The following is a 57,157-nucleotide window of genomic DNA, read 5'->3' on the forward strand; positions in this document are numbered from 1 at the left end:
CCGCGACGATTCACGACACCTCGAATCATGGCCGCATGACTGTGGCGGAGGCGATCCAGAAGTCGAGCAACATCGCGCTCGCCAAGCTCGCGCTGAACCTTCCCGCGCAAACGATCTGGGACAAGTATCAGGAGTACGGGCTCGGGCAGCGGCCCGGCGTCACGTTCCCGGGCGCGGCGCCGGGCCGCGTGCGGCCGTGGGCGCGCTGGCGCCCCATCGAGCAGGCGACGATGGCATATGGCTACGGCCTGTCTACATCGCTATTGCAGATGGCGCAGATCTACACGGCCTACGCCGGCGACGGCACGCTGCATCCGGCCGCCCTCCTGCGCGAAGCGCCGGCCGGCGCGGGCGGTGCCTCCGCGTCGGCGGCGCGCGCGGTCACGACGCCGGCCACGGCCGCCGCCATGCGCAAGATGCTGGAGATGGCGACGAGCGACGGCGGCACGGGGCGCGCCGCGAATGTGGAAGGCTATCGGGTGGGCGGCAAGACCGGCACAGCGCGCAAGCAGATCGGCGCGGGCTATGCGAAGAACCGCTATCGGGCGCTGTTCGTCGGCATGGCGCCGATGAGCGCGCCGCGCGTGATCGTCGCGGTCATGATCGACGATCCGGCGGGCAAGGCATTTTATGGCGGCACGGTTGCGGGGCCGGTATTTTCGGGTGTGACGGCCGGCACACTCCAGTTGCTCGGCGTGCCGCCCGATGTCGCGGCCGGCCCCGAGAGCGCCAAGGGTGCCAGCGGCACCCGGGCCGGCTCAGGGCGCGGTTAGCGCCGCAATCAATGGTGGCGATACGCGGGCGGCGGCTCGCTGCCCGACACGGCGGGCGCCCCCGCTTCTGCATTGGGTGCGGGCGGCGCGCCGTAACCCGATTGCGCGACCTGCTCCTGCGCCAGACGCGCTTCGTTGGCGCGCTTTTCGGCGAGCCGGCGCATGGCGCTCTGCACATCTTCCGGATACGTGGCATCGTTCGCCGAAGCCGGGTTGTAGCCCACCGACTCCAGATCGACCAATTCCTGCAGCACCTGGGCCCGCGTCACCGGACCGTTGTGCGTGCCGGTGGATTGACCGAACGAGACCGCCGGAACGATCGCCATCATCGACACCAGCGCCGCGCGCAGCATTGCGTTTTTCACCATGCTCTCCGTATGAATTCGATGAGCAAAGTCTACGCAGCGCGGCCACGCACAAAAACCGGCTAGCGAGGGAGAGAGTCTTCCATTCCTCGCAAGATTGATAAGGAGTTCTGCGGTCCTCAGATCTGGTCGCGGCCAAATGCGCGCAGCCCGTCGAGATCGAGCACGTCCACACGGTTATACGAGAGCGCGACGAGCCCCTGGCGCTCGAGCGTCTGCAGGGCCTGATTGATCCGTTGACGCGACGCGCCCGCCAGCATGCCGATCTCCTCCTGCGAGATGTCGAGCGCCCGCCCCGTCTCGGGATAAAGATCGGGATTGAACATCTGCGCGAGCGACTGCGCGACGCGCGCATCGACGTCGAGCAAGCGGCTGTTCTGGATCAACGCGATGAACTCGCCCATGCGGTTGTTGAGCTGATGGATCACGAAGCGGTTGAACGGCAGGCTGCAATCCATGAGCCGGTGGAACGTCTCAGTGGCGACGGCCATGACGAGCGACGGCTGCAGCGCGATCACGTCGTACTTGCGCGGCTCGCGCTTGATCACGCTGCCCTCGCCGAACCAGCCGCCGTGCGGCACGCCCGAAAACGTGCAGCCGCGCCCCGATGCATTGAAGATCGCCAGCTTCACGAGGCCGGAACTCACGCCGAGCCACCAGTCGGAGGGCGCTTCACGCGCGGCGACGATCGCGCCCGCGGCATAGCCCTGCGCATGCGACGACGCCAGCACCCACTCGCGATGCTCGGGCGCGAGCCCGCGGAACCACGCGCAGCGCTCGAACAGCGAGGCAAGACGCGCGGCGTTGGCGGCGTCGATGCGCTCGCCTTCGCGCCATGAATCGCGGGCGGCCGGTGTTCCGTCCGGGGGCATAATGGATTGCGACATCGCGCTTTCCTGGGTTAGGTCAATCTTTGGGTCGATCTTGTCAGGCGGACCGTGCGTCGCGGCCCGCTCTGTCGCGCCGGTGACAGACTGGCGTGCGCGGCCCTGCTACGGTAGCGCGAATCCTATCGACACACCAATAACCGTTCGGAGACACCGCCATGTTGCACCCCTACGAAGAAGGGCTCGCGCAACGCGAAGCCAATTATGTGCCGCTCACGCCGGTCGATTTCATCGCCCGCGCCGCTGAGGTCTATGGCGAGCGCCTGGCTGTGGTCCACGGCGACGTCCGCCGCAACTGGCGCGAAACCTATGCGCGCACGCGGCGGCTCGCAAGCGCGCTCGGGCAGGTGGGCATCGGCCGCGGCGACACCGTGGCGGTGCTGCTGCCCAACATCCCCGCGATGGTCGAGGCGCACTTCGGCGTGCCCATGCTCGGCGCGGTGCTCAACACGCTCAACACGCGACTCGATGTCGCAACCATGCTGTTCATGCTGCGCCATGGCGAAGCGAAGGCGTTGATCGTCGATACCGAATTCGCGGCGCTCGCGCAGCGCGCGGCGCTCGAATTCCCCAACCTCAGGATCATCAGCGTGGCCGACATCGCGCCCGCGGACCCCGAGTACTTCCCGCGCGCCACCGACTACGAGGCGTTCCTCGAGCAAGGCGATCCCGAGTTCGCCTGGGAGCCGCCGCGCAACGAATGGGACGCCATTGCGCTGAACTACACGTCGGGCACGACGGGCGACCCCAAGGGCGTGGTCTATCACCATCGCGGCGCGTATCTCAACGCGGTGAGCAATATCCTCGAATGGGACATGCCCAAGCACGCCGTGTATCTCTGGACGCTGCCGCTCTTTCATTGCAACGGCTGGTGCTTTGCGTGGACCGTCGCCGCGCGCGCGGGCGTGAACGTGTGCCTGCGCAAGTTCGACGCGAAGCTCGTGTTCGACCTCATTCGCAGCGAGCGCGTCACGCACTATTGCGGCGCGCCCATCGTGCAGGGCGCGCTCGCCGACGCACCCGCAGAGTACCGCGAAGGCATCGCTCACACGGTGTGCACGATGGTGGCGGGCGCGCCGCCCGCGCCGGCCGTGATCGCGAAGATGAAGGCGATCGGCATCGAACTCACGCATGTCTATGGTCTGACCGAGGTGTACGGCCCCGCTGCCGTATGCGCGGTGCAGGCGGGCTGGCAGACGCTGCCCGACGAGGAGCAGGCGCGCCTCGCCGCACGCCAGGGTGTGCGCTATCACCTCCAAAGCGGCGTCAGCGTGCGCAATGCGCAGACGATGGAGCCCGTTCCCGCCGACGGCGAAACGCTCGGCGAGATCATGTTCCGCGGCAACATCTGCATGAAGGGCTACTTAAAAAACGAGCGCGCGACGGAAGAGGCGTTCCGCGGCGGCTGGTTCCATACGGGCGACCTCGGCGTGATGACGCCCGACGGCTACGTGCGCATTACCGACCGCAGCAAGGACATCATCATCTCCGGCGGCGAGAATATTTCGAGCATCGAGGTGGAAGACACGCTGTATCGCCATCCGGCCGTCGCGCTCGCCGCCGTCGTGGCGATGCCCGATCCGAAGTGGGGCGAAGTGCCTTGCGCGTTCGTCGAACTGCGGCCCGGCGCGAGCGCCACGGCCGAGGAAATCATCGCGCACTGCCGGCTCTTTCTCGCGCACTTCAAGGTGCCACGCGCCGTGCGATTCGGCGAACTGCCGCGCACGGCCACGGGCAAGATCCAGAAATATGAGTTGCGCGCGCAACTAGGTTCGCAAAGCGCGATCGACGTGGCTGGTGCAACACCCGCGCCGAAAACACCTCGGTAAGAACGACATCGGGGCCTGCTGGCCGGTAGACGTGACGCATTCAGGCGGCCCGCGCGGCCTGAATGTAACGTCAGTTGACACCCCGACCCCCTGTGGCTCGGTCGCGATTGTCAGGTGCGGCGCTTAATCCTTTCTGCATCAAGGGCGAACTGTCAAAGCAGCCTTTCTCGCATGAAGAATCGTATGAAACGAAAGCTTACAAGTGGTCACGTTTTCCTTCGCTTCGGGCCGATAAGCTTTGAACCGTGGTCGCAACACAAAGGCATCCCGATGCCGCGTGACTGACGACGCAACCAACGAGGAGGTAACTCATGAACACGAAGAGCTGGAAGACCCCCGCCCGCGCCATCGCCGCAGCACTGATCGCCGGCGGCGCATTGATGGGCGCATCGAGCGCCTTCGCTCAATCCGCACCGTATGGGCTGCGTGCCGAATCGGCGCCGCAATACGGTCAACCGCACATGATGCCGGTGGACGCGCACGTCTCGATCGGCTGGCACGAGAACCGTTATTACGACGGCCACCGCTATTGGGAACACGACGAGTGGATGCACCATCACCCGCACGATCCGGGTCCCCCGCGCTACCGCGAGGACGACCATCGTCCGCCGCCCCCGCCGCGTTACTGATGCGCGTGATGCGCGCGTGATCCAGGGGCCGCCTTCGCTGGAGGCCCCTGAAGCGGCACGCCGAGGCCGGTCTTCCCTCAAGGGAGACCGGCCTCGGCGCATTTCGGCGCCTTACTTCAGCACGCGTGTGCGAACGCATGGATATCGTTCGGCATGCGAAACAATGCGAGCACGATGCCCGCCACATGGCGTATCCGGCCTGCCGTCCCGCGCGCCGGCTGCGGCCGGAAAGGCAGATGTCAGTAATTGCAGGTAATGCGGAAGTGTTGCCGGCCGCACGGCGCGCGGGTAACGTTGATGGGCGTTTCGTTCCCCGGAGCGCACGGTGTATTCTCATTGCCCGGCCAGCGATGGCCGGGATTTTTTTGCGCGCGAATGAGAACACTAGCGCCCTTCGGGTGTCACGCGCACCAGGTTTTTTTTCCGATTGCGGCCGCAATTTTGCGGACGTAAGGTGGGATTGCCTCTTGAGAACAGGCGAGCCTTGTGACCCCCGGTCGTGACACAGTCCGACCGGGGATTTTTTTGGCTTCTGTGCTTTGGAGAATCGCGTCTGCCGGAACATGCAGCGGCGCCGCGAGAGAAGGAACGATGACGGATCACCGAATGAGGAGTTCGGCTTCGCTCCAGCCAGAGCTAGATCCGTCATGCCGTGCATTATCCGGGCTGAAGGCCGGGGCGTCACTAGCATCCGGCGCAAAGAACCATTACGCAAACTGGCAAGATATGGGGACGGACGTCGAAAGCCGGCCCATGAGCATCGGTTAACATGGGGGTTTCGCCAGCAGTGCCACCCCGCTTGTGCCAACTTTCACCCTCGCCCATCCCGTCACCGCGGCACTCGATGTCCGCAAGAGCCGCTTCATCGCGCATGCCATTCCCGTTGCCGACCGCGAAGCGGCCATGGCCGAAATCCGCCGTCTGCGCGACGAACACCCCACCGCCACGCACGTTTGCTGGGCGCTGCTCGCGGGCGGCCAGTCCGGCATGTCCGACGATGGCGAACCCTCCGGCACCGCCGGGCGCCCGATCCTCGAAGTGCTGCGCCATCACGACCTGGACGGCGTACTCGCCGCCGTGGTGCGCTATTACGGCGGCGTGAAGCTCGGCGCGGGCGGCCTCGTGCGCGCCTATACCGACGCCATTGCCAGCGCCCTGCAGGGGGCCGAGCGCGTCGAGCGCATTGCGCAGGCGCGCCTCACCGTCGAACTCGGCTATCCCGACGAAACCCGCGTGCGCCACTGGATCGACCAGGAGCAGTTCACGCTCGTGGAAAGCCAGTACACCATGACGGTCCGCCTCACGATCCAGTTGCCCGCGACCGCCGTGGACGCCGCGCGCACCACGCTCACCGATCTCACGCAAGGCCGCTCGGGCTTCCCCGAGCCCGGCTGAGCGGGCGGCTGGCCGCCGCCGCAGTGCCGATCGCGCACTTTTCAAAAACTTTTCATTTCTTTCATAAAGTTTCATGAAAGCTTGCCGTAATGAAAGCATGGCCGCGCATTCGCGCGTTCCGTCGACTCGACGCACCAGAACGAACGGACTTCTTTCATGGCAAGCACGATCACGAACACCACGACCGCCAGCGCGAACAGCGCGCTGAGCGACGCCGCCCAGTCGATCATCAGCGGCGCGACCAACTCCGCACTTGACGTCAACCAGCTCGTCAAGGCGCTCGTCAACGCGAAGATCGCGGGGCCGAGCGCCATCCTCAGTGCGAAGCAGACCGCCAGCAACACGACGCTGTCGGCGCTCGGCGCGCTGAAGTCGGCGCTCGCTTCGCTCCAGACTGCACTCGAGCCGTTCAAGGACGGCGCCGCGCTGCAGCGCTTCACCGTCACGACGAGCGAGAAGGACAAGGGCTTGAGCGCGGTGGCCGGCAAGAACGCCGTGGCGAGCAGCTTCACGGTCGAAGTCGATCGCCTCGCGACAGCGCATAAGCTCGCCTCGGACAGCTTCGACACGGGCGAGACGCTCGGGGAAGGCAGCCTCGACATCGCGATGGGCGGCAAGTCCATGCATCTGACGATCGCTGCGGGCAGCAACAAGCTCACCGACGTCGTCGCGGCGATCAACCGGGCGAAGGACAACCCAGGCGTCACGGCGTCGATCGTCAACGGCGCCGACGGCCAGCACCTCGTGCTGACCGCGAACAAGACCGGCGCGGCCAACGCGATCGACGTGCAGGCGGGCGCGGGCGTCGACACGCGGCTCGCTTCCTCGCAGATGCGCGAAGTCGAGGCAGCCGGCGACGCCGAACTGCGCATCGACGGCACGCGCGTCACGAGCGCGAGCAACACGCTCGAGGGCATGGTGAGCGACATCACGATCAAGCTTGCAAGCGCCTCGGTGGGCACGAAGCAAACGCTCACCGTCGCTCCCGACACCGAAGCGACGGGCACATCGATCCGCGACTTCGTGAAGGCGTACAACAGTTACGTCGATGCCCTGAACGGGCTGACCTCCTATACGGCCGCAACCGGTTCGACGAGCGCGCAGGCAGGCGCGCTGCTCGGCGACTCGATCGCGCGCACCCTCGCGGCGAGTCTGCCGGCGCTCGTTTCGGCGGGCGTGAAGGGCAGCGACGGCGTGACCCATTCGCTGGGCGAGATCGGCATCAAGCTCGACAAGAGCGGGAAGCTCGAGATCGACGACGAGACGTTCAAGAAGGCGCTGCAACCGGGCAACAGTGCGATTGCGGCGCTGTTCGGCAGCGGCGGCCTGACCACGAAGCTCAACAGCGCCATTACGCCTTACGTGCAGTCGAGCGGCATCATCGAGCGGCGCAGCACGGCCATCAACAAGGAACTCGACGACATCAAAAAGCAGTCGTCGATGCTCGATGTGCGCGCAACCCAGCTCACTGCGAAATTCAACCGCCAGTTCACCGCGCTCAATAACCTCATGTCGATCATGAACAACAACCAGCAATATCTGACACAGCTCTTTGGCGGTGCAAACAGCGCGGGCGCCCTCGCGACGAATCACAAATAAGGCTTGAATACGCCGTGATCGACGCTAGCAAACGTCGACGGCAGACGAAAAAAAAGGCCGCCGAGTGAATCGGCGGCCAACAGGGGACGTGAAGAACAACCGCGAATCGAACTATCGAATCGACCCGACCGCTCCATCATGGCGAGCCAAAATTAAGACAAACTTAAACGCGCGCAAAAAACGATCGGGAATTCCGGCGCGTGAGCGCGCAGGCAATGGAAAGAACGCGTAATAATGGGCTGGCTATACTTGATCTGGTCCGCGCCGCGCAGTCATTCGCGCCCGCATGACCGTCTTCTACCCAACCCGGAAGAGCCGCCATGTTTGATCGACTGCATCGGTTTATGGAAGGCGCAGGTCCCGAGCGGCGCCATCGCGTCTGGAGCAAGGTGCGCATTTTCGTGGCCGCAATGGGCACGCTCGGCTCTGCCGCCGGCATCGCCCTCGCGGTGGTCGGGCTCATCAACTTCGACCACCAGAAGGTGATTGCCGGCGTGGCCGTCATCATCGTCTGCACGGCGATCTACGTGTCGATCCTCGTGCGCGACCGCAATCGCGCCGACTAACGCACGCCGCCCGGGCGTCGCTGCCTCACTGCAGGTTCTGGCCGTCGCGCGTGACATGCACGGCGGTCGCGCCCACGTAGTCGGCGCGAATGCTGTCGCCCACCTTGATCGATTCGAGCGGCACGTCCGGCGGCGCCACCACCACGACCGTGCGGTTCGGTCCGCGCAGCGCGACCTTGCGGCTCTTGCGGTCGATCTTCTCCACCGTCGCGATCACCTGCACGCTACGCGCCGTCGCCGTCATGCCACCGGAAGCGGGCGTGGTCGCGACCGTATCGACGCGCGAGCGGATGCCCCTCGTAGCCAGCTTTTCGGCACGCAGCAGCAACGCCTCCTTGTAGAGGATGTTCACATGATCGCCGGGCTTGAGCTTGCTCACATCGCCGACTGCGGGATCGACGGCGACCGTCACCAGGTTGCGGCGCGCGCCACGCAGCGTGACCGAGTTGGTGGCCGCGTCGATGCTCACGACGGTCGCCGTGGTCTGCACCTCGCCGATCTGCAGCGCGGCGTTGGGCGCACTCCCGGGCGCGGCATCGGACGCCGTCTGCGCAAACAGCGGTACATGCGGCGACACGCCGAGGGCAAGCACGAGTATGGCGCCGAGCAGCGGCGCGGACGAATGGTAGCGCGTGGACATGAAGCCTCCTTGTGTGGATCGTGAATGGCAAGAGAGCGGCATGGTGCCGCTCGCACGCATCAAGCGCTGTTCATGCAGGCTTCTTCCGCCGCACAGCGCAGGTAATGGGCATACACACGCTCACGTTCCTCGTTGGCGAGCTGGCGCTTTTCGGCAAGCCGCAGCATGCGGTGCCGGTCCGCGCCGAGCGTTTCGTAATAGCGCTCGGTATGCAAGCGCTTGAAGCGCGTATAGAAGTCCGGGCCGGGCAGGCCCGAATCGGTCGAGAGCAGCGAGGCATAGTCGGCCTCGTGCGGCGCGCACAACGCGGCCGCGGCCGCTTCGAGCTTTTCGTAACGCACCCGCAACGGCACGTCGCCCGCGAACAGGGCATGAAACGCACCGTACGGCACGAGCGAGCGCCGGCTCGCAGCGCGGCGCAACAAACGACCTACCTTTTCGTCGAGTTCTTGATTCATCCGCAGCGGCCAGAAAGCGGGCCGCCGCCCAGGCCGCGCGTCGTTTGACGAAACGCACGGACGCATTTGGCGGCCCGAGGGATTCAGGGACCCGTTTCACCACGCGATACGCTGCGCGGCGAATCCGGCATTCTGCATTCGTTCATTCGAATCCAATCTGCATTGCAATCGATTCGAAATGTTTGCGAAAACCATTCTGCACAAAAAAGCGAAATCACTCCCTGAAATTGCCCCATAGCCGTCATCACCCGCGCTGGACCATGCCATTGTTTGCCGCACACCTCAAAAACGCTAACAAACATCTAAAGGTGCGATCGTCGCTATTAATTCATTTTGGATAAAACCGTTTCAACTCAATATATGCTGAATACCGATTTAGTCATACAAAACAAGAAAAAGTGTTGCTTTCCAATGTTTGAGCAATTAAGTCAGGTTAACTGGCTGCAATGGGAGCAAACTTCGCATTGCGGAGTCCGTGCGAAATGGCGGCACCCATTGTTGACACACGCGAGTCGGTTGTTTTTTCCATTAGTTCAGGATTATCCACAAGTCAAGCAGACTATTTTTCCGCTAGCTATACACATTCCCTACAAAAACAATTATTAATATCCGCTGCGGAACACCGAGGCGTTTCGCAACAAGCGCCCTTCACCGGGCGTCGATTTCGCCGTCCGTCATGACCCCCGCGTCACCGCACCGGCGCCGGGTCCATGGCAAGCGACAAGACCCGCTTGCAGGAAGGGTTACAGGAGCGGCACATCCGCAATGCCGCGTGTCCGGAATCTTTCGTCGACGAGTGAACACATGCTTACCCGAACCGAGAACCTGCCGAGCGTCGCGAGAAGAATGGCCGCCGGCCAGATGTTGATGGAAGGCGCGACCGTGAATAGCGTCGCCGACTCACTCCACCTTTCCGCCCAGACGGTGAGGCGCTACAAGTCCATCGTCGAGGACGGCGGCCTGGCAGCGCTCCAGCAGATGAGCGTGGGCGGCCGGCCTTCAGTGCTCGATCAGGCCGCGCTAGGCTGGATCGCGAGCGCCCTGCACGGCTCCGCGCGAGAGCACGGCTTTGCGAGCGATGCGTGGACCAACAGCCGCGTGCGCGAGCTGATCGGCCGCCAGTTCGGCGTGCACTATTCGCGCGTCTATACCTGGCAGATCGTCTCGAACCTCGGCCTCGGCCACCGGCTGTCGAAGTCCGCGCGCTGAACGGCATGGCGGGCGTCGCGCGTCGCACGAAAGCCGGCGCGCCTCAGCCTCGCGTTGCGGGTGCATCGCGGCCTCGGCTTCCGGCTTCGGAATCCACCAGCGGCTGTGCCCCATCGCCCGTGCATTGCTGCGACCGGACCTGATTGCGGCCCGCTTCCTTGGCCTCGTAGAGCAGGCGGTCGGCGGCGGCCAGCAGCTTCGCGCCGCTGCCGCCCTCCGGCGGATTGCAGCTCGCACACCCCGCGCTCACCGTCACGCACCCATGGTGCGTACCACTCAGCGTGAGATTGTCCGACTCGATGCGTTTGCGGATCTTTTCCGCCATACGCGTCGCGGCGTCGAGCGCCGTGCCCGGCAGCACCACCGCGAACTCTTCGCCGCCAAAGCGTGCGGCGAGATCGGTTGCGCGCCGCGATCCTGCAGCGATGCGCCCGGCCACGAACACCAGCACCTCGTCGCCGGCGGCGTGCCCGTAGGTGTCGTTGAAGAGCTTGAAGTGGTCGATGTCGAAAAACAGCACGGAAAGCGGCGTGCGTTCGCGCACCGCGTGATGCCATTCCTCCGCGAGACGGCTGTCGAGCGCGCGGCGGTTCGCAAGACCCGTGAGCGGGTCGGTCACCGCGAGACGCACGAGCTTGCCCTCGGCCACCACCTTGTCGCGCAGCGCGAAGGCGAGCATCCACGACACCGCGACCCACGCGCCGCCGAACACCGTCGTCATCACGAGGGCGATATAGCTGCGCCGCCGCCAGCCGGCGAGCACGTCCCCCACGGCGGGCGCCACGACGACGATGAACGGCGAGTTGCCCACATGCGCAAAGGTGTAGATGCGCTCGACCCCGTCGATTGCCGAGTGCGACGTGTAGGTGCCGGCGTCGCGACGCGAAAAGAACGCGAAATTCGGCAGGTCCGCGTAGCTCCAGCCGGCGCCGCGCATCGAGGGCGGCTTGCTCGCGAGCAACGTGCCGTCGCGCATCAGAATGAAGAGATGGCCGCCGGGGCCCAGGTCGATGTGCTCGAGCAGTTGCTCGAGATAGTCGAGGCGCACACCGAGCAGCGCGACGCCCGCGAACGAGCCGTCGGGCGCGTTGATGCGGCGCGTGAGGCCGATCGTGAGCGCGCCGCCGCGCAGGCGGGAATGGAACGGCTTCGAAAAGAACAGGCCCGCATGCGGGTCGCGCTGTTGCGCGATGAAGTAATCGCGGTCGGCGAACGAAATGCCGGCGGGTGAAACGTCGAAGGCGTTGCTGTGCGAGGCTATCACATGGCCCTTGGCGTCGATCACATAGGCGCCGCCCAGCCTCGACGCCGCCGTCGCCCGGTCGAACAGCACGCGCTGGCGCAGCGCCTCGGGCATGCTCCAGGTCTGCGGCTGCTGCGCCGCCTGGACCACGGCCTGTAGCGACAGGTCGTAGATCTCGACGTTGCGCGCAATGTCGTTGCTGATGAGCTGCACGAGGTTGCGCGAATTCTCCTGCGCGTGGCGCAACTCCTCGGCACGGCCCTCGTAGAGCGCCGCGTAGGTGAGGATCGCCATCACCGTCGCGACGAGCGTGCCGGAAAGCCCCGCGAAGAAGGGATAGTTGCCGATCAGGCGCGTCGCCGCCTTCGCCCGCCCGTGGGCCCAGCGGTGCACCAGAAGACGCAGCGAAAGAACCCGTTTTGGCATCTGCGCAATCCTCTTGCTGACTGCTGACGGCGCGATTCGAAGGAGCGCCGGTCTGTCGGGCATGCATCGGGCATGGCTGGCACGAATCCGTCATCAAACGGACACCTGGGCAGTTCACGATCGGAGGCGAAACCTTTGCCCACTCCCTCCCCCAGGAGCCCGCCTGCCATGCCAGAATTTTCCCTGTCACCGCAACCGGGCACCGCCCCCGCACGCGGGCGCAACGCCAGCCTGCTCGCCTTCCTCGTCGTCATCGCCGCAGGCACCGTGTACGTGGGGATGCATCTCGCCGACGACCTCTCGCCGGTGCGCGAAAGCTCGGCGATGCCCTGGATCCTGCTCGGCATCGCGCTCCTGATCGCGCTCGGCTTCGAGTTCGTGAACGGCTTCCACGATACCGCGAATGCGGTCGCAACCGTCATCTATACGCACTCGCTTTCGCCCAATATCGCCGTGATGTGGTCGGGCGCGTGGAATTTCCTCGGCGTGCTCACCTCCACCGGCGCGGTGGCCTTCGGCATCCTGCAACTGCTGCCTGTGGAGCTGATCCTGCAGGTGGGCAGCAGCGCGGGCTTCGCCATGGTGTTCGCTCTGCTCATTGCCGCGATCATCTGGAACCTGGGCACGTGGTACTTCGGCCTGCCTTCGTCGAGCTCACATACGCTGATCGGCTCGATCATCGGCGTGGGCCTCATGAACCAGCTCATGCACGGCGCGAATGGCACGAGCGGCGTGGACTGGAGCCAGGCGCTCGGCGTGGGCAAGTCGCTGCTGTTTTCGCCGATCGTCGGCTTTTTGCTGGCCGGCCTGCTGCTGCTCATCCTCAAGGCCGTCGTGCGCGTGCCCGAGCTCTACGCGGAGCCGAAGGGCAAGGAGCCGCCGCCGTTCTGGATCCGCGCGCTGCTGATCCTCACGTGCACGGGCGTGTCGTTCGCGCACGGCTCCAACGACGGCCAGAAGGGCATGGGCCTCATCATGCTGATCCTGATCGGCACGGTGCCCACGGCCTACGCGCTGAACCGCGCCGTCACAGCCGAACAGACGCAGACTTTCATCGCCGTCGCGCACGACGCCACGCGCGCGCTCGAGCGCTATACGAACGGCGTGGCCGCGCCCGCCGATCCGCGCGCCGAAGTGGAACGCTTCATCGGCCGCCGCGCCCTGTCGAGCACGACGGTGCCCGCGCTTGCCGCGCTGTCGAACCAGGTGACCGAACAGGTGCGCGGTTACGGCTCGCTCGCGGCAGTGCCGCAATCGGTCGTCGATAACGTGCGCAACAACATGTACGTGATTTCCGAGGCGATCCGCCTGCTCGACAAACAGAAGGCGGTGCCCTTCTCGGCCGACGACCTGAAGTCCATCAACAACTTCCGCAGCCAGATCGACCACGCGACGAAATTCATCCCGACATGGGTGAAGGTGGCCGTGGCGATCGCGCTGGGGCTCGGCACGATGGTGGGCTGGAAGCGCATCGTGGTGACGGTGGGCGAGCGCATCGGCAAACAGCACCTGACCTACGGCCAGGGCGGCTGCGCGGAGGTCGTGGCGATGGTGACGATCGGCGCGGCGGACGTGTACGGTCTGCCGGTCTCGACCACGCACGTGCTCTCCTCGGGCGTGGCGGGCACGATGGCCGCGAACGGCTCGGGCCTGCAATGGAATACGGTGCGCAGCCTCGTGATGGCATGGGTGCTCACGCTGCCCGCTTCGATCGTGCTGGCTGGCGCGCTCTATTGGGTGTTCAAGCACGTGTTCTGAGTACGAAAGGACCAGAGAAAAGCCGCGCTCCCTGCGAGGGGAGCGCGGCTTTTTGTTGCGTCGTGCGCCTTCGTTCAGACGATCGAGATTTTCAGCGTCTTGCCGCACGCTGTTACTGCGCCAGGGGCATCCCAAAATCGTCGCGCTTGCCCTCGATCAGATCGAAAGCGGCCAACCCCTCAATAAATTTCCGGAATGATCATGTCCTGCGGCACCGGCTGGCGAATGTAATCCGGATGATGCACGCGCGCCGGCAGCGTGACTTGCGGGTGCTCGATCTCGTGATACGGAACCTGGCTCAGCAAGTGGTGAATACAGTTCAGGCGCGCGCGCTTCTTGTCCACGCCCTGCACGACCCACCACGGCGCCTCGGGAATGTGCGAGCGCTGCAGCATCACTTCCTTCACGTGCGTGTAGGCCTCCCAGCGGCGGCGGCTTTCGAGGTCCATCGGCGAGAGCTTCCACTGCTTGAGCGGATCGTCGATGCGGCTCTGGAAGCGCACTTCCTGCTCGTCGTCGGTGATCGAGAACCAGTACTTGACGATCTGGATGCCACTCCTCACGAGCATCTTTTCGAACTCGGGCACGGAGCGAAAGAACTCTTCGTATTCGTCGTCGGTGCAGAAGTTCATCACGCGTTCCACGCCTGCGCGGTTGTACCAGCTGCGATCGAACAGCACCATCTCGCCGCCCGCGGGCAGATGCTGCGCATAGCGCTGGAAATACCATTGCGTGCGCTCGCGGTTGTTCGGCGCAGGCAGCGCCGCCACGCGGCACATGCGCGGGTTCAGCCGCTGCGTGATGCGCTTGATGACACCGCCCTTGCCCGCCGCGTCGCGTCCCTCGAAGATCACGACGAGCCGGTGCCCCGTGCTCACGATCCAGTCCTGCATCTTCACGAGTTCGCCCTGCAGGCGGATCAGCTCGCGGAAATAGACGCGGCGCAGCGCACGCGCCTCGTCGCTGATCTGCAGACCGCTTTCCTGCAGCCGGTCGTCGACCTCCATCTCGAGCTCTTCGTCATAGGCGTCGATGAGCTCTTCATCCAGACGCCGACGACGATGCAGTTCGGCCTCCTGCTCTTGCGCAACCCGTTGTTCGGCATCCATCGTGCGGTCCAGTTCATTCATGGCGACTCTCTCCTTGGTCGATATGCTGTCAACTCGCGCCACTATCGGCGCAGCGAGTGTCACGAATATTTCAAATGCATTGCGGCGGCTCAGGTGAGCGGCCTGGCGAAGCTCAGCTCGTGGCCGTCCGGATCGACGAGATGGAAATAGCGCTCGCCCCATGGCGCGTCGCGCGGTGCGAATTCGGGCTTCGCGCCCGCGGCCAGTGCATGGGCGTAGAACGCGTCCACGTCGGCGACGTGGAGGACCACGCGGCCCCAGCCGTTCACGGCGCCGTGCGGTCCCTCCAGCAGGTTCAGATAGCAGACGCCGGCCGCGCCGCCCAGTTCGAACGACGCGAAGCCCGGCACCGCCGGCCCGGCTCGCTGCTCGAAGCCGAGTGCCTCGTAAAAGGGCGCCGACCGCGCGATGTCGCTGACGGTCAGCGTCACGGCGCTCAACGCTACGATTTGCGCGGCGCGTTCGTTCATCTGCTCCTCCTGCTCATGCGGCCTGGGACTGCCTGCGGCCCGGAATGAGGCCCGTCGGCCCGATCAGCCGACTTTAGCAGCGTTCGCGCGCCCGGCACGGCCCACTGGCGTTTTCTCTCTGCCGCCCGCCACCTTGCGCGCGGCTTTGCGCGCCGGCTTGGCCGCCTGCGCAGCCGCTGGCGCGGCGCGCGGCGCATCGTCACTGGTTGGACCAATTTCCTGCCAGCCGATCTCCTCTCCCACCCGCGTGCGCACGAAGTCGATGTGCGTCTGCATCGCCGTGCGCGCCTCCTCGGGACGCCGCGCAACGATCGCGTCGCACAGCGTGCGGTGATGCAGCAGCAACTGGTCCGGCGCGTCTTCGTTCTGCACGCGCAGCCCCGTGCCGTTGATCGTGATGTGCTCGCGCAGCACGCCCAGCACGCTCGTGTGCAAGTGCAGAAACATCGCGTTGTGCGAGGCCTGCGCGATCACTTCGTGCAGCTTCGCATCGGTATCGGCTTCGGCGGCTTTGTCGTCCACTTCGCGCGTGCGCTCCAGTTCCTGCATGAGCGCGCGAATACGCTCGAGATCCTCGTCGCTCGCGCGCAGCGCCGCAAAATACGCCGTCGCGCCTTCCAGCACGCGGCGAAATTCGAGGATGTCTTCACGCAAGGCCGGATGATCGGCCACGAGCTGCCCCCACGGCGAAGCAAAGCCCGTGCGCAACTGGTCAGTGACGAATACGCCCGCGCCCGGCCGGCTCTGCACGAGGCCGCGCGCGGCCAGGCGCTGGATCGCCTCGCGCACGGTGTTGCGCGCCACGTCGTATTCCATCGCGAGCACGCGCTCGGAAGGCAGCTTCGCTCCCGCGCGCCAGGTGCCGTCGAGCAGCGACGTCTCCATCTGACGCATCACGGTTTCCACGCGCCCGCGCGCGACTGCCCTGTCCCTCATTGTCATACCCGAGTCTCGTTTTAGCTTGTGGCAAGTGGTCCAACCAGTTTGAACCGTTCGCCCGAAGCGGGAATTATGCGCCCAAACCAGCGCTCGTCCTCAACCCGCCCGGCCTCGGGTCCGCGGGAAAGCAGCACGAAAGCGCGCCAAGACACCGAGCGAGACATGAAGCCACGGCAATACCCCACCGAGCGCCCCACCGACGTCTATCTGTTCGCCACCTGCCTCGTCGACCTGTTCGTGCCGCAAGCCGGCCTCGACGCGGTGAAGCTGCTCGAACGCGAGGGCCTGACGGTCCATTTCCCGCGCAGCCAGAGCTGTTGCGGCCAGCCTGCATACAGCAGCGGCAACCCGCGCCAGGCGCGCGAGGTCGCGCTCGCGCAACTCGGACTCTTCGAAAAACCCTGGCCCGTGATCGTCCCTTCGGGTTCGTGCGCGGGCATGATGCGCCACCACTGGCCCGCGCTGTTCGATGGCGACGCGGCCAACGGCGCGCGCGCCGAGGGACTCTCGGAGCGCGTGTACGAACTCACGGAATTCCTCGTGCGCGTGCTGAACGTCGACTTCGACGCGTATGGCGCACAGGGTGCCGTCCGCCAGTCCGACGAGCGCGTCGTACTGCACACCTCGTGCGGCGCGCGGCGCGAGATGGGCACGCGCGTGCACGGCGTCGAAGTCGTCGATGCGCTGCCGGGCGTCACACGCATCGAGCACGAACGCGAATCGGAATGCTGCGGCTTCGGTGGCACGTTCTCGCTCAAGCACCCGGACATTTCCGGCGCGATGGTCGCCGACAAGATCGCCTCAGCCTGCGCCACGGGCTGCGAGCGCCTGGTTTCCGCCGACTGCGGCTGCCTGCTCAACATCGGCCACGCGGCAGCGCACAAGGGCGCGCCGCTCGCCGTGGAGCACCTCGCCTCGTTCCTCTGGCGCCGCACGGGCGGGGAGGCCGCATGAACGTCGATACGATGAGCGCGCGTGCGCGCATGCTGCAACGCCTGCGTGGCCATGCCCCTGCAGCACCCTCCACCACGCTCGAAGCGCTCGACGCGCGCATCGACGCGCATTTCACCGGGCGCCGGGCGCTCGCCCCGCTTGCCTTGAACGAACGCATCGCGCAGTTCCAGCGCATGCTCGAAGCCGCGCACGCAGAAGTGATCTGCGCGAGCGCCGCAACGTGGGCCGCCGATCTCGCCGACCGCCTCGCGGCGGCGGGCGTGCGCAGCCTGCTGCTCGACACCGCCTGCGCCGAAGGCCAGGCGCTCGAGGCGGCACTCCCGCCCGCCGTGCAGGCGCGCAGTTACGCGCAGCCGATCGAGCAGTGGAAGGCCGAACTCTTCGACACCGTCGACGCGGGCTTCACTGTCGCGCGCTCGGGTCTCGCGGCGACGGGCACGCTCGTGGTCGTGCCCGACGCGAACGCGCCGCGCACGGTCTCGCTCGTGCCGCCGCTGCACGTCGCGCTGATCCACGCGAACACGCTGCACGCCGACCTGCACGCCGCCGTGGCCGCGGAGCGCTGGCGTGACGGCATGCCCACCAATCTCGTGATGATCTCGGGTCCTTCGAAGACCTCGGATATCCAGCTGACCACCGCCTACGGCGCGCATGGTCCCCGCGCTCTATGGGTCGTCCTCGTGACCGATGAGGATCGCGCAACGGGCACGCAGCACGGAGCCGCCGAATGAGCACGACCACGCAGAACTCTCAGGAAAACACGCTCCATTTCGTCCCGACTGCGGAATTCCGCCAGCGCGCGCGCACGGCGCTCGACGACCCGCAACTGCGCAAGAGCTTTCGCGGCGCGATGGACTTCCTGCAAGGCAAGCGCGCCGCGCAGTTCCCCGAGGCGGACGAACTCGAAGCCCTGCGCGACCTCGGCGAAGCCGTGCGCCAGCATGCGCTCGCGCGCCTGCCCGAACTCCTCGAGCAACTGGAAACGAAGCTGCGCGCGAACGGCATTCAGGTGCATTGGGCCGAGACCGCCGACGAGGCGAACCGCATCGTCCACGCCATCGCGCAGCGTCACGCGGCCACACGCGTGATCAAGGGCAAGTCGATGGCGAGCGAGGAAATCGAGCTCAACCATTACCTCGCCGAGCACGGCGTCGACTGCATCGAGTCGGACATGGGCGAGTACATCGTGCAGCTCGCGGGCGAGAAACCCTCGCACATCGTGATGCCCGCCATCCACAAGACGAAGGGGGATATCGGGCACTTGTTCGAAGCGCACATTCCCGATACGCCCTTTACGGAAGACGTGGACACGCTCATTCAAACGGGCCGCCGCGCGCTGCGCCGCGCCTTCGTGGATGCGCAGATCGGCCTCTCCGGCGTGAACTTCGCCGCCGCCGACACGGGCACGCTCTGGCTCGTGGAAAACGAAGGCAACGGCCGCCTTTCCACCACGGTGCCCGACGTGCATATCGCGATCATGGGCATGGAAAAGGTGGTGGCAAAGCTCGAGCACATCGTGCCGCTTTCGAGCCTGCTCACGCGCTCGGCCACGGGCCAGCCCATCACGACGTATTTCAACCTGATCAGCAGCCCGCGCCGCGAAGGCGAGAAAGACGGCCCGCGCGAGGTGCATCTCGTCCTGCTCGACAACGGCCGCAGCCAGGCCTACGCCGACGAGCAATTGCGCGCCACGCTGCAATGCATCCGCTGCGGCGCGTGCATGAACCACTGCCCGGTGTACACGCGCATCGGCGGGCATGCGTACGGCACGACCTACCCTGGGCCGATCGGCAAGATCATTTCGCCGCATCTGCTCGGGCTCGACGCGACCGCCGAGCTGCCCACCGCGTCGAGCCTGTGCGGCGCGTGCGGCGAAGTCTGCCCGGTGCGCATTCCGATTCCGCAGCTGCTCGTGCGCCTTCGCACCGAGGCGAACCGCGACCCCGAGGAGAGCGTTGCGCATCCGTTGCGCGGCCAGGGCGCGAATCACAGCAGGAGCGAGCAGTTCATCTGGCGCTTCTGGAGCGGCGCGTTCGCGCATCCGCGCGCCTACCGTGCGCTGCGCTGGGCCGTGACGCGTCTACGCGGCCTCGCGCCCTCGCAGCAAATGGGCTGGACGCAGCATCGCACACCGCTCAAGCCCGCGCCGCGCAGCCTGCACGACCTGCTGCGCGAACGCGATCAGCCGCAATAGCGCTCATGTCGTCAGGTCTACGAAATAACGCTCATAGCAAGCTTGACGAAATCACATAAATTTTCTACCCGCATCATCGGAGGAGACCGTAGTGCAACCCTGGTACCAGATCTACACACCGCTCGGCAGTCTGTGGCTGTCCGCGCTCGTGGCCGCCATTCCCATTCTGTTCTTCTTCGTCGCACTCGCCGGCCTGCGCATGAAGGGCCATGTCGCCGCGGCGATCACCCTGCTGCTCGCGCTCGCCGTGGCGATTTTCGAATACGGCATGCCCGTGCGCCAGGCGCTCATTTCCGCGGGCTTCGGCTTTGCCTACGGCATCTGGCCGATCGCGTGGATCATCGTCACGGCGGTGTTTCTCTACAAGATTGTCGTGAAGACGGGACAGTTCGAGATCATCCGCGCCTCGGTGCTCTCGATCACCGACGACCAGCGCCTGCAGCTGCTGCTGATCGGCTTCTCGTTCGGCGCGTTCCTCGAAGGTGCGGCGGGCTTCGGCGCGCCGGTGGCGATCACCTCGGCGCTGCTCGTCGGCCTCGGCTTCGAGCCGCTCTACGCCGCGGGCCTGTGCCTCATCGCCAATACCGCTCCGGTCGCGTTCGGCGCGATGGGGATTCCCATCATCGTCGCGGGCCAGGTGACGGGCATCGATCCGTTCCTGATCGGCGCGATGGCGGGCCGCCAGTTGCCGCTGCTCTCGCTCTTCGTGCCGTTCTGGCTCGTCTTCATCATGGACGGCAAGCGCGGCGTGAAGGAAACGTGGCCCGCCGCGCTCGTGGCCGGCGGCAGCTTCGCTGTTACGCAGTACTTCACGTCGAACCACATCGGGCCCGAGTTGCCGGACATCACTTCGGCGCTCGTGAGCCTCGTCGCGCTCGCCGCGTTCCTCAACGTGTGGCAACCGCGCCGGGCAACGCAAGGCACGAGCGTGAAGGTGAGCGGCGGCGCCGCTGCGCTGGGCGGTTTCGGCGGCGGCGGTTCGCGTGCGGCGGCTTCGAGCCGCAAGGCGTCGCCGTTCAGCATCGCGCAGACCGTGCGCGCATGGTCGCCGTTCATTCTGCTCACGGCCATCGTGACCGTGTGGAGCGTCAAGCCGTTCAAGGCGCTCTTCGCAGCGAAAGGTCCGCTCGCGGGCACGATTCTGAGCCTGCACGTACCGGGCCTCGATCAGCTCGTGGTGCGCACGGCGCCGATCGTCGCGTCGCCCAAGCCGTACGAAGCCGTGTTCAAGCTCGACTGGCTCTCGGCCGTAGGCACCGCGATCATGATCACCGCGATCCTCTCCGCGATCCTGCTGCGCATGAAGCCGCGCGCCGCCGTGGCCGCGTTCTTCGAGACCCTCGGCGAACTGCGCCGCCCCGTGCTGTCCATCGGTCTCGTGCTCGCCTTCGCATTCGTCGCGAACTACTCGGGCATGTCGTCCACGCTGGCGCTCGCGCTTGCGGGCACGGGCGCAGCCTTCCCGTTCTTCTCGCCGTTCCTTGGCTGGCTCGGCGTGTTCCTCACGGGCTCCGATACGTCGTCGAACGCGCTGTTCTGCTCGCTGCAGCACACCACGGCGCACCAGATCAACGTGTCGGATACCCTGCTCGTCGCGGCCAACACCTCGGGCGGCGTGAGCGGCAAGATGATTTCGCCGCAGTCGATCGCGGTGGCCTGTGCGGCAACCGGCCTCGTCGGCAAGGAGTCGTCGCTGTTCCGCTTCACCGTGCGTCATAGCCTGTTCTTCGCCGCTGTCGTGGGCGTGGTGACGCTGATTCAGGCCTATGTGCTGACCGGCATGATTCCGCAGTGATGGCGGAGTTGCCGGTGCCACGCGCCGTAACAAAGTGATGAGGGCCGTCGCCCGCGCGCGCGGGCGACGAACGTGCCCGTGAAGATCGTCGACGAGCCCCGAGGCCGGAGGACCTGACGCACGGTCATTTCCTGTGGCACCCCGTGGCCGCCTCGATGCCACATGAATGAACTCCGTCCCCGTTTGCGGCTATGATCGTGAACTGCGGCGCGGCGACTCGGCGCCCTGTCGGACCCACGGGGAGTGTCGAATGGCAATGGGGTGGCTCGTCGTATTACCGTTCGTCGCCGCAGCGCTCGTCGCGTTCGCGGGGCCGCTCGCCGGACGCTGGGCGTCCCCCTGCGGCACGTGGATCGCATTCGCGGCCGCGCTCTTCGGCCTGGGACTGCTGGGCAGCGAACGTGTAGGCATGGCCACCCATGGCGTACTGCACTGGCAGGCCGACTGGATCCCGCAGCTCGGCCTCTCGTTCGCTCTGCGTCTGGACGGTCTTTCGTTCATGTTTGCGCTGCTCGTGCTCGCAATCGGCCTGCTCGTTTTTATCTACGCACGCTACTACCTCGCGGGCAGCGAGTCGCTGCCGCGCCTTTACGCGCTGCTGCTGCTCTTCATGGGCGCGATGCTCGGCGTGGTGCTGTCGGACAACCTGCTGCTGCTCGTGATCTTCTGGGAACTCACGAGCATCGTGTCGTTCCTGCTGATCGGCTTCTGGCCGTCGCGCCCCGAAGCGCGGCGCGGCGCGCGCATGGCGCTCACCATCACGGGCGCGGGCGGTCTCGCGCTGCTGGCCGCCGTGCTGCTGCTTGGCCATGTCTGCGGCAGCTACGACCTCGATGTGGTGCTCGCGCATGCGGGTCTCGTACAGCGCAATCCGCTGTATCCCGCAATTCTCCTGCTCGTGCTTTTCGCGGCCTGCACGAAGTCGGCGCAGTTCCCGTTCCACTTCTGGCTGCCGCATGCGATGTCGGCACCCACGCCCGTTTCCGCATACCTGCATTCGGCGACCATGGTCAAGGCGGGCATCTTCCTCATCGCGCGCTTTTACCCCGTGCTCGAAGGCACCGACTGGTTCTTCTACGTGACGAGCCTGATCGGCCTCGTCACGCTCACGGGCGGTGCGGCCATGGCGCTCGTGCAGCGCGATCTCAAGGGACTGCTCGCGTATTCCACCATCAGCCATCTCGGGCTCATCGTGCTGCTGTTCGGCCTCGACACGCAGCTCTCCACCGTCGCCGCGCTCTTTCACACCTTCAATCACGCGGTGTTCAAGGCTTCGCTCTTCATGGCGGCGGGCATCATCGACCATGAGACGGGCACGCGCGACCTGGGCCGCCTGCGTGGCTTGCGCCGCTTCATGCCGCATACCGCCGCGCTAGCCGCCGTGGCATCGCTCGCCATGGCGGGCGTGCCGCTGCTCAACGGCTTCCTCTCGAAGGAGATGTTCTTCGGCGAAACGCTCGCACAAGGACTCCTCGGCGACTTCAACTGGATCATCCCCGCGCTCGCCGTCATCGCGGCGGGGCTCTCGGTCGCGTATTCGCTGCGCTTCGTGTGGGGCGTGTTCTTCGACGGTGAAACCCCGCACGACCTTCCGCACTACCCGCCGCACGAACCGCCGCGTTTCATGAAGCTGCCCGTCGAGATTCTCGTCGTCATCTGTCTGCTCGTGGGCCTCGTGCCGCAGCAGACCATCGGCAGGATGCTCGAGTCCGCGGCATGGTTCGCGCTGGGCGGCAGCGTGCCCACGTACAGCCTGAGCTTGTGGCACGGCATCAATCTGCCGCTCCTGATGAGCTGCGTGTCGTTCGTGGGCGGCGCGCTGCTGTTCTTCTATCGCCGCGACGCGTTCCGCCATCATCGTTCGGTGCTCTCCGAAATGAACGCGAGCGAAGGCTTCGACCGCTTCGTGCAGCAGCTCGAAAAAGGCGCGGGCGTCGTGGTCGATCTCTTCGAAACGCGCTCGCTGCCGGCGTATCTCGCGTGGATGATTGCGGCGATGCTGATCGTGCCGGGCTCGGCGCTCCTCGCGCTTACCTCGCTGGACGGCGCATACCGCTCGGCGCCGCTCGATGCGATGACGCTCGTCGGCCTCGTGCTAATGGCGTTGATGGCGGTAGGCGTCGTGCTCGTGCGCGCCAATACGCTCTATGCGCTCGTGATGCTGAGCACCTGCGGGTTGCTCGTCACACTCGCGTTCGTGCGTTTCTCCGCGCCCGACCTCGCGCTCACGCAAATTTCAGTGGAAGTGGTCACGGTGCTGCTTCTCGTGCTCGCCATCTACTTTTTGCCTGTCGTGCAGCGCGCGCAGGAGCCTCCAGCCGCACGTACCCGCAACGCGGTGCTCGCACTCGCGGGCGGCGCGCTGATCGGCGCCGTGGCATATGCCGTGATGACGCGCGCCCCTATCGGTGGCGTCGGCCAGTTCTTTCTCGCGAACGCGCTGCCGGGCAGCGGCGGCCACAACGTCGTGAACGTGATCCTCGTGGATTTCCGCGGCTTCGACACGATGGTCGAGATCAGCGTGCTGGTGGTGGCGGGGCTCGCCGTCAAGGCGCTGCTGCGCGGCCTGCGCCTGAAATCGCCCGATACGGGCCCGGGCGGCCTGCCGTGGTCTTCGCAGTCGCATCCGCTGCTGCTCGCCATTCTCGCGCGCCTCATGCTGCCGCTCACTCTGCTCGTTGCCGTGTTCATCTTTCTGCGTGGCCACAATCTGCCAGGCGGCGGCTTCATCGCCTCGCTCGTGATCTCCATTGCGCTGCTGCTGCAATACGTGGCGAGCGGCGTGCTGTGGACCGAGTCGCGCATCCGCATCAACTACCGCGGGCTCGCGGGCCTCGGCATTCTCGTCGCGGCCGCGACGGGCGTAGGCGCGATCGTGCTCGGCCACCCGTTCCTCACCAGCGCGTTCGGCCATCTGCACGTGCCGCTGATCGGCGAAATCGAACTAAGTACGGCCATGCTGTTCGACCTCGGCGTGCTCGGCGCCGTGGTCGGCACGACGCTCACGATCGTCTCGCACCTCGGCGTGCGCGACAAGGACATGCAATCCGTGGAGAAAAGCTGATGGAAGCCGCCTTCGCCATTACGCTCGGCGTGCTCTGCGCGAGCGGCCTCTACCTGCTGCTGTGCGCGCGCGTGCTGCCGGTGATCCTCGGCATCACGCTGTTCTCGTATGCGATCAACCTGTTCCTGCTCGCCATGGGCCGGCTCTCCACCGGCAAGCCGCCCGTGATCACGCCGGGGGCACAGTACGCGGACCCGGTGCCGCAGGCACTCGTGCTCACTGCGATCGTGATCGGCTTCGCCATGACGGCCTTCACGGTCGTGCTCGCGCTGCGCGCGCTCGCGATCGACGGCACCGACCACGTGGACGGCGACAACCCGCAGCGCAGCCGCCTGGAGATGCGCAGCGAATGAATCACGCTCTCATCCTCCCCATCCTGATTCCGCTGTTCGCGGCCGGCGCGATCGTTGCGCTGCCGCTGCGCGCGAAGCGCCTGCAGCGTGCGATCAACGTGATTGCCACGCTCGCGCTGCTGCCCATCGCGGCGGCGCTCGCCGAATTCGCGGCGCAAGGACAGATTGCCGGCTATGCACTCGGCGCGTGGCCCGCGCCGTTCGGCATCGTGTTGCAGATCGACCGGCTCGGCGCACTCATGCTCGTGCTGACCGCGCTGCTCGCGTGTTGCTGCCTGCTCGGCACCACGAGCGCCGATGTCCGGCGCGGGCGCTACTATCGCGCGCTCGTGCAGTTCGAGCTGATGGGCCTGAACGGCGCGTTTCTCGCCGGCGATCTCTTCAACCTGTTCGTCTTCTTCGAGCTGCTGCTGATCGCCTCCTACGCGCTGCTGCTGCATGGCGGCGGCCGCCGCCGCGTGCGCAATGGCCTGCACTACATGCTGTTGAACCTCGTGGGCTCGTCGTTCTTCCTGATCGCACTGGGCGTGCTGTACGGCCTCACGGGCACGCTCAACATGGCCGATGCGGGCGAGCGGCTTGCGCATCTGGACCCCGCGTCGCTGCCCCTCGCGCAGTTCGCGGGCGCGACGCTCATGCTCGTATTCGGCCTGAAGGCCGCCGTCTTCCCCATGTCGTTCTGGTTGCCACAGGCGTATCGAAGCGCAATCGGGCCCGTGGCCGCGCTGTTCGCGATCATGACCAAGGTGGGCATCTACGCGATGCTTCGCTGCGACGCGCTCGTGTTCGGCGCGGCGGGCGGCGTACTGGACGCGTTCCTGCATCAATGGGCGTGGTGGCTCGCCATTGCGACGATCGTCTATGGCGCGCTCGGCGCGCTCGCGGTATCGAGCCTCAAGACCACGACCGGTTTTCTCGTGCTGGTCTCGGTCGGCCTGCTGATTGCGGCTGTCACGCTGCAGACCGTGCTCGCCTGGAGCGCGCTGCTGTACTACCTCATCAGCACGACGCTATGCACGGGTGCGCTGTTCATGCTCGCCGATACCCTGGAGTCCGAACCAGGCGATCCGGCGGCCGTGCCCGCTGCAACCGAAACACGCGAGCCCGCCTCGCTAGAATCGCTCGACGACGCCACCGCGCCCGCCATCACACCCGAAGCAGACAGCGAGCCGATCGCAACGGCTCCCAAGGCAACGGCCCCTGAAAAAGCGCCGAAGCCCTGGCCTTCGAACCTCGCCGGTGCGCTCTATCTCGCGGCAGCCGTTGGCGCAGTCGGCCTGCCGCCGCTCTCGGGCTTTCTGGGCAAGGCCATGGTGCTCGCCGCCACGCCGCTTGCGCAGGCCGTCGTGCTCTGGCCCGCCGTGCTGGTCGCGGGGCTGCTGTCGATCGTCGCGCTCAGCCGTACCGGCACACGCCTGTTGTGGGCGATACCCGCTGCACGCGCCTACGACGGCGCACCCGCCACCGCGCCGCGCGGCAGCCGCGCAAAGCTCGCCGCGTGTGCGCTGCTGCTCGCGGGCGTGGTGGCGGCAACGGTGTTTGCCGGCCCGCTCAAGCAGTATCTCGACGCCGCCGCCGCGCAGTTGCTCGACCGCACAGCCTACGTTCACGCGATCCTGCCCGCGCAGGCCGCGCAAACGTCACAGGGCGCAGGAAGCTGACATGCTCAAGAGGCTCTTTCCACACCCCTGGCTCACCGTCGTGCTGCTCGTATGCTGGGTCTTGCTGATGAACGACGTGTCGCCGGGCAACCTGCTCCTTGGCTTCGTGCTCGGGACCGCCATCGCCTACCGCGTGGGCGAAGGGCTATGGCTCGCGCCCGTGCGCTTCGGCAGGCCGTGGCTGCTCGTACGGCTCTTCGGGCATGTGCTCTACGACATCCTCGTGGCGAATCTCGAAGTCGCATTGCTCGTGCTTGGCCCCACGAAGCGCCTGCGCCCCGCCTTCATCGACGTGCCGCTCGACAGCACCCACGAAATCGCGCTCTCGGCGCTCATCAGCATCGTCTCGCTGAGCCCCGGCACGCTGTGCGCCGAGCTTTCCGACGACCGCAGGCGCCTCGTCGTGCACGTGCTCGATCTCGAAGACGAAGCCGCGCTCGTCGCCTTGATCAAGTCCCGTTACGAAGCGCCCCTCATGGAGATCTTCGCATGCTAGCCATCGTCATTCCGGTGTCGTTCGCGATCCTCGGGCTCGCGTTCCTGCTCACGCTCGTGCGCCTCGTGCGCGGGCCTTCGCTGCCCGACCGGCTCGTTGCGCTCGACACGCTCAATATCAACGCGATCGCGCTCATCGTCGTCTACGGCATCATGCTGCGTTCGACGGTCTTCTTCGAAATCGCGCTGCTCATCGCGGTCATGGGGTTCGTGGCAACCGTCGCGTTCACGAAGTACCTGCAGCGCGGCGACATCATCGAACTGAACTAGGGCTTCGCCATGCAAACCGTCATCGAAGCGATTGTCTGCTTGCTGCTCCTGCTCGGCAGCGCATTCACGTTGATCGGCGCGATCGGCCTCGCACGCCTGCCCGACTTCTACATGCGCCTGCACGGGCCGACCAAATCGACCACGCTCGGCGTAGGCGGCGTCGTGCTCGCTTCCGTTGTGTACTTCAGTACGCACAACAATTTCGCGAGCCTGCACGAAGTGCTGATTCCAGCGTTCCTGTTTCTCACCGCGCCCATCAGCGCGCATATGCTCTCCAAGGCCGGGATTCAGCAACGCGTCGCCGTTTCGTCTGTCACACGCGGACAGCCGGATGCCGCCGGCGCAAGTGCAGTCGGCAAGCAAGACGCGAACCCGGACAACAATTCCGCACAGGACGCTTGAATATCGGCGCGGATCTTCGCGCCGCCGGTAAAAGCTGCCATCGAACGTCGCAAAAGTCGGGCGCGCCACGCTTCATCCGCGCGCCGCCCCCCATCGCTCCCCCTCCCCTCATCCCGTTGCGCGCGCATGCATCGCGTCGAATCGCCACGCACGGCACACCAATTGCTGATCGTGATCGCCCCTATGCAGCATCGCGCCGGCGTCCCGGCTCGCGCAGGGGCGCGATAACAACGCGCGGCCGCAATCGAGGCCGTACACCGTGCAGCTCGAACGAAACGAATGAGGTCAACAATGAAGACGATACGCACCCTGCTCGCCTTTGCGAGCGCGGCAGCCCTGCTCACGGCATGCGGCGGCGGCAGCAGCAGCAACGACGTCGGCAAGGAAATCGGCGTGCAGAACCCCGAGATACATTTCGTGCATGCGCTCCCCGGCGGCCCGAATGTCGATTTTCTGGTGAATGGCAGCGCCCTGCAGACGAACATCGCGTACAAGCAGGTCACGAACTTCGCCAACATCAACACCGGCAACACCAACGTCTCGTATGCAAGCACGGGCACGACCACGCCGATTGCAAGCGGCGCCTTCGCCGACGTGGCGAAGGGTCACGAGTACACCGTGCTCGCGTTGCCCGCACTCACGGGCGGCGACATCGGCCTGATCGACGATCCGTTCGACAAGGGCCTGCTTTCCAGCAGCGCACGCCTGCGCGCGTTCAACGCCACCGTCAATGCGCAGAATCTCGACATCTACATCGTTGCGCCCGGCACGGATATCAGCGCCGTGCAGCCGACCTTGCCGGCCGTGGGCTACAAGAACGCCGTGCCCGCAAGCGGACAGGACTCGATCTATATGAACGGCGGCAACTACGTGGCGATCGTCACGGCAGCGGGCAGCAAGACGGCGATCTACGAGTCGTCCTCTTTCAACCTCGCGAACAATGCGGACTGGCTCATTACGACCGTGCCGATCTCGGGTACGCTCTCGCAGCTCCTGCCGGGCCAGATTCACCTGCTCGTCGCGCAAGGCGGCAACACCTCGCAGCCCGCCGTGGAGTACAGCAACACGCTCACAGGCCAGTAGTCGGTTGCGCATGCACCTGGCGCGGCGAGTGGCGGCGTGCTACCTGCGCCGCTCACGCGGCCGCGCCGCGCCCGGTTTTGCGGGCCTCGCCCAGCACGTAATCGATGAAGGTGGCCGCCGCCCGCGTGTGGTGGCGGTTCGGCATATAGAGCATGTACATATGCGTGCCGAATATGCTCAAACGCCACGCGTCGAGCGACGTGACGGCAGCGCCCTGGCGAATGTCGTCGTGCATCACGTAGTCGGGCACGATACCCACGCCGAGTCCCGCGAGAATCGACTGGCGCAGAAATAGAAAGTTTTCCGAAATGATCGAGGGTTCGAGCAGCACTTCGTGCCGGTCCTCGTTTAGATAACCCGCAAGGCGCAATTGCCGCCCCACCACCGTTGCCGTAATGACGGGCGCACGCGCCAGATCCTCGAGCGTTTGCGGCATGCCGTGCTGTTCGGCCCACGCCGTACAGGCACATGCGATGTACTTCACCGGCCCCATGTCGCGCGCCACGAGATTCTGCGGCGGCTCGTGCATCACGCGCACGGCAATATCGACTTCGTCGCGCAGCAGGTCTTCCACGCGGTTTTCGAACATCACGTCGAGCACGATGCCGGGGTACATCCGCTTGAACTGGATGAGCCAGTCCGACATCACGAGCTGCCCGTAGCCGCTCGGCACCGAAAGCCGCACGCGCCCCTGCAGGCTCTGGCCGAGGGTGGAAACCGATTCACGCGCGGCGAGCAGCGCGTTCTGGATCGCGCGGCCGTGCTCGTAGAGCTTCAAGCCGATTTCGGTCGGCTCGACACGGCGCGTGGTGCGACGCACGAGCTGCAGGCCGATCGACTTCTCCAGATGGTTGAGGTGGTAGCTGACGTTCGCGCGGCTCATCTTGAGCCGGCGCGCCGCCTCGCTGAGGTTGCCCGCGTCGAGAATTTCGACGAGCAGGGTTAGCGCATTGACGTCCATGGCACATCCACTGTCAAAAATACCTTGACAGTCTGTCAACGAGCGATGGGATTGTCAATTGCCCCTGTCACGCCGAGAATCGACGCGAACATGAAACATTGCCGTCTGGCCCGCCAGTCCGGCCCTCATTATGGAGACAGCATCGCCATGGCATCCGATCCCGTGAACGCCTCCCCCGTCACTCATGAACTGCGCGGCAAGGTGCTGCTCGTTACCGTCGACAATCCGCCCGTCAACGCGCTGGGCGTGGACGTGCGCCGCGGCCTCGCCGCCGCCATCGAGCATGCCGAGGCGAACGACGCCGTGCAGGCCGTGCTGATCGTCGGCGCGGGGCGCAATTTCATTGCCGGCGCGGACATCCGCGAGTTCGGCAAGCCGCCGCAGCCGCCCGCGCTGCCCGACGTGTGCAACCGCATCGAGGCCTGCCACAAGCCGGTGATCGCCGCCATTCACGGCGCGGCGCTCGGAGGCGGCCTCGAAGTGGCGCTCGCGGCGCACTACCGGCTCGTCGTGGCGGGCGCGAAGCTCGGCCTGCCCGAGGTGCAGCTGGGCCTGCTGCCTGGTGCCGGCGGCACACAACGCACGCCGCGCCTGATCGGCGCCGAAGCGGCGCTCTCGCTGATGCTGAGCGGCCGTCACGCGAACGCGCAGGAAGCGCACAAGCTGGGCCTCGTCGACCGCGTGGGCGCGAGCGACGACATTCTCGCCGAAGGCCTGGCCTACGCGCAGGAACTGCTCGCGGGTCACGCGCCGGTGCGACGCACGCGCGACGCCCAGGCGCTCGTCGATCGCGCCCAGGCGCAAGCCGCGATCGACGCCGCCCGCGCCGAAACCGCGAAGAAGTCGCGTGGCCTGTTCTCGCCGCTGAAGATCGTCGATTGCGTGCAGGCCGCGCTCGATCTGTCGTTCGACGAAGGGCTGCGCTTCGAGCGCAAGCAGTTCCTCGAATGCCTCGAAAGCCCCCAGCGCGCGGGTCTCGTGCACGCATTCTTCGCGGAGCGCGAAGTGCAGAAGGCCCCAGAAACGAAGAGCGCGAAGCCGCGCGCGATCGACACCGTCGGCGTGATCGGCGGCGGCACGATGGGCGCGGGCATTGCCGTGGCCGTGCTCGACGCGGGCCTGCCCGTGACGATGATCGAGCGCGACGACGCCTCGCTCGAGCGCGGCCGCGCCCATGTGGAAAAGGTCTACGACGGCCTCATCGCCAAGGGCCGCATGAAGCCCGAAGCGAAAGCGCAGATCCTCGCGCGCTTTAGCGGCAGCACCTCGTACGACGCGCTCGGGAACACCGATCTCGTCATCGAAGCCGTGTTCGAGAACATGGCCGTGAAGCAGGCCGTGTTCGCCGAACTCGACCGCGTGTGCAAGCCCGGCGCCGTGCTCGCGACCAACACCTCGTATCTCGACATCGACGCCATTGCGGCCAGCATCGAACGCACACAAGACGTGGTGGGCCTGCACTTCTTCTCGCCCGCCAACATCATGAAGCTGCTGGAAATCGTGGTGCCGAAGCAGGTGAGCGCCGATGTCGTGGCCACCGCGTTCGAGCTGGCGAAGAAGCTGCGCAAGGTGCCGGTGCGCGCCGGCGTGTGCGACGGCTTCATCGGCAACCGCATTCTCGCGGTGTTCCGCACGGCTGCGGATCATCTGATGGAAGACGGCGCTTCGCCCTATCAGATCGACAAGGCAGTGCGCGACTTCGGTTTTCCGATGGGCCCGTACCAGGTGGTCGATCTCGCAGGCGGCGACATCGGCTGGGCCACGCGCAAGCGCCGCGCCGCCACGCGCGACCCGAAGGCGCGCTACGTGCAGATCGCCGACCACATCTGCGAGCGCGGCTGGTTCGGCCAGAAGACGGGCCGCGGCTTCTATCTCTACCCGGACGGCGCACGCACGGGCACGCCCGATCCCGAAGTCGAGTCCATCATCCGCGCCGAGCGCGAACGCGCCGGCATCGAGCCGCGCAGCTTCAGCGACGAAGCCATCATGCGCCGCTACATGGCTGCAATGATCAACGAAGGCGCGAACGTCGTGCATGAAAAGATCGCCCTGCGCCCGCTCGATGTCGATGTCACGCTGCTTTACGGCTACGGCTTCCCGCGCTATCGCGGCGGCCCGATGAAGTACGCCGATACCGTGGGCCTCGCCAACGTGCTCGCCGATATCCGCGAGTATGCGAAGGCAGATCCGCTGTTCTGGCGTCCTTCGCCGCTGCTCGTCGAACTGGTCGAGCGCGGCGAGAATTTCGCGAGCCTCAATCAATCGGCCTGAATGTGCCCTGAAGGAGCTTTTCACACATGGACCTGAAATTCACCGCCGAAGAAGAGGCGTTTCGCAGCGAAGTGCTCGCGTTCCTGAACGAGCGCCTGCCACAGCGCCTCGCCAGCAAGGTTAGCAATGGGCGGCACCTCACGCGCGACGACATGGCGCAATGGCACGCCATCCTGAACGAAAAAGGCTGGCTCGCGAATCACTGGCCGCAGGAATACGGCGGCCCCGGCTGGAGCGCCGTACAGAAGTTCATCTTCGAGAACGAATGCGCGATTGCGGGCGCGCCGCGCATCGTGCCGTTCGGCGTGAACATGCTCGGGCCTGTGCTCATCAAGTACGGCAGCGAGGCGCAAAAGCGCTACTGGCTGCCGCGCATTCTCGACGGCTCGGACTGGTGGTGCCAGGGCTATTCCGAACCGGGCGCGGGCTCGGACCTCGCCTCGCTGCGCACGACCGCCGTTCGCGACGGCGACCACTATGTGGTGAACGGCCAGAAGACGTGGACCACGCTCGGCCACTACGCGAACATGATTTTCTGCCTCGTGCGCACCGCCGCCGACGTGCGCAAGCAGGAAGGCATCAGCTTCGTGCTGATCGACATGAACACGCCGGGCATCGAGGTTCGCCCCATCGTCACGCTCGACGGAGAACATGAGGTCAACGAAGTGTTCTTCACCGACGTGCGCGTGCCGGTGGCGAACCTCGTTGGAGAAGAAAACCGCGGCTGGACTTACGCGAAATATCTGCTCACTTACGAGCGCACGAATATCGCCGGCGTGGGCTTTTCGGTGGCGGCGCTCGCTCGCCTGAAGCGCGCCGCGCAGAAGATCACGCGCAACGGCAAGCCGCTTGCAGAAGATCCGCAGTTTGCGGCGCGCATCGCAAAGGTCGAGATCGATCTGGAGAACATGAAGACGACCAACCTGCGCGTGATCGCTGCCGTGGCGGGCGGCGGCGTGCCCGGTGCGGAAAGCTCGATGCTCAAGATTCGCGGCACCGAGATCCGCCAGGAGATTTCCTCGCTGCTGCGCCGTGCGATGGGGCCGTATGCCGCGCCGTTCGTCGAAGAAGCGCTCGAAGAAGGGTATGCGGGCGAGGCAATCGGGCCCATTGAGGCCGCCTGCGCCGCCGCGCAGTACTTCAACAACCGCAAGCTGTCGATCTTTGGCGGCTCCAACGAAATTCAGAAGAACATCATCTCCAAGATGATTCTCGGTCTTTGAGATCTTTGAGAGGCACGCCATGGACTTCCAGCACACAGAAGACCGCCGCATGCTCGCGGATACGCTCAATCGTTTCATCACGGAGCAATACGATTTCAATACCCGCGATACAATCGCGCGCTCCGAAGAAGGCTTTAGCGCAGACATGTGGCAGCGCTTCGCCGAACTCGGCGTGATCGGCGCGCTGTTCGACGAGGCCGATGGCGGCTTTGGCGGCGCGGGCTTCGATGTCGCGGTGGTGTTCGAGGCGCTCGGGCGCGGACTCGTGGTCGAGCCGTTCCTCGACACGCTGATCGTCGGCCGCGCGCTCGCCCACGCGGGCAGCGAGGCGCAGCGCGCGCGCATCGCATCGTTCATCGACGGCTCGCAAATCGCCGCGCTCGCGCACGACGAGCCGGGTTCGCATTACGAGGACGCACGCGTGGCGACGCGCGCGGAGAAAAACGGCGATGGCTGGGTGCTGCAGGGCGCGAAGGGCGTCGTGCAGGTCGCCGAACATGCCGACGTGCTGCTCGTTTCGGCGCGTACTTCCGGCGATGCATTCGCCGAAGCAGGCATCTCCCTCTTCCTCGTGCCGCGCGACGCAGCGGGCGTGAGCCTGCGTGGCTACCGCAAGATCGACGGCGGCCGCGCAGCGGAAGTGACGCTCGACAACGTGAAGGTGCATGCCGATGCGCTCGTCGGCGCGCAAGGCAGCGGCTTCGCGACGCTCGAACATGCACGCGGATACGGCATCGTCGCGCTCGCATCGGAGGCCGTGGGCGCGATGGAGATCGCGCGCGACTTCACGCTCGACTACCTGCGCACGCGCAAGCAGTTCGGTTTGCCCATCGGCAGCTTCCAGGCGCTGCAGCACCGCATGGCGGACGTGCTGCTCGATATCGAGCAGGCGCGCTCGGCGGTCATCAACGCAGTGGCGGCGCTCGACGCGCCGCGCGCGCAGCGCGAACGTGCGCTTTCGGCCGCCAAGTACACGATCGGGCGTATTGGCGCGCGCGTGGCCGAAGAGGCGATCCAGCTGCACGGCGGCATCGGCATGACGTGGGAATTGCCGCTCGCGCACTATGCAAAGCGGCTCGTGATGATCGATCATCAGCTTGGCGACGAGGATCATCATCTCGCGCGCTACATCGCATTGGGGCGTGAGGCGGCGTGAGCCATGAGGGGGCGACTGCATACAGTCGCCCCGACAACGAACCAGGAGTACCTGTTGATGCAGACGGACAAAAGCAGCTTGCCCCTGGCGGGCGTGCGCGTGCTCGATCTTTCGCGCGTGCTGGCCGGGCCGTGGAGCGCAATGGTGCTCGGCGACCTCGGCGCGGAAGTCGTCAAGATCGAGCATCCCGACCGCGGCGACGACACGCGCGACTGGGGCGTGCGCGTCGGCAAGACGGAGACTGCGTACTTCAACAGCGTGAATCGCAACAAGCGTTCGATCACCCTCGATCTGCAAACGCCCGAAGGCCAGCAGATCGTGCGCGAGCTGGCGAAAACCAGCGACATCGTCGTGCAGAACTTCAAGTTCGGCGGCGCGGAAAAGCTCGGGCTCGGCTATGAGCAGTTGAGCGCCGAGAATCCGCGTCTCATCTATTGCTCGATTTCCGGCTACGATCGCACGGGACCCGAAGCGACACGCCCCGGCTACGACCTCGTCGTGCAGGGCGAAACGGGCCTCATGGCGATGAACGGCGAAGCCCACCAGCCGCCGCTCAAATTCGGTGTAGCGGCCGTGGATCTTTTCACGGGCATGTATTCCGCACAGGCGATGCTCGCCGCGCTCTACGAGCGCGAGCGCACGGGTCGCGGGCGCCACATCGAGATGGCGCTGTTCGACTGCGGCCTCATGATTACCGCTTACTACGGCCTCGAAGCGCTGCTGATCGGCGAGGACCCGCCGCGTTACGGCAATGCGCACCCGTCGATCGTGCCGTATGGCGTGTTCGATGCAGCCGATGGTCCGCTCGTCATCACCGTGGGCAACAACGCGCAGTTCGAGCGCTTTTGCCGCGAGGTGATCGAGCGCGCCGACCTCGCCGACGACGCCCGCTACAAGACCAACATTCTGCGCGGGCAGAACCGCGAAACGCTCGCGCCCGAACTCACGCGCGAACTGGGCAGCCGCCCGCGCAAACTGCTGCTCGAACGGCTCGCGCGCGCGGGCATTCCGTGCGGCGAAGTGGCGGGCTTGCGCGAGGCGCTGCTTTCGCCGCGCGCAACGCGTGGCGGGCTCGTCACGCAGCAGCCGCATCCGCATACCGAAAGCGGCACGACGCCGGTGCTCGCGCCGCCGTGGCGCTTCGACGGCGAACGCCTGCCCGTGCGGCACGCGCCTCCGCAACTGGGCGAAGGCACGCAGGAGGTCCTGCAATCGATGCTCGGTTATTCGGCGGAACAACTGGCCGGGTTGAAGGAGAAGGGCGTTATCTGAACCTCGTCACGGCCGTACCCGGACTCGCTGGCGCACCCTGCTATACGCCGCGCCCCCTTCCGCGTCGCCGCCGCGCGACGCGGCCGCCGCCTTCGCCCCCTCGCTTCGCCCCGCCCGGCCTCGTGTCGCACGTAGTTGCGCGCGCCCGGTTATATTGCGCCTGATGGTTCCGCACGCCGCTTGCGGCTAGTTGCGCAAGGCCGGTGCGGACCGCCACCCGCCCGATCTCGCGCCCGTCCCGCGAGCCCCAGCAAACGAACCCGCCCCGCTCATGGAGCACGCCTACGATCATCTGCTGCACCTGCTCGCCGCGCACGCGACGTGGACGCTCGCCTTTGTCGTGGTCGCCGCTTTCCTCGAATCGCTCGCGTTCATCGGCACGTTCATTCCCGGCAGCACGGCGATGTTCATTGCCGGCGCGTTCGCCGCCACCGGCACGATCAACCTCGGCTGGCTCTTCGTCTGCGCGATTGCGGGCGCCGTGGCCGGCGACGGCGTCAGCTTCTGGATCGGCCATCGCTACCGCGGCTCGCTGGCCCAGATGTGGCCGTTCAGCCGCCACCCCGCCATTCTCGAGCGCGCACACGCCTACTTCGTGAGCCACGGCACGCGCAGCGTGATCCTCGCGCGCTTCATCGCGCCGCTGCGCGCCGTGGTGCCAATCGTCGCGGGCATGGCCGGCATGAAGCCCATGCGCTTCTTCATGATGAATGTGATTTCCGCGCTCGTCTGGGCGCCCGCGCATATCGTGCCGGGCGTCGTGTTCGGCGCCTCGCTCCAGCTCGCGGGCGCGGTGTCGTTCCGGCTGGTGGTCGTCATCGGCATCGTCGCGCTCGCGGTCTGGCTCATCTGGCGTTTCGTGCGCATGCTGCTACTGCACATCGACAACTGGGCCGGCGCGTCGCGCCGCAGCGCGGCGCAGTGGGCAGCGCAGCATCCCGGGCGCGCCTCGAAGCGCATCGCCCGCCTGCTCGACCCCGCGCAGCCCGCGCTCGGCCCCGTCATCGTGATCACGGGCCTCGTGCCGGTGTGCGCGGCCGTGTTTTCCTATGTGCTCGGCAACTTGCTGCGCGGCGCGCCGCTCGTGCAGATCGATCAGTCCGTGCGCCAGTTCCTGCAGTCGATCCGCACCACGTGGGCCGACGCGGCCCTCGCGCGCGTCGAAACGCTCGGCAGCACCTGGACGCTCGCGGCGCTCATCGCGACGGTGGGCATCTGGATGGTGCTGGAGCGACGTTGGCGCACCATCGCTTACTGGATGATTGCCGCGGCCGTTTCGCAGTTGCTCATCCTCATCCTGCGCTTCGTGATCCACCATACGTCGCCGGGCGGCGGCCAGGCCGTCGAGGCCTATGTGTTCCCGAGCGACCGCGTGTCGTCGATGGTGATCGTCTACGGCTTCGTGATGTTCCTGCTCGTGCGCCGCGCGAGCATGCTGGAGGCCGCGCTCGTCGCCGCGCTCGGCAACGGGATCATCGTGGCGGTGGCGTTCGCGGGGCTCTATTTCGACCGCTTCCTGTTCTCGGATGCCATCGGCGGCGCGGCCTTCGCCGCCATCTGGGTGGCGATCGTGGTGCTCACCTCGCTCTGGCGCTACCCCAAGCGGCCGCCGCAGCGCACCTATGTGCCGCCCATCGTGCTGCTCGTGCTGGTCGGCGCCGTTCTGCTGCAGACGGTGCCGGCCAGGCGCACGCCCGCGCCGCCCACGACCGCTGCGGCGCCGCCTGTCGTCCTCTCGCAAATGCAGTGGAGCGATTCGCTGTGGAGGACGTTTGCGTGCTATCGCTTCGACATGAAAGGCGCGCGCCGCGAGCCGATGACGATCCAGTGGGCAGCGAGCGCCGACGATCTGCGCACGGCGCTGCGTGACGCCGGCTGGGCCGAAGGTCCGCAGATCTCGGTGAGGAGCGTGCTATCGCTCGTCGCACCGAACGTGGATGTGATGTCGCTGCCGCTGCTGCCGAAGCTGAACAACGGCCTGCCCTCGCCGCTCGTGTTCGCCCGCGCGCGCCTCGACGGGAAGCCGAACGACGCGGGCGAGCCGGGCAGCCGCCGCGACGTGCTGCGTTTCTGGCCTTCGGGCTATGCGCTCGCGCCGCGGCGCAATGGAAACGGCACTGACGATGGCCATGCGAGCGACGGGGAGCCCACGCCGATCTGGGTCGGCTCGCTTGTCCATGAGCGGCTGCGGCGCGGGTCGTGGCCGTTCAACGTGGTCACGACCTATCCCGACGACGTCGCTGAACTCAGCGCCCCCGGCCAGCCGGCGGGCTGGCGCACGCTCGCGCTGCCGGGCGAGGTAAGCTGCGAAGGGCGGCCCGTGAAGCTGATCGTGCAGGGCGGCCGCTGAAAGGGAAATTGAAGGCTCAGGCCGTGCTCTCGGCCCAGCTCCCCGTCGCGTGGAAGCGGTCGATGCGCTTGCGGGCGTCGGCGTAGGCTGCGTCGAGCGCGGCGTCGGGACCGGTGTAGTTGCGCATCATGTCGTGAAAGCGCACGCTGCGCCCTTCGACATGGGCGTCCGCGCCGTGGCGGCAGATGTAGCCGCTGTAGTGGAACAGCGGCTCGGGCGCGCGCGGCCCGAACGCCGGAATCGGCAGCACCCAGATCTCGAAGCCTTCATGCTCGGTGTGGTCCCACATGCTGTGTCTCCTGTCGATCCGGAGTTAGCGCTTCAGCGCTTACTCCGGTCCCATGCAAAGCTGTCGATCCGGAGTTAGCGCTTTAGAGCTTACTCCGGTCCCATGCAAAGCTGTCGACCCGGAGTTAGTGCTTCAGCACTTACTCCGGTCCCATGCAACGCTGTCGACCCGGAGTTAGTGCTTCAGCGCTTACTCCGGCCTGCCCATCAGGGCACGTCGATATCACAGTGAATATCCTCGCACGGCACCCACTCGCCTGCAAACGGCCGTTTTCCCCGAGTTTGGCTAAACTATGCGGGCGCAGCAAAACCCAAACCGACTCTGGACTCACGAGCGATACCCCACATCATGACGCCGGCCTCTCTCACGCAGGAACCGCAGTCCGTCTCCAGCGCCGTCACGCGCAATGCCTTCTTCATCGTCGCGACCGTCAACGACGACGCCGCGAGCCGCGCCACCGTACGCGCCTGGTGCGCCGACGTCGCCAACCTCGTGCGCGCGGTCGGCAAGCGCGTGCCCGCCGGCAATCTGTCGTGCGTGGTCGGCTTTTCGTCCGACGCATGGGACAAGCTGTTCGGCGAGCCGCGCCCGGCCGGGCTGCACCCGTTCCGCGAATTCGGCACGGGCGAGCGCAAGGCCATCGCCACGCCCGGCGACATCCTGCTGCATATTCGCGCCGACGAAACCGACCTGTGCTTCGAGCTGGCCACCCAGCTCATGACGCGCCTGGAAGGCGCGGTCACGACCGTGGACGAAGTGCACGGCTTTCGCAACTTCGACATGCGCGCAATGATCGGCTTCGTCGACGGCACCGAGAATCCGACCGGCAACGAAGCCGTCCATTTCACGGTGATCGGCGAAAACGAAGATCCCGAATTCTGCGGCGGCAGCTACGTGCTCGTGCAGAAGTACATGCACGACATGAAAGGCTGGAACGCGCTTTCCGTGGAGGCGCAGGAGCACATCATCGGGCGCACCAAGCTCCAGGACATCGAACTGGACGAAGCCGTGAAGCCGAGCTGGTCGCACAGCTCGCTCACCACGCTCGAAGACGACGCGGGCAACGAGATCAAGATCCTGCGCGACAACATGCCGTTCGGCCGGCCCGGTTCGGCCGAATTCGGCACCTACTTCATCGGCTACGCGCGCTCGCCCGAGCCGATCGAACAGATGCTCGAAAACATGTTCGTCGGCCTGCCGCCCGGCAACTACGACCGGCTGCTCGACTTCAGCCGCGCCGTCACAGGGGGGCTCTTCTTCGTGCCGTCGCAGACGCTGCTCGAAGCGCTCGCCGAGGTCGACCCGGGCGCCGCGCCCACCATCGAGGTGAGCGCCGCCAACGCATCAGAAACAGAAACCGAGTCTGCCGCCGCGCCCAGCGCGGACGGCTCGCTCGCCATCGGATCCCTCAAAGGAGCACCCCGGTATGAATAACCTCCATCGCGAGCTGGCGCCCATTTCCACGGCCGCGTGGTCGCAAATCGAAGAAGAAGTTGCGCGCACCTTCAAGCGCTCGCTCGCGGGCCGCCGCGTCGTGGACGTCGAGGGCCCCGGCGGCCCCGCGCTCGCGGCGGTCGGCACCGGCCACCAGAACGGCATCGAAGCGCCGCTCGAAGGCATCCGCGCGCGCCAGCGCGAAGTGAAGGCGATCGTGGAACTGCGCGTGCCGTTCGAGCTTTCGCGCGAAGCCATCGACGACGTGGAGCGCGGCGCCGAAGACTCCGACTGGCAGCCGGCCAAGGACGCGGCCACGCGCCTCGCGTTCGCGGAAGACCGTGCGATTTTCGACGGCTACACGGCCGCGCAGATCACCGGCATCCGCGAAGGCTCGTCGAACCCGATCCTGCCGATGCCCGCCGATATCGCCGATTACCCGACGGTCATCGCCAAGGCGCTCGAACAGTTGCGCCTGCAAGGCGTGGACGGCCCGTATGCGGTGCTGCTCGGCTCCGATGCGTACACGGCGGTGAGCGAAGCGAGCGACCAGGGTTATCCGATTCTCGAGCACATTCGCCGCCTCGTGAATGGCGAGATCATCTGGGCGCCGGCCATCGAGGGCGGCGCGATCCTGAGCACGCGTGGCGGCGATTTCGCGTTCCACCTCGGGCAGGACGTATCGATCGGCTATTCGTCGCATGACGACAAGAGCGTGAAGCTGTATCTGCAGGAGAGTTTCACGTTCATGATGCTGACCTCCGAGGCTTCGGTGGCGGTGAAGCCGGAGTGAGCCTGCGCTGATTCTCGCGGGCCACGAAAAAGGGGCGTCTCCTCGCGAGCGCCCCTTTTTTCATGCTTCGCCGAACGCGACGTTAGCGGCGCGCGCGATCACTGATAGAAGTTCACCGTCACCACCGCCGAGCGGCCCGGCGCCCAGGTTGCGTAGATCGGATATGCGCTCTGGTAGTACGCCTTGTCGAAGATGTTGTTCACGTTGAGCTGCAGATCGATTTTCTTCGACACACGCCATGTCGCCGCAGCATCGAAGCGCGCATAGCCCGGCGTCCACTTGCGCGACGTCGCCGAAACCGATGCATACGTCAGGCTCGAAACCGTTGCGCCCGCACCCACCGTGAGCTTTGGCAGCACGTCGTAGCTCGTCCACAGCGTGAAGTTGTGCTTGGGCACCATCACCATCGGCAAGCCGGAGAGCGTGGGGCTCGCCGGGCCGGCATCGGTCGTGATCGCATCGAGATACGAATAGCCGCCGAACACGGACCACTTGTTCGTCACGTTGCCCGCGAAACCGAACTCGAAGCCGCGCACGCGTTGCGAGCCCGCGTTGATCGTGCCGCCCAGGCCGTCGCTCACGCGCGCGTTCGTCTTGTCGGTCTGGAACAACGCGGTGGTCAGCGAGAGGCGCTGATCGAGCACGTCCCACTTCGCGCCCACTTCGATATTGCGCGAGCGCTCGGGCGCGAGGTCCTTGTTCGTAGCCGTGATCTGGTCCGTGCCGCCCCCGAGACCCGAATTCGAGCCCGGCGGATTCGCCGAGGTGCCGTACGACGCATAAAGGCTCAAGGTCGGCACGGGCTTGAACACGAGGCCGAACTGGTAGCTGAAGAGATTCGACGTGTTCGACAGATCGGCCACGCCCGCCTGCTGCGCGCTCACGTCGTAGCGGTCGAAACGCAAGCCCGCGTTGAAGATCCAGCGCTCGGAAAGCTGCACGCTGTCGAACATGTACGCCGAAGCGATATTCGTCTGCGTATGCGTGGCAGGTCCCGGGAAGCTCTTGTCGCCATTGAGGACGATGCTGCCCGTCCACGGGTTATTCGGGTTCCAGTTGTTGATCGACGCGCAGTTGTACGCAACCGAGCACGGGCCGCCCGAGCGGATGTTGTTGCCCGCCGAATCGGTCACGAGATAGCCCTCGTACAGGTCCTGCTCGTGGCTGAATTCCACGCCCGCCGTGAACGTGTGGCGCATGCCGTAGAGATCGAACTTGCCGTTCGCCTCGGTCTGGTTCGCGACGCTGTTGGTCGCGTACTTGCCGCTCTTGGCCTGCAGGCTGAGGATGTTCGAGGTCGCGTTCGTCAACTGCGGATTGGTCGCCACGTAGTCGAGTGTAGAGCGGCCGAACATCGTGGTGTTCTTGATCTTCCACGCGTCGTTGATGCGGTGCTCCACCTTCACTTCGCCCGTATCGGTCTGGCCGTAGCGGTAGTCGCGCGAGTTCAGGCCGTAGAACTGGCCGCGGTTGGACGACACCGGCGTGCCGCCCGTCGAGCGGAACGGCACGCTGAAGTCGGGCATGTCGTAGGTGTTCAGGTGGTAGTAGCTCACCGTGACCGTGGTCGGCGTGTTCAGGCCGAACGCGATCGAGGGCGCCACGCCCCAGCGCTTGCTGTACACGTCGGTGCGACCCGCCTGGTCGGCGTCGTGGCCCATGGCGTTCAGGCGGAACGCGGTGGTGTCGTTGAGCGTCTGGTTCCAGTCGATGGTGGCGCGCCTGTAGCTATCGGTGCCAAGCCCCACGCTGCCGTTGATGAAGTTGTCGTCCTGCGGCGTTTTCGTCGTGATGTCGATGCTGCCGCCTACCGACCCGCGCCCGGCATACACCGAGTCCGGACCCTTGATGACGCTGATGTTCTGCACATCGAAGGTTTCGCGGTTCTGCACGCCCGAGTCGCGCATGCCGTCCACGAAGATCGAGTTGCGCGACTCGAAGCCGCGAATCACGGGCCGGTCCGCAGACGGATTCGCCGCCGCGTCGCCGCCCAGGAACGTGATGCCGGGCACCGTGCGCAGCGCGTCCTGGAACGTCGTGACGTTCTTCTGCTTGAGCACCTCCTCAGGAATCACCGTGATGGAGCGCGGCGTGTCGATGAGCGGCGCGGTGAACTTGTACGACCCGAGCGTTTTGGTCTGCATCTCGGAAGGCGCCGAAACGACCTTCACGGCGGGCAGCGTGCTTTCCGTGGCCGCAGTAGACGATGCGGGCGTTGCTGCCGCTGCGCTCGCGGCGGCAGGACTATCGGCGGCGGGCGCGGTTTGCGCGTGAACGAGCGGCGATGCGAAGAAACCGGAGCAATAGAGCGCAGCGACGGAGGCGATGGCGCGCATCCGCGTCGGGAAATGGACGGACATGAGTAGGCGAGTTGGTCGGCGAATTGTCGTAGTTGCAAATGCGCATGATTCTCATTTGTGATAGCGATTGTAATAACTGGTCATTTGTTTGTAAATATCCAATTCGTAAACCGAATGGCTGTACGGCGATGCCATGCGCCCGCCGCGCCCGACTGCCGGTATGATGGCGGCCTCGCCCCGGACGAGAAGTCGTCCCGGCGCCCGGTTCCATTCACGACGACAGAGGAAGACCGCCATGACGGCAGCAGCACAATTCGACCAGGTTTCCGTAATCAAACGCGCCAACGTCTACTTCGACGGCAAGTGCGTGTCGCACACCGTGCTGTTCGCCGACGGCTCACGCAAGACGCTCGGCGTGATCCTGCCGGGCACGCTGAACTTCGGCACCGACGCCGCCGAACTGATGGAAGTGCAGGCCGGCCAGTGCCGCATCCGCCTCGAAGGCACCGACGAGTGGAAGACCTACGGCGCCGGCGAGTCTTTCTCCGTGCCGGGCAAGAGCCGTTTCGACATCGAAGTGGTCGAGACGCTCGACTACGTTTGCAGCTACCTGTAAGCGCTGCATCGATTCGAACGGCCGCCGCGTGACGCGCGGCGGGCGTTTTCGCTTTTGCCGAACCTTTGGGGGGAGACGTGCCGGGCGCGCTGAACGTGCTCGACGCGCCGCCCCCATGCCCTCGCTACAATGGGCGCCAGCCCGTCGCCTGGCGACTCCCACGCCTGTCTTGCCGCCGTGTCATCCTTCCCGCACCAACCCGCGCCCCAACCCGCGCCGCGCCCGCGCGCCACCGCCGTTCGTCCGCCGCCACGCAGCCCGCTCGTCACGCTGGCGATCGTGACCGTGCTCACCGGCATTGGCGCGGGTCTCTCCGGCATGCTGCTCGCGCTGCTGCTGCATGCGATCCAGCACGTCGCCTACGGCTACGGCGCGGGGCACATCATCGGCGAGGAGAGCTTTCTGCAGGGCGTGACCGATACCGCGCCCTCGCGGCGCGTGGCGGTGCTCGTGGCGTGCGGGCTGATCGCCGGAGGGTGATGGTGGGCGCTCTATCGCTACGCGCGCCCGCTCGTGAGCATCAGCGCGGCGATCAAGCCGGGCGGCAAGCGCATGCCCATTTTTGCGACCACCGTGCACGCGCTGCTGCAGATCGTGACCGTCGCGATGGGTTCGCCGCTCGGGCGCGAAGTCGCGCCGCGCGAGATCGGCGCCGCGTTTGCGAGCTGGCTCGCGAAGCGCACCGGCCTCACCGCCGCGGAGCGCCGCGTGATGATCGCGTGCGGCGCGGGCGCGGGGCTCGCGGCTGTCTACAACGTGCCGCTCGGCGGCGCGATGTTCGTGCTCGAAGTGCTGCTCGGCACGTTCGGCTGGTCGGTGGCGGTGCCGGCGATCAGCACCTCGGCCATTGCGGCCGTGATCGCATGGATCGGTCTCGGCGACGCGCAGCAATACCACGTGCCCGCCTACGGCATCAATGCGCAGCTCGTGGTGTGGTCGGTGCTCTGCGGGCCGGTGTTCGGCGCAGCCGCGCACGGTTTCGCGCGCCTGACGAGCCGCGCGCGCGACGCCTCGCCCAAAGACTGGCGGCTGCCGCTCTACACGCTCGTCAATTTCGCGGGCATTGGCCTGCTGGCCGTCTGGTTTCCGCAGTTGCCCGGCAACGGCAAAGGCGCGGCCGGCCTGAGCTTCGACGACAATCTCGGCATTGGCCTCGCGGCGACGCTGCTCGTGCTGCGCGTCTTCATCACGACGACCACGTTGCGCGCAGGCGCCAAGGGCGGCCTGCTCACGCCAGGGCTCGCGAACGGCGCGTTGCTCGCGATCGTGATCGCCGGGCTGGTGAACCATGTTTGGCCGGGTCTATCGCCGGGTGCATTTGCGATCGTCGGCGCGGGTGCGTTTCTCGCGTCCTCGATGCAGATGCCCATCACCGCGACCGTGCTGATTCTCGAATTCACGCACGCGAATCACGATCTCGCGATCCCGCTGCTGCTCGCCGTGGCAGGTTCGGTCGCCACGCTGCGGCTGCTGACGCGTGCGCAGGGCCCCTCCCACGGCACGCCAGCAGTTGGCGCCGAACGTGAACTGCGCCTCGCCGCCCTGCGCGAGCCTTCGGCGCGCGAGTCTTCCGACTGAACCGTTATGCGCCGAGGTCCGCCAGCGGATGCGCCTCGCCGCGCCACGGCGACGCAAGAAAATGCTGCACGCGTTCAGGCCGCACCTCGACGAGCGTGGCGGGCGCCCAGCGCGGCTTGCGATCCTTGTCGACGAGATGCGCGCGCACGCCTTCGCAGAAGTCGCCTTCCTCGATCGCACGGCCAACGATGCCAAGCTCCATGCGGAAGCACTCGGCGAGCGTCATCTGGCGGCCTCGCAACAGCGCTTCGCGCGTGACTTCGAGCATCGTGGGCGAATAGTGCGTGAGCGCTTCGAGTGTGGCTTCGAGCCACGCTCGTTCGGCTTGCGCGTGTTCGCGTTCGAGGTCGGCGCGCAGCGATGCGACGATCTGCTCGACACGCAGACGGCGGTCGAAGTGCCGCACGATGAGCGGCGTGAAGGAAGCGCGCGCACCATCGCTAGCCTCGTGACACGGCGCGACGAATACTTCGCGCAACGAAGCATGCACATCGCCCGACCATTGCGCGGCGAGCAGACGCGCCTCGTAGCCATCGAGCCATTCGCCCGGCACACAGGCATCCGCAAGGCCGCAATGCAGCGCGTCCGCGCCGCTGAGCATTGCGCCGGTCAGGCCCACGTAAAGCGCCATTTCCACCGGCATCTTCGCGAGGAAGTGCGTCGCGCCCACATCGGGCAAGAGCCCGATGCGCGTTTCCGGCATCGCGATCTTCGTGCGCGAAGTCGCCACCCGCAGCGCCGCCGCCTGGCCTAGACCCATGCCGCCGCCCATCGTCACGCCGTCGAGCAGCGCGACGAGCGGCTTGGAAAACGCGTGCAACGCGTAGTCGAGGCGATATTCGTCGACGAAGAATTGTTGCCAGCCATTCGCGCCTTCGCGCGCTTTCTCGCGTGCGAGCCGATAGATCGCGCGCACGTCGCCGCCCGCGCAAAAACCTTTCGGGCCCGCACCTTCCAGCACGAGCGCGACGATGCCGTCGTCTGTGCGCACGCGTTCCAGCAGCACAGCCAGCTCGCGCACCATGGCGTGCGAAAGCGCATTGAGCGCAGCGGGCCGGTTGAGCGTGACGATCGCCACGCGATTGACCACGCGAAACAGCACGTCCTGTTCGGCTTCCGTTGCAGCCTGGGCGGAAGCGGGTGTTGCATTCATTGCCTAGTTCTCCGTTTCAATGTGCCAGCGTGGCTTGCGCTTCTCCAGAAACGCGTTGACGCCCTCGCGCTGGTTGGGCGAATCGAACAGATCGACGAAGCGCTCGCGCTCGACGGCGAGCGCGGCGCTGCGCGGCACGCCGTCGCGCGCCTGATGGATCAGCGATTTGCTGAAGGTGACCGCCTGCGGGCTCAAGCCCGCCACGCGCGCGGCCATGGCGAGCGCGGCCTCGCGCGCGCCGCCGGTTGCGACGACTTCTTCCACGAGACCGATGCGCAGGGCCGTTTGCGCGTCCACGCGTTCGCCCGTGAGGATGATGCGCTTGGCCCAGCCTTCGCCCACGAGCCAGGGCAAGGTCTGCGTGCCGCAGCCGGAGGGCAGCAGCCCCACGGCAGGCTCGGGCAGCGCGAGTTGCGCATGCTCTTCGGCAATGCGGATATCGCACGCAAGCGCGCACTCCAGGCCGCCGCCCATGGCATAGCCGTTGATCGCCGCGATGACCACGGGCCGCGCCTTCTGCAGCGCCTCGAATGCCGCGCCGAACGCGCTCGCCGCCGTGCGTGCGACCTCGCGATCGCCACTGGCGAAGGCGTTGAGGTCAGCGCCCGCGCTGAAGAACTTCGGCCCGCTGCCGGTAATGACGACCGCGCGCACCTGCGGCTCGCGGTCGAACGCCTCGATGACCTGCTGGAGCTGACGCAAGCCGTCGACTGTAAAGGCATTCGCGGGCGGTCGCGAAAGCGTGAGCAGGGCCACCGCGCCCTCATGCGCGTACTCGAATTCGATCATTTCGGACTCCGTGTGGATATCAGCGCAGCTCGGGGAAATCCTCTTCCCAATATTCGTCGGGCTGACGCGCCGGTTCGGCGCTGCGCTCCATTTCGCGCCGGCGCAGCTCGACGCGGCGGATCTTGCCCGAGATGGTCTTGGGCAGGTCGCTGAACTGCAGGCGGCGAATGCGCTTGTACGGCGCGAGCTTTTCACGCGAGAAGCGGAACACCTCGCGTGCGAGTTCGGGGCCTGCCTCAAAGCCCTGACGCACGATGACGAAGGCCTTCGGCACGGACAGGCGCAGCTCGTCCGGACTCGGCACGACCGCGGCCTCGGCAATCGCCTCGTGCTCGATCAGCACGCTCTCCAGTTCGAACGGGCTCAGGCGGTAGTCGGACGACTTGAACACGTCGTCGGCGCGGCCCACGTAGACGTAATAGCCGTCGTCGCGAAGCAAGGCGACATCGGACGTGTGGTAGTAGCCGTTGCGCATGGCGTATTCGCTCGCCTTTGCGTTGTTCGCGTAGCCCGTCATCAGGCCGAGCGGACGCTGCGCCGAATCTCGCCCCACCGGCAGCGCGATTTCGCCCTCGCTTGCGGGCTGATCGTCGGCATCGACGAGTTCCACGCGGTAGCCCGGCAGCGGCCGTCCCATCGAGCCCGCCACCACGGGCTGGCCCGGCGAATTGCCGATCTGGCAGGTCGTTTCGGTCTGGCCGTAGCCGTCGCGGATCGTAATGCCCCACGCGTGGCGCACGCGCTCGATGATCTCGGGATTGAGCGGCTCGCCCGCGCCCACGATCTCGCGCAGCTTCACTGCATAGGTTGCGAGCGGCTCCTGCACGAGCATGCGCCACACCGTGGGCGGCGCGCACAGCGTGGTCACACCGCATTGCACGATGGCGGCGAGCGTGTCTTTCGGCACGAAGCGCGCGTAGTTGTAGACGAACACGCAGGCCTGCGCGTTCCACGGTGCGAAGAAGCAACTCCACGCATGCTTGGCCCAGCCCGGCGAACTGATGTTCCAGTGGACGTCGCCGGGCATGAGGCCGATCCAGTACATCGTCGAAAGGTGGCCTACGGGGTAGCTCTCGTGCGTGTGTTCGACGAGCTTGGGCTTCGAGGTCGTGCCCGAAGTGAAATAGAGCAGCAGCGGGTCGGTGGCGCGCGTCGGGCCGTTGGGTTCGAACGCGGGGCTCGCTTCGTACGCGCGCGAAAGGTCGATCCAGCCTTCGCACGCACCGGGCGCCGCGCCTACCGCAATGCGCTTCACGCTCGGGTCGAGCGCATCGAATTTGCCGAGTTCGGCGGCGTCCACGACGACGCAGCGCGCGCCGCCTGTTTCCACGCGTTCGCGCACGTCGTCGGGCGAGAGCTGCGTCGTGGCAGGCAGCACGATGGCGCCCAGCTTCATCGCCGCCAGCATCACGTCCCAGAGTTCGACGCGATTGGGCAGCATCAACAGCAAGCGGTCGCCTCGCGTCACCCCCTGCTCGCGCAAAAAATTCGCCATGCGCGACGAACGCTCCGACATCTGCGCGAACGAATAACGCGTGCCGCCGTCCGCGAGGTCGTCGACGATCCAGAGCGCCGGGTTGTCATTGCCGCGCGCCATCACGTCGAAGTAGTCGAGCGCCCAGTTGAACGTGTCGAGCTTCGGCCACGCGAATGCTTCATACGCGCGTGCGTAGTCGGTGCGGTGACGCAGCAGCAGCTCGCGTGCGTCGATGAAGGCCTGCGCGGAAGGGGTGAACCCGGTCATCGTCGTCTCCTGTCGAGCCGGAGTTGGTGCAAAGCACTTGCTCCGGTCCCATGCATAGCTATGGCGCATAAGCGCTCGCTTTTTATTGCTTCGTCTTCCTCACTTCACTTCAAAGCTGCCGTGCAATCACCATCCTCTGCACTTCGCTCGTGCCTTCGTAAATCTGCGTGATGCGTGCATCGCGGTAGTGACGCTCCACCGGATAGTCGTTCAGGAAGCCGTAGCCACCGTGAATCTGAATCGCGTGCGAGCACACTTCCTCGGCCATTTCGGAAGCATAAAGCTTGGCCTGTGATGCCTCGGAAAGACACGGCTTGCCAAGCGTACGCAGCCGCGCTGCATGATGCACGAGATGACGCGCGGCGTTGATGCGCGTATGCATGTCAGCAAGCAGGTTGGCCACGCTCTGATGCTTGATGATGGGCTCGCCGAACTGCACGCGTTCGTGCGCATAGGCACGCGCCGCATCGAAGGCCGCGCGCGCGATCCCCAGCGCCTGCGCCGCAATGCCAATGCGTCCGCCTTCGAGGTTCGCAAGCGCGATCTTCAGCCCTTCGCCGCGCTGGCCAAGCAGGTTCGCTTCGGGAATCGCACAGTCGACGAGCGAGATCGGGCAGGTGTCCGACGCGCGGATGCCCATCTTCTTCTCATGGGGCCCGACGTTGAAGCCCGGCGTTTCGGTCGGCACGATGAACGCGGAAATGCCGCGCTTGCCGGCGTCGGGATCGGTCACGGCGAACACGATGGCAATGTTCGCGCGCGAGCCGTTGGTCACGAACTGCTTGTTGCCGTTGAGCACCCACTTGCCGTCGCGCAGCTCGGCGCGCGTGCGCAGGTTGCTCGCCTCGGAGCCTGCCTGCGGCTCTGTGAGGCAAAACGCGCCGATCAGCTCGCCGCTCGCGAGCTTGCCGAGCCAGCGGTCCTTCTGCGCGTCGGTGCCGAACTGCAGGATCGGCCCGCAGCCCACCGAGTTGTGCACGCTCACGAGCGTCGCGCACGAGGCGCAGCCGGCCGCGATCTCTTCCATGGCGAGCGCGTAGGCCACGTAATCGGTGTACGAGCCGCCCTGCTCCTGCGGCACGATCATGCCGAGAAAACCCAGTTCGCCCAGTTGCTTGACGACCTCGTCGGGCAGCCTGCCGTCGCGATCCCATTGCGCCGCATTCGGCGCCAGTTGCCCGCTCGCAAAGTCGCGCGCGGCGTCGCGAATCATGCGCTGATCGTCGGTATAGAACTCGTCCATGTGTGTCCCCTTCCTGTGTCTCTTGCGCTTGCCTTCCACTTTGGCGCGATGCGGCCCCGGCGGCAAGGCTTACGAAAAGTGTAGGCACGCGAGCGGCCGTATTCGATGCCCGCCACGCTCAAACTCGCTGATCGGATTTACCATGTCGGCTGCGACCAACCCTTTGGGAGGCGGTTCTATGCAACCGGCGAGAACCCAGACACTGAGCGAAAAAGGCACGATCTCGATGAGCCTCGTGAACGAGACGCTGGCGCTGGCGCGCGCGGGCGGCCTCGAAACCGCGCCACTCACGGATGCCGCCGGCATCGCGCCGGCCGTGCTGCTCGCGCCCGGCGCGCGCGTGAGTGCGGCGCAATACGGCCAGTTGTGGTCGGGCATCGCGCGCGCGCTCGACGACGAATTCTTCGGCCAGGATTCGCACGCGATGAAAAGCGGCAGCTTCATCGCTATGACGCACTCGGCGCTCGGCGCCAGCACGGGCCGCCAGGCGCTGCAGCGCGCCGTGCACTTCATGCGGCTCGTGCTCGACGATCTGTCGGGCGAAATCGACTTCGACGCCACGCGCGTGCGCGTCACGCTCTCGCACCGCGCGGGCAAACCCACGCCCACCCTGTTCGCGTACGCGACCTGGTTCATCCTCGTCTACGGGCTCGTGTGCTGGCTCGTGGGGCGCCGCATTCCGCTTCTCGCGGCGCGCTTTCGCTGCCCGCAGCCTGCCGCCGCGCACGAATACCAGCTCATGCTCTGCGACGACATGGCATTCGATCAGCCGGCCACATGGTTCGAATTCGCGCCCGGCTTTCTCGAACTGCCCGTGATCCAGACCGCCAGCTCGGCGCGGGCGTTTCTGCGCAACGCGCCCGGCAACTTCGTCGTGAAGTACCGCAATCCGGGCTCGTTCGCGGCGCGCGTGCGACGCGCGCTGCGCGCCCTGCCCGTCGCCGCGTGGCCCGACGCCGACGCCATCGCGCAGCGGCTGAACGTGGCGCCCGCTACGCTGCGCCGGCGGCTGAGCCAGGAAGGCCACAGCTGCCAGTCGATCAAGGACGAATTGCGCCGCGACCTGGCAATCGCGGCGCTGCAGGAGCCGGGCCGCCCGGTCGCCGATGTCGCCGCCGCTGTGGGGTTCGCGGAGCCGAGCGCGTTCCATCGGGCGTTCCGCAAATGGACCGGACAGCGCCCGACCGACTACCGCACGGCAAGCAACCGCCAAGACGCTTCGAAGCACCGCGGGTAGCCCTCGATCCCCCTTTGAGTTAATGAGATAGCGCCTATACTTTTAGGGTTATCCCTAATACGAAAGGCCTTGCCATGAACTCCCTTCCGCGTGTGACGCTCGGCGTCCTCGCCGCAGCGTGCTGCTTCGCGTCGGCTGCGGCGGTGGCCCAACCGTACGATCCCTCGCAACCGCTGACTCGCGCCCAGGTCCGGGCGGATCTGATCGAATGGCGGCAGGCGGGCTACGATCCGCTCGACTGGATCGACTACCCGGAAAACGCGCAACGCGCGGGCGCGATCGTCGCGCAACGGCGTGCGGCGCGCGGCGGCGCCGGATATGGCGCTCCCGCCGGTCAAATGCAGCAGTAATCGCTTGATTGCAGGACAGGCCGCAGTCACCCGGCACCAGGCGAAGCAACGCCCGGCGCCTGTGAGCGGTCGTGTCCATTTCCTCCCGCCACGGGCGCGATTCGCCGCGCCTTCTCACGCTTGCTACCGCAACGCGCGCTGTTGTACCCGTTCCACGCTCACGACGGCTTTTCTGCGCTCGACGGACAATTGTTTACAATCGCGCCCGTAGCCGCGCGCTGCGGCATGCGCGCGTGTGCATGGGCACGTCAAGGACCTGCCTGCGCCGACTACGCGCAAGACACCACACCAACAAGCAGCGAACAACCCGCTCGACTCTCAAGGGCCCGATCTTCATGGACGCCATCAAACGCTATTTCGGTTTCGAAGAAGCAGGCACCAACCTGCGCACCGAAGTGCTCGCCGGTATCACGACTTTCCTCACGATGGCTTACATCATCTTCGTGAATCCGGCCATTCTCGGCGACGCCGGCATGCCGAAGGAAAGCGTATTCGTCGCGACCTGCCTCGTCGCGGCGCTCGCCTCGCTCGTCATGGGCCTCTACGCGAACTACCCGATCGCGCTCGCGCCCGGCATGGGCCTGAACGCGTATTTCGCCTATACGGTCGTGAAGGGCATGGGCTTCACGTGGCAGGCCGCGCTCGGCGCGGTGTTCATCTCCGGGTGCCTGTTCTTCATCGTCACGCTGCTGCGCGTACGCGAGGCCATCGTCAATGGCATTCCACATTCGATCCGCGTGTCGATCACGGCGGGTATCGGTCTGTTCCTCGCGATCATCTCGCTGAAGACCTCGGGCGTGGTGGTCGGCAGCCCGGCCACACTCGTCGAGCTCGGCAACCTGCACGATCCGCACACGATCCTCGCGATCATCGGCTTCTTCGCGATCGTCACGCTCGACGTGCTGAAGGTGCGCGGTGCGATCCTGATCGGCATCGTGGGCGTCACGATTCTTTCGTTCTTCTTCGGCGGCAACCAGTTCCACGGCATCTTCTCGCCGCCGCCGTCGATCATGCCGACTTTCGCGCAGCTCGACATCAAGGCGGCGCTCTCCACGGGCGTGCTCAACGTGGTGCTCGTGTTCTTCCTCGTCGAGCTGTTCGATGCGACCGGCACGCTGATGGGCGTGGCCAACCGCGCCGGCCTGCTCGTGCACGGCAAGATGCACCGCCTGAACCGCGCGCTGCTCGCGGATAGCACCGCGATTCTCGCGGGCTCGGTTCTCGGCACCTCGTCGACCACGGCGTATATCGAAAGCGCCTCGGGTGTGCAGGCGGGCGGCCGCACCGGCATGACCGCACTCACCGTGGCCGTGCTGTTCCTCGCGTGCCTGTTCGTCGCGCCGCTCGCGGGCGTCGTGCCGGGCTACGCCACGGCGCCGGCGCTACTCTACGTCTCGTGCCTGATGCTGCGCGAACTCGCCGATCTGCCCTGGGACGACGCCACCGAAGTCGTGCCCGCCGCTCTCACGGCGCTTGCCATGCCGTTCACCTACTCGATCGCCAACGGTGTGGCGTTCGGCTTCATCTCGTATGCGGGCCTGAAGCTCCTCACGGGCCGTGTGCGCGACGTGAAACTGATCGTGTGGATCATCGCCGCCGTGTTCCTGTTCCGGTTCTTCTATCTCGGCAACGCGTAAAAGCAAAAGGGTGGCTTCGCGCCACCCTTTTTGTTTTGATACGCCGCTGCCGCCCCCTCAGCATCAAACTTCCAGCCGTATCACTGCCCCGCACGGCACGTGCTTCTTATCATAGGGAACTATCGTCAGAATTCCCTGCACACAGGAGCCGCCACGTGGCAACGTACTCCGCCGCATCCGAACGCTACACGAAACCCGCCATCTTCCAGCGGCAACGCGGCAACCGCGTAAACGAACGCCGCGCCCCAACGGGCGCGGCAAGCAAACTCAGCTGAACGGAAAGCGCCCGCGTCCTGCGGGCGCTTTTTTGTCGACTACGCGTTGGCGTGCGCCTGCACGAAACGCACGTAGCCGCTGCGCAGCACGAGACACTGCGCACGTGTTTCGGAGAGCAAACGGCGCGCGCAGGCCTCGATGCGGTCGCGATGATGGTCGAACGCGCTGAGCATGTCTTCGGCGCGCGGCGAAGCCGCCCCGAAGTGATCTTCCAGCGCCGCCGCCGTGATCAGACACTCCACCCGCTCGCCATCGATCATCGCCGGAAACGCCAAGGTCAGGTCTGGGCCCGAGTACTCGGGCACCTCTTTCGGAAACATGATCTGCATGGGGGTCGCCTTTGGTGGAGGGTGAAAAGGCCGCGTTCAACCGCCTTCGGGCTGCCCCAACCTGGTGCCTGAGAACACCCGATCCGGCTCGCGCGGATCAACACCAACCCTTGCAAACTACACGTTCGCGCAGGTTGATTTGATTCACTTTAGACGACTTCCTGCCGCCCGCAAGGTCGACGTTGTCACATGCCTGAAATAGCCGGCGGCGGCGGCGTCCGGGCCCTGTTTCGCGGGTGCAGCAAGCGCGTGCGCCGTTGCGCGCACAGATACTCTCCTCCCGGCCCTGCGCCAACGCGCTGCGCCGTTGCCGCATCGCACCATGCGCGCCACCCAGGCGCGTCAGGATTCGCGATGCCGGTGCTGTTCGAGAGATTCGAGGTCTTTCGGGTGCAGGGTGAGCATCACCACGAACGCGACGACCCCAAGAGCCACGGTCACCATTCCGGAGAGCACGACGTTGTCTTCGTCGAAGATCAATCCGTCAATCGCATACCCGAGGCCAAAGAGCGCAACGAACGTGGCGAGCACCGCCACCACGATCCTCAATTCGCCGTGCACCATGACGAACTCCGCTATTCAGCGGGGGCGCGACGCAAATGCGCCCTCACCTTCATCATGGCACTCGCGCCAGTAAACTCAAGACGCAGTTGAGGCGGCGCCCGCGCGGCTGAAACCGCTGCCTTCAACCCGGCTTCAACCCGAATTGGCAGCCGCCGCGTTTCCTGTACCATGAACTGCCCCAGAGGCCCCGCTCGCGCACCCATGTTGCGTCGCAGCGTAGCGCCCAAAACGACTGGAGACACGAGTGACCCGACGCCCCGTCACGCCGCACGACGCGGCCCGCGCGGACGCCATCGCGCAGGCTCACGCGCGCTCGCGCGCACTCGGACTGCGCGCCACTGAAGCGCCCGACTTCGACGCGCTCGCCGCCGCCGACCTGCGCGAACTGATCGACACGAACCGCACGCTCTATCACCAGGCGCGTCCCGTCATGGACGCCTTACACGCGCAGATCGTCGATACGCAGAGCATGGTGCTGCTTACCGATCGCAACGGCGTGATCCTCCATAGCTGCGCCGACAGCGACTTCGTCGAGAAAGCACAGCGCGTCGCGCTGCGCCCGGGCGTTTCGTGGGCCGAGCAGCATCGCGGCACGAATGCCATCGGCACGGCGCTCGTCGAAGGCCAACCGACCACGGTGCATGCGGGCGAGCACTTTCTGCGCGCCAATCACATCCTCACCTGCTCGTGTGCGCCGATCGCGGATCCGTTTGGCCGCACGCTTGGCGCGCTCGACGTGAGCGGCGAGTCGCGCGGTTTTCACAAGCACACGCTCGCGCTCGTGCGCATGTCGGCGCAGATGATCGAGAACCATCTGTTCAACACCGAATTCGCCGATGCCATCCGGCTCCAGTTTCATGCGCGCGCCGAATTCATTGGTACGCTCTACGAAGGATTGGCCGCATTCTCGGCCGACGGCACGCTGCTCTGCGCGAACCGCAGCGCCCTGTTCCAGTTCGGCGCACCGCTCGCCGAACTGCAGGAGCGCGAGTTCGCGGCGCTCTTCGGTCAGCCGTTCGCGGCGTTCATGCAGCAGATCATGCGCGCGAGCGGCGAGCCGCTCGCGCTCGCACTGCCAAGCGGCGTGCGCGTGATCGCGCGCGCCACGCCCGGCGCGGCCATGTCGGGCGTCCCTACGTTCGCGCGCAGCGCCGTAGCCGACACGTCCCGCTCGCCCTTCACGCCCGCGCCCTCCCAGGCGAAAGCGCCCAACGCCGCCGACACCGCGCCGCAGCCCACGCTCGCCGACCTCGACACCGGCGACGCGCGGCTCGCCGCCGCCCTGCAGCGCGTGGCGCGCGTGCGCGGCCGCGACATTCCGGTGCTCGTGCTCGGCCGCACGGGCACCGGCAAGGAATGGCTCGCGCGGGCGCTGCATCGCGATTCGCCGCGCCGCGACGGGCCGTTCGTCGCGCTCAACTGCGCCGCCCTGCCCGACACGCTGATCGAAGCGGAGCTGTTCGGCTACGAGGACGGCGCGTTCACGGGAGCGAAGCGCCGCGGCAGCGCCGGCAAGATCGCGCAGGCGCATGGCGGCACCCTCTTTCTCGACGAGATCGGCGACATGCCGCTCGCGCAACAGGTGCGGCTCATGCGCGTGTTGCAGGAGCGCGCCGTCGTGCCGCTCGGCGGTACGCGCGCGGTGCCGGTGGATTTGCGCATCGTCTGCGCGACGCACCGCGACCTGCGCGCGATGATCGCCGAAGGTACGTTCCGCGAGGATCTCTACTACCGCATCAACGGCCTCGTCGTCACGCTGCCGGCGCTGGCCGAGCGCACCGACCTCGACCCGCTGGTCGCCCGCATGCTCGAGATTGTGCGGCGCGAGGTGCCGGGCGCGCCCGCGCGTCTGACACCGGCCGTTCGGGCGTGCTTCGCGCGCTGCCGCTGGCCGGGCAATCTGCGTCAGCTCGCGAGCGCGCTGCGCACGGCGGCGATCATGGCCGAAGGCGAAGACGCCATCGACATGGAGCATCTGCCCGAAGACCTCATGCACGATTGCGATCCCGCGAGTGACTGCGCGCAGCCGTGCGCCGATGCCTCGACGGAAGACCAGGCGAGCGACACGGAACGCGAGCCCGCGCGCCTCTCCGTCTGGCAGTCGCGGCTCATCGAGGAGACCCTCGCGCGCCACAGCGGCAATGTATCGGCGGCGGCTCGCGAACTCGGGCTCGCGCGCAACACGGTCTACCGGCATCTGCGTCAGCGCCGCTGAGCGTACCGGCCCGACAGGAGCAAGGCGGGCGTCGACGCGCGGCTTCTGGCCGTTGCCGCGCCAGGGTAAGCTTGGCAGATAACTTCCCGCACCGCGCGCCATGGCCTCCGCTCAGGAAATCAACCGCTTCCGGCGCAATCTCGCCGACGAACTCGACAGCGCCGCCGTCTACGACACGCTATCCGCGGTCGAGAAAGACGACGAGCGCCGCCGCATCTTCGCCGATCTCGCGGCCTCCGAGCGCGAGCACGCGAGCGTCTGGCGCGAGAAGCTCGCGGCCAACGGCGTCACGCCCCGGCCGCATCGGCGCAGCGCGAAAACCCGCCTGCTGCAAACGCTCACGCGCACGTTCGGCCCTTCACTCGTGCTGCCCACCGTCGCCGCTGCCGAGTACGCCGACCGCGACCGCTACGCGCACGAGCCCGGCGCCGAGAAGCTTTCGGCCCAGGAGCAGCAGCACGCGGCCATCGTGCAGGCGATTGCCGCGAAGAAGCGCGAGCCCGAACACGGCCACGGCGAAGCGATCGGCGCGGCCGAGTCGTGGCACAAGGGCGCGATGGCGGGCAACGACCTGCGTGCGGCGGTGCTGGGGGCGAACGACGGGCTCGTCTCGAACTTCTGCCTGATCATGGGCGTGGCGGGCGCGGGCAGCGTCAATCGCACGATTTTGCTCACGGGGCTGGCGGGCCTCGTGGCGGGCGCCTGCTCCATGGCGCTCGGCGAATGGCTCTCGGTGACCAACGCGCGCGAGCTTGCGCGCACGCAGCTTGCGAAGGAAGCCGACGAACTC

Annotated in this window: 48 protein-coding genes and 2 pseudogenes (2 of these 50 cut by a window edge); 33 read left to right on the forward strand and 17 right to left on the reverse strand. The window is 66.2% G+C overall.

Features of this window, described 5'->3' with window-relative positions:
* On the forward strand, positions 1 to 773 hold the end of the coding sequence (locus AB3X98_RS31485) for a peptidoglycan D,D-transpeptidase FtsI family protein (protein WP_368605721.1). 1,012 nt of this gene lie to the left of the window's left edge; only the last 773 of its 1,785 coding nucleotides appear in the window; the start codon falls outside the window, past its left edge; its stop codon occupies positions 771 to 773.
* Between the two features lie 8 nt (positions 774 to 781).
* Here the strand turns inward: AB3X98_RS31485 and AB3X98_RS31490 are convergent, their stop codons facing one another.
* Positions 782 to 1,138: a DUF4148 domain-containing protein gene (locus AB3X98_RS31490; protein WP_368605752.1), complete on the reverse strand. Its 357-nt coding sequence runs from the start codon at positions 1,136 to 1,138 to the stop codon at positions 782 to 784.
* A 119-nt stretch (positions 1,139 to 1,257) separates the two neighbouring features.
* Positions 1,258 to 2,010, reverse strand: a complete 753-nt coding sequence (locus AB3X98_RS31495; RefSeq protein WP_368605753.1) for a Crp/Fnr family transcriptional regulator — start codon at positions 2,008 to 2,010, stop codon at positions 1,258 to 1,260.
* Between the two features lie 173 nt (positions 2,011 to 2,183).
* Here AB3X98_RS31495 and AB3X98_RS31500 point away from each other — a divergent pair, with 173 nt between their 5' ends.
* The 5 genes from AB3X98_RS31500 (at position 2,184) to AB3X98_RS31520 (ending at position 8,043) form a co-directional block, all read left to right on the forward strand.
* Positions 2,184 to 3,854 (forward strand): acyl-CoA synthetase, encoded by a 1,671-nt coding sequence (locus AB3X98_RS31500; RefSeq protein WP_368605722.1) that lies wholly within the window; start codon positions 2,184 to 2,186, stop codon positions 3,852 to 3,854.
* Between the two features lie 311 nt (positions 3,855 to 4,165).
* Positions 4,166 to 4,483, forward strand: a complete 318-nt coding sequence (locus AB3X98_RS31505; RefSeq protein ID WP_069261772.1) for a hypothetical protein — start codon at positions 4,166 to 4,168, stop codon at positions 4,481 to 4,483.
* An 801-nt stretch (positions 4,484 to 5,284) separates the two neighbouring features.
* Complete coding sequence (locus AB3X98_RS31510; protein WP_368605723.1) at positions 5,285 to 5,878, forward strand: YigZ family protein; 594 nt, start codon at positions 5,285 to 5,287, stop codon at positions 5,876 to 5,878.
* A gap of 156 nt (positions 5,879 to 6,034) precedes the next feature.
* Entirely contained in the window at positions 6,035 to 7,477 is a 1,443-nt protein-coding gene (fliD, locus tag AB3X98_RS31515) for a flagellar filament capping protein FliD (protein ID WP_368605724.1), read from the forward strand.
* A gap of 320 nt (positions 7,478 to 7,797) precedes the next feature.
* The gene (locus AB3X98_RS31520; RefSeq protein ID WP_368605725.1) at positions 7,798 to 8,043 is read left to right on the forward strand and encodes a hypothetical protein; all 246 of its coding nucleotides are present in this window, start codon (positions 7,798 to 7,800) and stop codon (positions 8,041 to 8,043) included.
* A 25-nt stretch (positions 8,044 to 8,068) separates the two neighbouring features.
* On the opposite strand, the gene AB3X98_RS31525 is transcribed toward AB3X98_RS31520, so the two are convergent.
* Positions 8,069 to 8,683: a hypothetical protein gene (locus tag AB3X98_RS31525; protein ID WP_069261768.1), complete on the reverse strand. Its 615-nt coding sequence runs from the start codon at positions 8,681 to 8,683 to the stop codon at positions 8,069 to 8,071.
* A gap of 59 nt (positions 8,684 to 8,742) precedes the next feature.
* Positions 8,743 to 9,141, reverse strand: a complete 399-nt coding sequence (locus tag AB3X98_RS31530; RefSeq protein ID WP_069261888.1) for a hypothetical protein — start codon at positions 9,139 to 9,141, stop codon at positions 8,743 to 8,745.
* An 804-nt stretch (positions 9,142 to 9,945) separates the two neighbouring features.
* On the opposite strand from AB3X98_RS31530, the gene AB3X98_RS31535 reads away from it, so the two are divergent.
* A complete protein-coding gene (locus AB3X98_RS31535; RefSeq protein WP_028202557.1) occupies positions 9,946 to 10,350 on the forward strand; it encodes a helix-turn-helix domain-containing protein in 405 nt (134 codons plus the stop codon).
* A 43-nt stretch (positions 10,351 to 10,393) separates the two neighbouring features.
* Here AB3X98_RS31535 and AB3X98_RS31540 read toward each other — a convergent pair whose 3' ends face one another.
* Entirely contained in the window at positions 10,394 to 12,019 is a 1,626-nt protein-coding gene (locus AB3X98_RS31540; protein WP_368605726.1) for a diguanylate cyclase, read from the reverse strand.
* A gap of 168 nt (positions 12,020 to 12,187) precedes the next feature.
* Between AB3X98_RS31540 and AB3X98_RS31545 the strand changes: the two genes are divergently transcribed.
* Entirely contained in the window at positions 12,188 to 13,777 is a 1,590-nt protein-coding gene (locus tag AB3X98_RS31545; protein ID WP_368605727.1) for an inorganic phosphate transporter, read from the forward strand.
* A gap of 179 nt (positions 13,778 to 13,956) precedes the next feature.
* Here the strand turns inward: AB3X98_RS31545 and ppk2 are convergent, their stop codons facing one another.
* The 3 genes and pseudogenes from ppk2 to AB3X98_RS31560 all read right to left on the reverse strand — a co-directional run.
* Positions 13,957 to 14,886 carry a polyphosphate kinase 2 gene (ppk2, locus tag AB3X98_RS31550; protein WP_368605754.1) on the reverse strand — a complete coding sequence of 310 codons (930 nt, stop codon included), beginning with the start codon at positions 14,884 to 14,886 and terminating at the stop codon, positions 13,957 to 13,959.
* A gap of 110 nt (positions 14,887 to 14,996) precedes the next feature.
* Positions 14,997 to 15,377 carry a VOC family protein gene (locus AB3X98_RS31555; protein WP_368605728.1) on the reverse strand — a complete coding sequence of 127 codons (381 nt, stop codon included), beginning with the start codon at positions 15,375 to 15,377 and terminating at the stop codon, positions 14,997 to 14,999.
* A gap of 240 nt (positions 15,378 to 15,617) precedes the next feature.
* Positions 15,618 to 16,271, reverse strand: a pseudogene (locus AB3X98_RS31560) (FadR/GntR family transcriptional regulator); the annotation flags it as partial.
* Between the two features lie 207 nt (positions 16,272 to 16,478).
* On the opposite strand from AB3X98_RS31560, the gene AB3X98_RS31565 reads away from it, so the two are divergent.
* The 11 genes from AB3X98_RS31565 to AB3X98_RS31615 all read left to right on the forward strand — a co-directional run bounded on the left by AB3X98_RS31565 (position 16,479) and on the right by AB3X98_RS31615 (position 28,587).
* Positions 16,479 to 17,270: a (Fe-S)-binding protein gene (locus AB3X98_RS31565; protein WP_368605729.1), complete on the forward strand. Its 792-nt coding sequence runs from the start codon at positions 16,479 to 16,481 to the stop codon at positions 17,268 to 17,270.
* Between the two features lie 11 nt (positions 17,271 to 17,281).
* Positions 17,282 to 18,001, forward strand: coding sequence for a lactate utilization protein C (locus AB3X98_RS31570; protein WP_368605755.1), 720 nt, complete (start codon positions 17,282 to 17,284; stop codon positions 17,999 to 18,001).
* A complete protein-coding gene (locus AB3X98_RS31575) occupies positions 17,998 to 19,464 on the forward strand; it encodes a LutB/LldF family L-lactate oxidation iron-sulfur protein (RefSeq protein WP_368605730.1) in 1,467 nt (488 codons plus the stop codon). The genes AB3X98_RS31570 and AB3X98_RS31575 overlap by 4 nt, the downstream gene beginning before the upstream one ends.
* Before the next feature lie 91 nt (positions 19,465 to 19,555).
* Entirely contained in the window at positions 19,556 to 21,259 is a 1,704-nt protein-coding gene (locus tag AB3X98_RS31580; RefSeq protein ID WP_368605731.1) for a lactate permease LctP family transporter, read from the forward strand.
* A gap of 250 nt (positions 21,260 to 21,509) precedes the next feature.
* On the forward strand, positions 21,510 to 24,323 hold the full coding sequence (locus AB3X98_RS31585; protein ID WP_368605732.1) for a monovalent cation/H+ antiporter subunit A: 2,814 nt from the start codon (positions 21,510 to 21,512) through the stop codon (positions 24,321 to 24,323).
* On the forward strand, positions 24,323 to 24,676 hold the full coding sequence (locus AB3X98_RS31590; protein WP_069261758.1) for a Na+/H+ antiporter subunit C: 354 nt from the start codon (positions 24,323 to 24,325) through the stop codon (positions 24,674 to 24,676). Before AB3X98_RS31585 ends, AB3X98_RS31590 begins: the two co-directional genes overlap by 1 nt.
* Positions 24,673 to 26,337 carry a monovalent cation/H+ antiporter subunit D gene (locus tag AB3X98_RS31595; RefSeq protein WP_368605733.1) on the forward strand — a complete coding sequence of 555 codons (1,665 nt, stop codon included), beginning with the start codon at positions 24,673 to 24,675 and terminating at the stop codon, positions 26,335 to 26,337. The genes AB3X98_RS31590 and AB3X98_RS31595 overlap by 4 nt, the downstream gene beginning before the upstream one ends.
* Position 26,338: 1 nt before the next feature.
* On the forward strand, positions 26,339 to 26,833 hold the full coding sequence (locus tag AB3X98_RS31600) for a Na+/H+ antiporter subunit E (protein WP_069261756.1): 495 nt from the start codon (positions 26,339 to 26,341) through the stop codon (positions 26,831 to 26,833).
* Positions 26,827 to 27,102: a K+/H+ antiporter subunit F gene (locus AB3X98_RS31605; RefSeq protein ID WP_069261755.1), complete on the forward strand. Its 276-nt coding sequence runs from the start codon at positions 26,827 to 26,829 to the stop codon at positions 27,100 to 27,102. Before AB3X98_RS31600 ends, AB3X98_RS31605 begins: the two co-directional genes overlap by 7 nt.
* Before the next feature lie 9 nt (positions 27,103 to 27,111).
* Entirely contained in the window at positions 27,112 to 27,504 is a 393-nt protein-coding gene (locus AB3X98_RS31610) for a Na+/H+ antiporter subunit G (RefSeq protein WP_368605734.1), read from the forward strand.
* A 291-nt stretch (positions 27,505 to 27,795) separates the two neighbouring features.
* Positions 27,796 to 28,587 carry a DUF4397 domain-containing protein gene (locus AB3X98_RS31615; RefSeq protein ID WP_368605735.1) on the forward strand — a complete coding sequence of 264 codons (792 nt, stop codon included), beginning with the start codon at positions 27,796 to 27,798 and terminating at the stop codon, positions 28,585 to 28,587.
* A gap of 52 nt (positions 28,588 to 28,639) precedes the next feature.
* On the opposite strand, the gene AB3X98_RS31620 is transcribed toward AB3X98_RS31615, so the two are convergent.
* Positions 28,640 to 29,548, reverse strand: a complete 909-nt coding sequence (locus AB3X98_RS31620; RefSeq protein WP_069261752.1) for a LysR family transcriptional regulator — start codon at positions 29,546 to 29,548, stop codon at positions 28,640 to 28,642.
* Positions 29,549 to 29,695: 147 nt separating this feature from the next.
* Here AB3X98_RS31620 and AB3X98_RS31625 point away from each other — a divergent pair, with 147 nt between their 5' ends.
* The 5 genes from AB3X98_RS31625 to AB3X98_RS31645 all read left to right on the forward strand — a co-directional run bounded on the left by AB3X98_RS31625 (position 29,696) and on the right by AB3X98_RS31645 (position 37,820).
* A complete protein-coding gene (locus tag AB3X98_RS31625) occupies positions 29,696 to 31,819 on the forward strand; it encodes a 3-hydroxyacyl-CoA dehydrogenase NAD-binding domain-containing protein (RefSeq protein WP_368605736.1) in 2,124 nt (707 codons plus the stop codon).
* Positions 31,820 to 31,845: 26 nt separating this feature from the next.
* Positions 31,846 to 33,042, forward strand: a complete 1,197-nt coding sequence (locus AB3X98_RS31630) for an acyl-CoA dehydrogenase family protein (protein WP_368605737.1) — start codon at positions 31,846 to 31,848, stop codon at positions 33,040 to 33,042.
* A 19-nt stretch (positions 33,043 to 33,061) separates the two neighbouring features.
* A complete protein-coding gene (locus AB3X98_RS31635) occupies positions 33,062 to 34,198 on the forward strand; it encodes an acyl-CoA dehydrogenase family protein (protein ID WP_368605738.1) in 1,137 nt (378 codons plus the stop codon).
* Between the two features lie 57 nt (positions 34,199 to 34,255).
* Complete coding sequence (locus AB3X98_RS31640; protein WP_368605739.1) at positions 34,256 to 35,470, forward strand: CaiB/BaiF CoA transferase family protein; 1,215 nt, start codon at positions 34,256 to 34,258, stop codon at positions 35,468 to 35,470.
* A gap of 271 nt (positions 35,471 to 35,741) precedes the next feature.
* Positions 35,742 to 37,820 carry a VTT domain-containing protein gene (locus AB3X98_RS31645; protein WP_342946711.1) on the forward strand — a complete coding sequence of 693 codons (2,079 nt, stop codon included), beginning with the start codon at positions 35,742 to 35,744 and terminating at the stop codon, positions 37,818 to 37,820.
* A gap of 16 nt (positions 37,821 to 37,836) precedes the next feature.
* Here AB3X98_RS31645 and AB3X98_RS31650 read toward each other — a convergent pair whose 3' ends face one another.
* Complete coding sequence (locus AB3X98_RS31650; protein ID WP_069261746.1) at positions 37,837 to 38,109, reverse strand: hypothetical protein; 273 nt, start codon at positions 38,107 to 38,109, stop codon at positions 37,837 to 37,839.
* 348 nt (positions 38,110 to 38,457) lie between these two features.
* Between AB3X98_RS31650 and AB3X98_RS31655 the strand changes: the two genes are divergently transcribed.
* Both AB3X98_RS31655 and AB3X98_RS31660 read left to right on the forward strand, forming a co-directional pair.
* Entirely contained in the window at positions 38,458 to 39,543 is a 1,086-nt protein-coding gene (locus tag AB3X98_RS31655) for a Dyp-type peroxidase (RefSeq protein ID WP_342946712.1), read from the forward strand.
* Positions 39,536 to 40,336 (forward strand): family 1 encapsulin nanocompartment shell protein, encoded by an 801-nt coding sequence (locus tag AB3X98_RS31660; RefSeq protein WP_342946713.1) that lies wholly within the window; start codon positions 39,536 to 39,538, stop codon positions 40,334 to 40,336. Before AB3X98_RS31655 ends, AB3X98_RS31660 begins: the two co-directional genes overlap by 8 nt.
* Positions 40,337 to 40,434: 98 nt before the next feature.
* On the opposite strand, the gene AB3X98_RS31665 is transcribed toward AB3X98_RS31660, so the two are convergent.
* Positions 40,435 to 42,696 (reverse strand): TonB-dependent receptor, encoded by a 2,262-nt coding sequence (locus tag AB3X98_RS31665; RefSeq protein WP_368605740.1) that lies wholly within the window; start codon positions 42,694 to 42,696, stop codon positions 40,435 to 40,437.
* Positions 42,697 to 42,931: 235 nt separating this feature from the next.
* Here AB3X98_RS31665 and AB3X98_RS31670 point away from each other — a divergent pair, with 235 nt between their 5' ends.
* Together AB3X98_RS31670 and AB3X98_RS31675 are read left to right on the forward strand one after the other, a co-directional pair.
* Positions 42,932 to 43,252, forward strand: coding sequence for a pyrimidine/purine nucleoside phosphorylase (locus AB3X98_RS31670; protein WP_342946715.1), 321 nt, complete (start codon positions 42,932 to 42,934; stop codon positions 43,250 to 43,252).
* A 129-nt stretch (positions 43,253 to 43,381) separates the two neighbouring features.
* A pseudogene (locus AB3X98_RS31675) lies at positions 43,382 to 44,830 on the forward strand (chloride channel protein).
* A gap of 4 nt (positions 44,831 to 44,834) precedes the next feature.
* Here the strand turns inward: AB3X98_RS31675 and AB3X98_RS31680 are convergent.
* The 4 genes from AB3X98_RS31680 to AB3X98_RS31695 all read right to left on the reverse strand — a co-directional run bounded on the left by AB3X98_RS31680 (position 44,835) and on the right by AB3X98_RS31695 (position 49,759).
* Positions 44,835 to 45,983, reverse strand: a complete 1,149-nt coding sequence (locus tag AB3X98_RS31680; protein ID WP_368605741.1) for an enoyl-CoA hydratase/isomerase family protein — start codon at positions 45,981 to 45,983, stop codon at positions 44,835 to 44,837.
* A 3-nt stretch (positions 45,984 to 45,986) separates the two neighbouring features.
* Positions 45,987 to 46,772: an enoyl-CoA hydratase gene (locus tag AB3X98_RS31685; protein WP_368605742.1), complete on the reverse strand. Its 786-nt coding sequence runs from the start codon at positions 46,770 to 46,772 to the stop codon at positions 45,987 to 45,989.
* Positions 46,773 to 46,791: 19 nt separating this feature from the next.
* On the reverse strand, positions 46,792 to 48,516 hold the full coding sequence (locus AB3X98_RS31690) for an AMP-binding protein (RefSeq protein ID WP_368605743.1): 1,725 nt from the start codon (positions 48,514 to 48,516) through the stop codon (positions 46,792 to 46,794).
* Positions 48,517 to 48,625: 109 nt separating this feature from the next.
* Positions 48,626 to 49,759, reverse strand: coding sequence for an acyl-CoA dehydrogenase family protein (locus AB3X98_RS31695; RefSeq protein ID WP_342946718.1), 1,134 nt, complete (start codon positions 49,757 to 49,759; stop codon positions 48,626 to 48,628).
* A gap of 178 nt (positions 49,760 to 49,937) precedes the next feature.
* Between AB3X98_RS31695 and AB3X98_RS31700 the strand changes: the two genes are divergently transcribed.
* The 3 genes from AB3X98_RS31700 (at position 49,938) to AB3X98_RS31710 (ending at position 52,983) form a co-directional block, all read left to right on the forward strand.
* Entirely contained in the window at positions 49,938 to 50,996 is a 1,059-nt protein-coding gene (locus AB3X98_RS31700) for an AraC family transcriptional regulator (RefSeq protein WP_368605744.1), read from the forward strand.
* Positions 50,997 to 51,070: 74 nt separating this feature from the next.
* A complete protein-coding gene (locus AB3X98_RS31705) occupies positions 51,071 to 51,346 on the forward strand; it encodes a DUF4148 domain-containing protein (RefSeq protein WP_069261736.1) in 276 nt (91 codons plus the stop codon).
* A gap of 335 nt (positions 51,347 to 51,681) precedes the next feature.
* Positions 51,682 to 52,983 carry an NCS2 family permease gene (locus AB3X98_RS31710; RefSeq protein ID WP_069261735.1) on the forward strand — a complete coding sequence of 434 codons (1,302 nt, stop codon included), beginning with the start codon at positions 51,682 to 51,684 and terminating at the stop codon, positions 52,981 to 52,983.
* A gap of 314 nt (positions 52,984 to 53,297) precedes the next feature.
* Here the strand turns inward: AB3X98_RS31710 and AB3X98_RS31715 are convergent, their stop codons facing one another.
* Both AB3X98_RS31715 and AB3X98_RS31720 read right to left on the reverse strand, forming a co-directional pair.
* Entirely contained in the window at positions 53,298 to 53,588 is a 291-nt protein-coding gene (locus AB3X98_RS31715; protein ID WP_069261734.1) for a DUF1488 domain-containing protein, read from the reverse strand.
* A 342-nt stretch (positions 53,589 to 53,930) separates the two neighbouring features.
* A complete protein-coding gene (locus AB3X98_RS31720) occupies positions 53,931 to 54,152 on the reverse strand; it encodes a DUF2964 family protein (RefSeq protein ID WP_069261733.1) in 222 nt (73 codons plus the stop codon).
* Positions 54,153 to 54,396: 244 nt separating this feature from the next.
* On the opposite strand from AB3X98_RS31720, the gene AB3X98_RS31725 reads away from it, so the two are divergent.
* Entirely contained in the window at positions 54,397 to 56,367 is a 1,971-nt protein-coding gene (locus tag AB3X98_RS31725; protein WP_368605745.1) for a sigma-54-dependent Fis family transcriptional regulator, read from the forward strand.
* A gap of 100 nt (positions 56,368 to 56,467) precedes the next feature.
* Positions 56,468 to 57,157: the 5' portion of a VIT1/CCC1 transporter family protein gene (locus AB3X98_RS31730; protein ID WP_069261731.1), read on the forward strand. It continues 441 nt past the right edge of the window; the window shows 690 of its 1,131 coding nt (coding positions 1–690); it begins with the start codon at positions 56,468 to 56,470; its stop codon lies off the right edge, out of view.

The sequence above is a fragment of the Paraburkholderia sp. BR14312 genome (assembly GCF_040948675.1).
Lineage (GTDB): Bacteria > Pseudomonadota > Gammaproteobacteria > Burkholderiales > Burkholderiaceae > Paraburkholderia > Paraburkholderia nodosa_A.

Bases quoted from the DNA above. Each gene is read 5' to 3' on its own strand.
- AB3X98_RS31495 (WP_368605753.1), bottom strand. From the start codon at position 2,010: ATGCCCCCGGACGGAACACCGGCCGCCCGCGATTCATGGCGCGAAGGC.
- AB3X98_RS31500 (WP_368605722.1), top strand. From the start codon at position 2,184: ATGTTGCACCCCTACGAAGAAGGGCTCGCGCAACGCGAAGCCAATTAT.
- AB3X98_RS31505 (WP_069261772.1), top strand. From the start codon at position 4,166: ATGAACACGAAGAGCTGGAAGACCCCCGCCCGCGCCATCGCCGCAGCA.
- fliD (WP_368605724.1), top strand. From the start codon at position 6,035: ATGGCAAGCACGATCACGAACACCACGACCGCCAGCGCGAACAGCGCG.
- AB3X98_RS31520 (WP_368605725.1), top strand. From the start codon at position 7,798: ATGTTTGATCGACTGCATCGGTTTATGGAAGGCGCAGGTCCCGAGCGG.
- AB3X98_RS31525 (WP_069261768.1), bottom strand. From the start codon at position 8,683: ATGTCCACGCGCTACCATTCGTCCGCGCCGCTGCTCGGCGCCATACTC.
- AB3X98_RS31530 (WP_069261888.1), bottom strand. From the start codon at position 9,141: ATGAATCAAGAACTCGACGAAAAGGTAGGTCGTTTGTTGCGCCGCGCT.
- AB3X98_RS31535 (WP_028202557.1), top strand. From the start codon at position 9,946: ATGCTTACCCGAACCGAGAACCTGCCGAGCGTCGCGAGAAGAATGGCC.
- AB3X98_RS31540 (WP_368605726.1), bottom strand. From the start codon at position 12,019: ATGCCAAAACGGGTTCTTTCGCTGCGTCTTCTGGTGCACCGCTGGGCC.
- AB3X98_RS31545 (WP_368605727.1), top strand. From the start codon at position 12,188: ATGCCAGAATTTTCCCTGTCACCGCAACCGGGCACCGCCCCCGCACGC.
- ppk2 (WP_368605754.1), bottom strand. From the start codon at position 14,886: ATGGATGCCGAACAACGGGTTGCGCAAGAGCAGGAGGCCGAACTGCAT.
- AB3X98_RS31555 (WP_368605728.1), bottom strand. From the start codon at position 15,377: ATGAACGAACGCGCCGCGCAAATCGTAGCGTTGAGCGCCGTGACGCTG.
- AB3X98_RS31565 (WP_368605729.1), top strand. From the start codon at position 16,479: ATGAAGCCACGGCAATACCCCACCGAGCGCCCCACCGACGTCTATCTG.
- AB3X98_RS31570 (WP_368605755.1), top strand. From the start codon at position 17,282: ATGAGCGCGCGTGCGCGCATGCTGCAACGCCTGCGTGGCCATGCCCCT.
- AB3X98_RS31575 (WP_368605730.1), top strand. From the start codon at position 17,998: ATGAGCACGACCACGCAGAACTCTCAGGAAAACACGCTCCATTTCGTC.
- AB3X98_RS31585 (WP_368605732.1), top strand. From the start codon at position 21,510: ATGGCAATGGGGTGGCTCGTCGTATTACCGTTCGTCGCCGCAGCGCTC.
- AB3X98_RS31590 (WP_069261758.1), top strand. From the start codon at position 24,323: ATGGAAGCCGCCTTCGCCATTACGCTCGGCGTGCTCTGCGCGAGCGGC.
- AB3X98_RS31595 (WP_368605733.1), top strand. From the start codon at position 24,673: ATGAATCACGCTCTCATCCTCCCCATCCTGATTCCGCTGTTCGCGGCC.
- AB3X98_RS31600 (WP_069261756.1), top strand. From the start codon at position 26,339: ATGCTCAAGAGGCTCTTTCCACACCCCTGGCTCACCGTCGTGCTGCTC.
- AB3X98_RS31605 (WP_069261755.1), top strand. From the start codon at position 26,827: ATGCTAGCCATCGTCATTCCGGTGTCGTTCGCGATCCTCGGGCTCGCG.
- AB3X98_RS31610 (WP_368605734.1), top strand. From the start codon at position 27,112: ATGCAAACCGTCATCGAAGCGATTGTCTGCTTGCTGCTCCTGCTCGGC.
- AB3X98_RS31615 (WP_368605735.1), top strand. From the start codon at position 27,796: ATGAAGACGATACGCACCCTGCTCGCCTTTGCGAGCGCGGCAGCCCTG.
- AB3X98_RS31620 (WP_069261752.1), bottom strand. From the start codon at position 29,548: ATGGACGTCAATGCGCTAACCCTGCTCGTCGAAATTCTCGACGCGGGC.
- AB3X98_RS31625 (WP_368605736.1), top strand. From the start codon at position 29,696: ATGGCATCCGATCCCGTGAACGCCTCCCCCGTCACTCATGAACTGCGC.
- AB3X98_RS31630 (WP_368605737.1), top strand. From the start codon at position 31,846: ATGGACCTGAAATTCACCGCCGAAGAAGAGGCGTTTCGCAGCGAAGTG.
- AB3X98_RS31635 (WP_368605738.1), top strand. From the start codon at position 33,062: ATGGACTTCCAGCACACAGAAGACCGCCGCATGCTCGCGGATACGCTC.
- AB3X98_RS31640 (WP_368605739.1), top strand. From the start codon at position 34,256: ATGCAGACGGACAAAAGCAGCTTGCCCCTGGCGGGCGTGCGCGTGCTC.
- AB3X98_RS31645 (WP_342946711.1), top strand. From the start codon at position 35,742: ATGGAGCACGCCTACGATCATCTGCTGCACCTGCTCGCCGCGCACGCG.
- AB3X98_RS31650 (WP_069261746.1), bottom strand. From the start codon at position 38,109: ATGTGGGACCACACCGAGCATGAAGGCTTCGAGATCTGGGTGCTGCCG.
- AB3X98_RS31655 (WP_342946712.1), top strand. From the start codon at position 38,458: ATGACGCCGGCCTCTCTCACGCAGGAACCGCAGTCCGTCTCCAGCGCC.
- AB3X98_RS31660 (WP_342946713.1), top strand. From the start codon at position 39,536: ATGAATAACCTCCATCGCGAGCTGGCGCCCATTTCCACGGCCGCGTGG.
- AB3X98_RS31665 (WP_368605740.1), bottom strand. From the start codon at position 42,696: ATGTCCGTCCATTTCCCGACGCGGATGCGCGCCATCGCCTCCGTCGCT.
- AB3X98_RS31670 (WP_342946715.1), top strand. From the start codon at position 42,932: ATGACGGCAGCAGCACAATTCGACCAGGTTTCCGTAATCAAACGCGCC.
- AB3X98_RS31680 (WP_368605741.1), bottom strand. From the start codon at position 45,983: ATGAATGCAACACCCGCTTCCGCCCAGGCTGCAACGGAAGCCGAACAG.
- AB3X98_RS31685 (WP_368605742.1), bottom strand. From the start codon at position 46,772: ATGATCGAATTCGAGTACGCGCATGAGGGCGCGGTGGCCCTGCTCACG.
- AB3X98_RS31690 (WP_368605743.1), bottom strand. From the start codon at position 48,516: ATGACCGGGTTCACCCCTTCCGCGCAGGCCTTCATCGACGCACGCGAG.
- AB3X98_RS31695 (WP_342946718.1), bottom strand. From the start codon at position 49,759: ATGGACGAGTTCTATACCGACGATCAGCGCATGATTCGCGACGCCGCG.
- AB3X98_RS31700 (WP_368605744.1), top strand. From the start codon at position 49,938: ATGCAACCGGCGAGAACCCAGACACTGAGCGAAAAAGGCACGATCTCG.
- AB3X98_RS31705 (WP_069261736.1), top strand. From the start codon at position 51,071: ATGAACTCCCTTCCGCGTGTGACGCTCGGCGTCCTCGCCGCAGCGTGC.
- AB3X98_RS31710 (WP_069261735.1), top strand. From the start codon at position 51,682: ATGGACGCCATCAAACGCTATTTCGGTTTCGAAGAAGCAGGCACCAAC.
- AB3X98_RS31715 (WP_069261734.1), bottom strand. From the start codon at position 53,588: ATGCAGATCATGTTTCCGAAAGAGGTGCCCGAGTACTCGGGCCCAGAC.
- AB3X98_RS31720 (WP_069261733.1), bottom strand. From the start codon at position 54,152: ATGGTGCACGGCGAATTGAGGATCGTGGTGGCGGTGCTCGCCACGTTC.